At 68.4% G+C, this 57671-nt stretch carries 52 protein-coding genes and 1 pseudogene (2 of these 53 cut by a window edge); 39 read left to right on the top strand and 14 right to left on the bottom strand.

Annotated features, from left to right (window positions below):
* A protein-coding gene (locus OG729_RS14245) for a 4-hydroxy-3-methylbut-2-enyl diphosphate reductase (protein ID WP_360879193.1) crosses the window boundary here: on the top strand, positions 1–222 show its final stretch. Its footprint begins 783 nt before the window's first position; the window shows 222 of its 1005 coding nt (coding positions 784–1005); its start codon lies off the left edge, out of view; the stop codon is at positions 220–222.
* Between the two features lie 65 nt (positions 223–287).
* Positions 288–1028, top strand: coding sequence for a polyphosphate--glucose phosphotransferase (gene ppgK, locus OG729_RS14240; RefSeq protein WP_405806344.1), 741 nt, complete (start codon positions 288–290; stop codon positions 1026–1028).
* 60 nt (positions 1029–1088) lie between these two features.
* On the opposite strand, the gene OG729_RS14235 is transcribed toward ppgK, so the two are convergent.
* A complete protein-coding gene (locus OG729_RS14235) occupies positions 1089–1664 on the bottom strand; it encodes a DUF6542 domain-containing protein (protein WP_360879187.1) in 576 nt (191 codons plus the stop codon).
* A gap of 185 nt (positions 1665–1849) precedes the next feature.
* Here OG729_RS14235 and ychF point away from each other — a divergent pair, with 185 nt between their 5' ends.
* Complete coding sequence (gene ychF / locus OG729_RS14230; RefSeq protein WP_404724307.1) at positions 1850–2938, top strand: redox-regulated ATPase YchF; 1089 nt, start codon at positions 1850–1852, stop codon at positions 2936–2938.
* Positions 2939–3053: 115 nt separating this feature from the next.
* On the opposite strand, the gene OG729_RS14225 is transcribed toward ychF, so the two are convergent.
* The 4 genes and pseudogenes from OG729_RS14225 to OG729_RS14210 all read right to left on the bottom strand — a co-directional run bounded on the left by OG729_RS14225 (position 3054) and on the right by OG729_RS14210 (position 5261).
* Positions 3054–3635 (bottom strand): Uma2 family endonuclease, encoded by a 582-nt coding sequence (locus OG729_RS14225; RefSeq protein WP_405806342.1) that lies wholly within the window; start codon positions 3633–3635, stop codon positions 3054–3056.
* Between the two features lie 158 nt (positions 3636–3793).
* A complete protein-coding gene (locus OG729_RS14220; protein WP_360879178.1) occupies positions 3794–4243 on the bottom strand; it encodes an SRPBCC family protein in 450 nt (149 codons plus the stop codon).
* A 259-nt stretch (positions 4244–4502) separates the two neighbouring features.
* Positions 4503–4818, bottom strand: a pseudogene (locus OG729_RS14215) (DUF4326 domain-containing protein).
* 146 nt (positions 4819–4964) lie between these two features.
* The gene (locus tag OG729_RS14210; protein WP_405806340.1) at positions 4965–5261 is read right to left on the bottom strand and encodes a putative quinol monooxygenase; all 297 of its coding nucleotides are present in this window, start codon (positions 5259–5261) and stop codon (positions 4965–4967) included.
* Positions 5262–5391: 130 nt separating this feature from the next.
* On the opposite strand from OG729_RS14210, the gene OG729_RS14205 reads away from it, so the two are divergent.
* From OG729_RS14205 to OG729_RS14190, 4 genes are all read left to right on the top strand, one after another.
* On the top strand, positions 5392–6351 hold the full coding sequence (locus OG729_RS14205) for a GlxA family transcriptional regulator (protein WP_405806338.1): 960 nt from the start codon (positions 5392–5394) through the stop codon (positions 6349–6351).
* A gap of 116 nt (positions 6352–6467) precedes the next feature.
* A complete protein-coding gene (locus OG729_RS14200; protein ID WP_405811131.1) occupies positions 6468–7631 on the top strand; it encodes a thiolase family protein in 1164 nt (387 codons plus the stop codon).
* A 118-nt stretch (positions 7632–7749) separates the two neighbouring features.
* Entirely contained in the window at positions 7750–8214 is a 465-nt protein-coding gene (locus OG729_RS14195; RefSeq protein WP_405806337.1) for a winged helix-turn-helix transcriptional regulator, read from the top strand.
* Between the two features lie 136 nt (positions 8215–8350).
* Entirely contained in the window at positions 8351–8836 is a 486-nt protein-coding gene (locus OG729_RS14190) for a cupin domain-containing protein (RefSeq protein ID WP_405806335.1), read from the top strand.
* Between the two features lie 18 nt (positions 8837–8854).
* Here the strand turns inward: OG729_RS14190 and OG729_RS14185 are convergent, their stop codons facing one another.
* Positions 8855–9946 carry a pyridoxal-phosphate dependent enzyme gene (locus OG729_RS14185; RefSeq protein ID WP_405806334.1) on the bottom strand — a complete coding sequence of 364 codons (1092 nt, stop codon included), beginning with the start codon at positions 9944–9946 and terminating at the stop codon, positions 8855–8857.
* Between the two features lie 190 nt (positions 9947–10136).
* On the opposite strand from OG729_RS14185, the gene OG729_RS14180 reads away from it, so the two are divergent.
* The gene (locus OG729_RS14180) at positions 10137–11711 is read left to right on the top strand and encodes a S8 family peptidase (RefSeq protein WP_405806333.1); all 1575 of its coding nucleotides are present in this window, start codon (positions 10137–10139) and stop codon (positions 11709–11711) included.
* Positions 11712–11912: 201 nt separating this feature from the next.
* Positions 11913–12674 (top strand): DUF4190 domain-containing protein, encoded by a 762-nt coding sequence (locus OG729_RS14175; RefSeq protein ID WP_405811130.1) that lies wholly within the window; start codon positions 11913–11915, stop codon positions 12672–12674.
* A 60-nt stretch (positions 12675–12734) separates the two neighbouring features.
* Here OG729_RS14175 and OG729_RS14170 read toward each other — a convergent pair whose 3' ends face one another.
* The gene (locus tag OG729_RS14170) at positions 12735–14078 is read right to left on the bottom strand and encodes a glycoside hydrolase family 18 protein (RefSeq protein ID WP_405806331.1); all 1344 of its coding nucleotides are present in this window, start codon (positions 14076–14078) and stop codon (positions 12735–12737) included.
* 298 nt (positions 14079–14376) lie between these two features.
* On the opposite strand from OG729_RS14170, the gene OG729_RS14165 reads away from it, so the two are divergent.
* From OG729_RS14165 to OG729_RS14135, 7 genes are all read left to right on the top strand, one after another.
* Positions 14377–15129 carry a GntR family transcriptional regulator gene (locus OG729_RS14165; protein WP_360882683.1) on the top strand — a complete coding sequence of 251 codons (753 nt, stop codon included), beginning with the start codon at positions 14377–14379 and terminating at the stop codon, positions 15127–15129.
* 229 nt (positions 15130–15358) lie between these two features.
* Positions 15359–17056, top strand: coding sequence for a purine-cytosine permease family protein (locus OG729_RS14160; protein WP_405806330.1), 1698 nt, complete (start codon positions 15359–15361; stop codon positions 17054–17056).
* A gap of 187 nt (positions 17057–17243) precedes the next feature.
* Positions 17244–17423, top strand: coding sequence for an SPOR domain-containing protein (locus OG729_RS14155; protein WP_360882677.1), 180 nt, complete (start codon positions 17244–17246; stop codon positions 17421–17423).
* Between the two features lie 85 nt (positions 17424–17508).
* Positions 17509–17937, top strand: coding sequence for a (deoxy)nucleoside triphosphate pyrophosphohydrolase (locus tag OG729_RS14150; RefSeq protein WP_405806329.1), 429 nt, complete (start codon positions 17509–17511; stop codon positions 17935–17937).
* Between the two features lie 203 nt (positions 17938–18140).
* Positions 18141–18557, top strand: coding sequence for an ATP-binding protein (locus OG729_RS14145; protein WP_405806327.1), 417 nt, complete (start codon positions 18141–18143; stop codon positions 18555–18557).
* A 168-nt stretch (positions 18558–18725) separates the two neighbouring features.
* On the top strand, positions 18726–21260 hold the full coding sequence (locus OG729_RS14140) for a SpoIIE family protein phosphatase (RefSeq protein WP_360882669.1): 2535 nt from the start codon (positions 18726–18728) through the stop codon (positions 21258–21260).
* Positions 21261–21411: 151 nt separating this feature from the next.
* Positions 21412–22428: a hypothetical protein gene (locus OG729_RS14135; RefSeq protein ID WP_405811129.1), complete on the top strand. Its 1017-nt coding sequence runs from the start codon at positions 21412–21414 to the stop codon at positions 22426–22428.
* Between the two features lie 123 nt (positions 22429–22551).
* Here the strand turns inward: OG729_RS14135 and OG729_RS14130 are convergent, their stop codons facing one another.
* The 4 genes from OG729_RS14130 to OG729_RS14115 are packed head-to-tail and all read right to left on the bottom strand — an operon-like array spanning position 22552 to position 26347.
* Positions 22552–23340 (bottom strand): succinate dehydrogenase/fumarate reductase iron-sulfur subunit, encoded by a 789-nt coding sequence (locus OG729_RS14130; RefSeq protein ID WP_360882666.1) that lies wholly within the window; start codon positions 23338–23340, stop codon positions 22552–22554.
* Positions 23337–25265: a fumarate reductase/succinate dehydrogenase flavoprotein subunit gene (locus OG729_RS14125; RefSeq protein ID WP_360882664.1), complete on the bottom strand. Its 1929-nt coding sequence runs from the start codon at positions 25263–25265 to the stop codon at positions 23337–23339. The genes OG729_RS14130 and OG729_RS14125 overlap by 4 nt, the downstream gene beginning before the upstream one ends.
* 17 nt (positions 25266–25282) lie before the next feature.
* Positions 25283–26104, bottom strand: a complete 822-nt coding sequence (locus OG729_RS14120) for a hypothetical protein (RefSeq protein WP_360882662.1) — start codon at positions 26102–26104, stop codon at positions 25283–25285.
* A gap of 9 nt (positions 26105–26113) precedes the next feature.
* Complete coding sequence (locus OG729_RS14115) at positions 26114–26347, bottom strand: hypothetical protein (RefSeq protein WP_360882659.1); 234 nt, start codon at positions 26345–26347, stop codon at positions 26114–26116.
* Positions 26348–26669: 322 nt separating this feature from the next.
* On the opposite strand from OG729_RS14115, the gene OG729_RS14110 reads away from it, so the two are divergent.
* The 7 genes from OG729_RS14110 to OG729_RS14080 all read left to right on the top strand — a co-directional run bounded on the left by OG729_RS14110 (position 26670) and on the right by OG729_RS14080 (position 38191).
* Positions 26670–28967 (top strand): ABC transporter family substrate-binding protein, encoded by a 2298-nt coding sequence (locus OG729_RS14110; protein ID WP_405806324.1) that lies wholly within the window; start codon positions 26670–26672, stop codon positions 28965–28967.
* A gap of 291 nt (positions 28968–29258) precedes the next feature.
* Positions 29259–31133 carry a translational GTPase TypA gene (typA, locus tag OG729_RS14105; RefSeq protein ID WP_360882653.1) on the top strand — a complete coding sequence of 625 codons (1875 nt, stop codon included), beginning with the start codon at positions 29259–29261 and terminating at the stop codon, positions 31131–31133.
* A gap of 829 nt (positions 31134–31962) precedes the next feature.
* On the top strand, positions 31963–33000 hold the full coding sequence (locus OG729_RS14100) for an ABC transporter permease (protein WP_360882650.1): 1038 nt from the start codon (positions 31963–31965) through the stop codon (positions 32998–33000).
* 98 nt (positions 33001–33098) lie between these two features.
* Positions 33099–34895 carry an ABC transporter substrate-binding protein gene (locus OG729_RS14095; RefSeq protein WP_405806322.1) on the top strand — a complete coding sequence of 599 codons (1797 nt, stop codon included), beginning with the start codon at positions 33099–33101 and terminating at the stop codon, positions 34893–34895.
* Between the two features lie 107 nt (positions 34896–35002).
* A complete protein-coding gene (locus tag OG729_RS14090) occupies positions 35003–35980 on the top strand; it encodes an ABC transporter permease (protein WP_360882644.1) in 978 nt (325 codons plus the stop codon).
* Positions 35981–35990: 10 nt separating this feature from the next.
* Complete coding sequence (locus tag OG729_RS14085) at positions 35991–37052, top strand: ABC transporter ATP-binding protein (protein ID WP_405806321.1); 1062 nt, start codon at positions 35991–35993, stop codon at positions 37050–37052.
* Positions 37053–37066: 14 nt separating this feature from the next.
* Positions 37067–38191 (top strand): dipeptide ABC transporter ATP-binding protein, encoded by a 1125-nt coding sequence (locus OG729_RS14080; RefSeq protein WP_360882637.1) that lies wholly within the window; start codon positions 37067–37069, stop codon positions 38189–38191.
* A 100-nt stretch (positions 38192–38291) separates the two neighbouring features.
* On the opposite strand, the gene OG729_RS14075 is transcribed toward OG729_RS14080, so the two are convergent.
* Positions 38292–38828 carry a hypothetical protein gene (locus OG729_RS14075; RefSeq protein ID WP_360882634.1) on the bottom strand — a complete coding sequence of 179 codons (537 nt, stop codon included), beginning with the start codon at positions 38826–38828 and terminating at the stop codon, positions 38292–38294.
* Positions 38829–39032: 204 nt separating this feature from the next.
* Between OG729_RS14075 and OG729_RS14070 the strand changes: the two genes are divergently transcribed.
* From OG729_RS14070 to OG729_RS14045, 6 genes are all read left to right on the top strand, one after another.
* The gene (locus OG729_RS14070) at positions 39033–39989 is read left to right on the top strand and encodes a GNAT family N-acetyltransferase (RefSeq protein ID WP_405806319.1); all 957 of its coding nucleotides are present in this window, start codon (positions 39033–39035) and stop codon (positions 39987–39989) included.
* Between the two features lie 123 nt (positions 39990–40112).
* On the top strand, positions 40113–41738 hold the full coding sequence (locus OG729_RS14065) for an ABC transporter substrate-binding protein (protein WP_405806318.1): 1626 nt from the start codon (positions 40113–40115) through the stop codon (positions 41736–41738).
* A gap of 24 nt (positions 41739–41762) precedes the next feature.
* Positions 41763–42686 (top strand): ABC transporter permease, encoded by a 924-nt coding sequence (locus OG729_RS14060; protein ID WP_405806316.1) that lies wholly within the window; start codon positions 41763–41765, stop codon positions 42684–42686.
* On the top strand, positions 42679–43659 hold the full coding sequence (locus tag OG729_RS14055) for an ABC transporter permease (protein ID WP_360882623.1): 981 nt from the start codon (positions 42679–42681) through the stop codon (positions 43657–43659). Before OG729_RS14060 ends, OG729_RS14055 begins: the two co-directional genes overlap by 8 nt.
* Before the next feature lie 10 nt (positions 43660–43669).
* Complete coding sequence (locus OG729_RS14050; RefSeq protein WP_405806314.1) at positions 43670–44644, top strand: ABC transporter ATP-binding protein; 975 nt, start codon at positions 43670–43672, stop codon at positions 44642–44644.
* The gene (locus OG729_RS14045) at positions 44637–45689 is read left to right on the top strand and encodes an ABC transporter ATP-binding protein (RefSeq protein WP_405806312.1); all 1053 of its coding nucleotides are present in this window, start codon (positions 44637–44639) and stop codon (positions 45687–45689) included. The genes OG729_RS14050 and OG729_RS14045 overlap by 8 nt, the downstream gene beginning before the upstream one ends.
* 235 nt (positions 45690–45924) lie before the next feature.
* Here OG729_RS14045 and OG729_RS14040 read toward each other — a convergent pair whose 3' ends face one another.
* Entirely contained in the window at positions 45925–48060 is a 2136-nt protein-coding gene (locus tag OG729_RS14040; RefSeq protein WP_405806310.1) for a prolyl oligopeptidase family serine peptidase, read from the bottom strand.
* Positions 48061–48216: 156 nt separating this feature from the next.
* Here OG729_RS14040 and OG729_RS14035 point away from each other — a divergent pair, with 156 nt between their 5' ends.
* The 8 genes from OG729_RS14035 to OG729_RS14000 all read left to right on the top strand — a co-directional run bounded on the left by OG729_RS14035 (position 48217) and on the right by OG729_RS14000 (position 55855).
* Positions 48217–48411 carry a hypothetical protein gene (locus OG729_RS14035; protein WP_142213873.1) on the top strand — a complete coding sequence of 65 codons (195 nt, stop codon included), beginning with the start codon at positions 48217–48219 and terminating at the stop codon, positions 48409–48411.
* A 47-nt stretch (positions 48412–48458) separates the two neighbouring features.
* Positions 48459–49346 (top strand): N-acetyl-1-D-myo-inositol-2-amino-2-deoxy-alpha-D-glucopyranoside deacetylase, encoded by an 888-nt coding sequence (mshB, locus tag OG729_RS14030; RefSeq protein WP_360882612.1) that lies wholly within the window; start codon positions 48459–48461, stop codon positions 49344–49346.
* Between the two features lie 31 nt (positions 49347–49377).
* Positions 49378–49764, top strand: a complete 387-nt coding sequence (locus OG729_RS14025) for a DUF6113 family protein (protein ID WP_405806308.1) — start codon at positions 49378–49380, stop codon at positions 49762–49764.
* Between the two features lie 272 nt (positions 49765–50036).
* Positions 50037–52259, top strand: a complete 2223-nt coding sequence (locus tag OG729_RS14020) for a hypothetical protein (RefSeq protein ID WP_405806306.1) — start codon at positions 50037–50039, stop codon at positions 52257–52259.
* Positions 52260–52426: 167 nt separating this feature from the next.
* Positions 52427–53359, top strand: a complete 933-nt coding sequence (locus OG729_RS14015) for an ABC transporter ATP-binding protein (protein ID WP_360882606.1) — start codon at positions 52427–52429, stop codon at positions 53357–53359.
* 62 nt (positions 53360–53421) lie between these two features.
* Complete coding sequence (locus OG729_RS14010) at positions 53422–54108, top strand: ABC transporter permease (RefSeq protein WP_405811127.1); 687 nt, start codon at positions 53422–53424, stop codon at positions 54106–54108.
* Positions 54109–54173: 65 nt separating this feature from the next.
* On the top strand, positions 54174–55253 hold the full coding sequence (locus OG729_RS14005; protein WP_405811125.1) for a sensor histidine kinase: 1080 nt from the start codon (positions 54174–54176) through the stop codon (positions 55251–55253).
* Entirely contained in the window at positions 55250–55855 is a 606-nt protein-coding gene (locus tag OG729_RS14000; protein ID WP_405806305.1) for a response regulator, read from the top strand. Before OG729_RS14005 ends, OG729_RS14000 begins: the two co-directional genes overlap by 4 nt.
* 189 nt (positions 55856–56044) lie before the next feature.
* Here OG729_RS14000 and OG729_RS13995 read toward each other — a convergent pair whose 3' ends face one another.
* A complete protein-coding gene (locus OG729_RS13995; protein WP_405806304.1) occupies positions 56045–56515 on the bottom strand; it encodes a hypothetical protein in 471 nt (156 codons plus the stop codon).
* Between the two features lie 356 nt (positions 56516–56871).
* Here OG729_RS13995 and OG729_RS13990 point away from each other — a divergent pair, with 356 nt between their 5' ends.
* Positions 56872–57249 (top strand): hypothetical protein, encoded by a 378-nt coding sequence (locus OG729_RS13990; protein WP_405806303.1) that lies wholly within the window; start codon positions 56872–56874, stop codon positions 57247–57249.
* A 388-nt stretch (positions 57250–57637) separates the two neighbouring features.
* A protein-coding gene (locus OG729_RS13985; protein ID WP_405806301.1) for an RICIN domain-containing protein crosses the window boundary here: on the top strand, positions 57638–57671 show its 5' portion. Its footprint extends 455 nt past the window's final position; 34 of the gene's 489 nt are visible here — the first part of the coding sequence; its start codon is at positions 57638–57640; its stop codon lies beyond the right edge, outside the window.

Below are 57671 nucleotides of genomic sequence, written 5' to 3'. Positions count from 1 at the left end.
GCGTGGGTGGACGGGGTCTCGACGGTCGGCGTCACGTCGGGCGCGTCGGTGCCGGAGGTGCTGGTCGAGGGCGTACTGGAGTGGCTGTCGCAGCGCGGCTTCGAGGACGTCGAGATCGTCAAGGCGGCGGAGGAGTCGATCACCTTCTCGCTGCCGAAGGAGCTGCGCAGGGACCTGCGCGCGGAGGCGGCCGAGCTCGCCGGGAAGCCGTCCGGAAAGTAGTCCTGAAAGCAGCCGGGGACGTATCGGGGACGTAACTGTCAGGGGCTGCCCGTAACGTTGTGTCCATGAACGTGTTCGGAGTGGACATCGGCGGATCCGGCATCAAGGGCGCACCAGTGGACCTTGAGCGCGGCGACCTGGCGCAGGAGCGCCACAAAGTTCTGACCCCGCAGCCGGCGACGCCGGACGCGGTGGCCGACGGCGTGGCGGAGGTGGTGGGCCATTTCGACTGGTCGGGCCCGGTCGGCATCACCTTCCCCGGCGTCGTCACGGGCGGCGTCACGCGCACGGCGGCGAACGTCGACAAGGGCTGGGTCGACGTGGACGCGGGCAAACTGCTCGCCGACCGCCTCGGCGGCCTGCCGGTGACGATCCTGAACGACGGTGACGCGGCGGGCATCGCGGAGATGGCCTTCGGCGCGGGCCGCGGCCGCAAGGGCACGGTGATACTGCTGACGTTCGGTACGGGCGTCGGCAGCGCGGTCTTCATCGACGGCCGGCTTGTTCCGAACACCGAGCTCGGTCACCTCGAGCTGCACGGCCACGACGCCGAGAAGCGCGCCTCGACGAAGGCCAAGGAGGACGAGGACCTGAGCTGGCACCAGTGGGCACACCGGGTGCAGAAGTATCTGGCACATGTGGAGATGCTGTTCTCGCCGGAGCTGTTCATCATCGGCGGTGGGGTGAGCCGCAAGGCGGACAAGTTCGTGCCGTTGATCGAGGGCATCAGGGCGGAGATCGTGCCGGCGGGGCTGCAGAACAACGCGGGCATCGTGGGAGCGGCGATGGCGGCGACGAGCCGCTAGCCCGGGGTGCGTGCGGGCGCGGGCGTCAGCCCTGGCGCACCGGCGGGCTCGGCGCGAATGTCAGCCCCGTCGTTCCGGCGGCCCCTGGCGGGGGCGGCGCAGTCGGCGGCTCATCACTCGGATCTTCCGTACGCAGGTGATGAGCCCCGCGACCAGCGTGCCGCCGTAGAGCCAGCCCGCGTGCACGGCCAGCGAAGTCACCACGGCCATCGCCTGTCCGCCGAAGCCGCCCGTGCCACCCGAGATCGGCACGATGCCGGCCGCGAAGGCGATGGGCACGCTGATCGGCGCGGTGACCAGGTCCGCCTCCCGCACCCAGAGCGCGGTCAGTGCGCTGACGGGCAGGAACAGCACCCCGTACACCACCGCGGAGCCGTCGAACAGCAGCCAGTCCAGGCAGCCGAGCGTCAGCATGGTCGCGACGCCGAAGAGCCCGGCGCCGAGCCCGGTCAGCCGGGGATTGGGCAGTCTGCGCAGCGCGAGCACCACCGGCGGGACGGTGCGCGCGGGCCGGGCCGCCACCCGGTACACGGCGGGGCCTTCGCCGAGCGTGCCCTCCGCGAGTGCGCTCTGCGGGGAAAGAGGGGCCTGCGGCCGCTGGCGGCGCTGAGGGTGACTTGTCCTGTGCTGCTCCACCTGACCAACGTAGGTCGCAACTGGGGATGAAACAGGCCTGGGACACGCCCTTTGGGTGACCTTGGGGTTGAGTTCGAGCCACGGCTCCCGTCACGGCCCCGCTTGACCCGCCCGTAAACTGGGGAATCGGCCCACCTCCGGGCCGGGCGCCCATCAGCCAGTCCTCACTCCAGGAAGTCGCCAACGTGTCGCTCACGATCGGAATCGTCGGCCTGCCGAATGTCGGCAAGTCGACCCTGTTCAACGCCCTGACCAAGAACGACGTGCTGGCGGCCAACTACCCGTTCGCCACCATCGAGCCGAACGTCGGCGTCGTCGGCGTCCCGGACGCCCGCCTCGCCAAGCTGGCCGAGATCTTCGGTTCGCAGCGCATCCTTCCGGCGACTGTGGACTTCGTCGACATCGCGGGCATCGTGCGCGGCGCGAGCGAGGGCGAGGGCCTGGGCAACAAGTTCCTGGCGAACATCCGCGAGTCGGACGCGATCTGCCAGGTCATCCGGGCCTTCAAGGACGAGAACGTCGTCCATGTGGACGGCAAGGTCTCGCCGAAGGACGACATCGAGACGATCAACACGGAGCTGATCCTCGCCGACCTCCAGTCGATCGAGAAGGCCGTCCCGCGCCTGACGAAGGAGTCCCGCCTCCAGAAGGACAAGGTCGCGGTGCTCGCGGCGGTCGAGGAGGCGCAGAAGATCCTTGAGGCCGGCACGACGCTCTTCGCCGCGGGCATCACCGCCGGCACGGAGAAGGGCCGCCTGCTGCACGAGCTGCACCTGCTCACCACCAAGCCCTTCCTGTACGTCTTCAACGTCGACGAGGACGAGCTGGTCGACGAGGACTTCAAGAACGAGCAGCGCGCGCTGGTCGCCCCGGCGGAGGCGATCTTCCTCAACGCCAAGATCGAGTCCGAGCTGATCGAGCTCGACGACGACGAGGCGCTGGAACTGCTCCAGTCGATGGGCCAGGAAGAGCCGGGCCTGGCGACGCTCGGCCGGGTCGGCTTCGACACCCTGGGCCTTCAGACGTATCTGACGGCGGGCCCGAAGGAGACCCGCGCCTGGACCATCAAGAAGGGCGCGACGGCTCCGGAGGCTGCCGGTGTGATCCACACCGACTTCCAGAAGGGCTTCATCAAGGCCGAGGTCATCTCCTTCGAGGAGCTGGTCGAGACGGGCTCGGTCGCGGAGGCCCGCGCGAAGGGCAAGGCGCGCATGGAGGGCAAGGACTACGTGATGCAGGACGGCGACGTCGTGGAGTTCCGCTTCAACGTGTGATCGTCCGCGTTGCCGTGCGCTATGAGAAGGGGGCGGGCTCAGGAAACCCGGCCCCTTCAGCATTCCCATGCTGCCTTGGTGCCGACTTTGGGGGCCGGAGACTCCGGGGGCGGCGTCAGCCGGTGCGGCTGGGCGTGAGTTTGTCCAGATCGAGGCTGATCTCGAATGGCACGGAGCGCTGGAGCGTGTGGCGGAAGATGCCCGTCGGCGCGTAAGCACTGGTCGGCTCGTCCAGTTCATAGACGTGTACGGCCGGGATCGTGTCCTCGTCCTCGATACACCAGTAGTGCTGGATCCCCGCCTCGGCGTACTTGCGCAGCTTGACGGTTCGGTGGCGGTGGGCTGATTCCGGCGAGACGACCTCGATGACGAGCTGAACGTCTTCCGGCGCGAACCAGGTGCGGTCTGCGTCGTACGGGGCAGTCGTCACGAGGAGGTCGGGTTCGGGACGATTCCGGGCGTCGAGCCGGATAGTCATTTCCCGCTCGACTTCGATGCCGCCGGGGGCCTGAGCCATGAGCGCGACCGTGAGGCCAGTGACGAGGCGGCCGTGCCACGACCGTTGCGGGGACATCATGAAGACGAGCGCTCCGTCGATCAGCTCGGTGTGGCGGGGCGCCTCGGGGAGGCGGTCCAGGTCCTCCGCGAACCAGCCTTCCGCGCGCGGCGGGCGCATCCAGTCGGGCAGTGCGGTCATGGCTCAACCGTAGCGACTCGGGGATGCCCGGGCCACGAGATCGTCAACGGCAGAATCACCATCCTGTCCCCGCCCCGTCCGCACTCCTTCCGTCTGCGCTTCTTCCCGACACCTCGCCGCCTCTCGCCCCGCGCGCATCCCCGTGCGTCAGTTCTGCCCTACACCGCACTGCTTTCCAGTAGGCCCTTGAGCTTCTGCTCGTTCCTCGGCATCTCCTTCTTTGCGTGCGGGCGGACGACCAGCGGAACGAGCAGCTTGCCCATCCCGTGGGCCTCGAAGTCGAGGTTGAGCGTCAGGCGTGAGCGTTCGCCGTCGCCGAGTGGTTCGATCGTGCCGTGGACGTCGCCTCTGATGGGCCCGTCGACGCCTCTCATGTGCCAGCTGCGCGGAGGGTCGAGCTCGGTGACCTCCATGGTCATCGGGAACTCCCTGCGGCCGATGCGCCGGGTCACGACCATGCGGGACCCCACGTGCATCGGAGTGTCGCCCAGTGGCCTCACGGATACGGCGCTCTCCTGCCACTCGGGGAGGTGGGAGGGGTCGGTCACGTAGGAGTAGATGTCCTCGGGGCGGCGGGAGATGTCTACGCTCTCCTTGATGGCGGACATTTCGCCTCCTTTGTCAGGTTCTGTCACCAAGGATCCCACCTGAGGCAGGAGAAGGTGAGCCGACCAGGCAGCTCGGGGCCGGGGTGCCACCGCCCAGCACGACCGCGCCGATCATCCTCGGCGTCCTGCACCGAGCCGAGCATCCGGTAGCAGTGCGCGTACAGCTCGCGGCGGTGGCCCCCACCAGTTCCTCGAAGGCCGCCGATTCACCCCGGCGTGCCGCCTGCCAGCAGCTCGTCCACGTCCGCCATGGCAGCCATCATCCCGGGCCGGCGTCCGCCAGTTCCGCGATGACCTCGGCGTGACACCGCTCCGGCACACACCAGCAGCCGAGTCTGCGGCCGCGCAGCTCAGGGAGGAGTTCGAGGAGGTCCCGGCCGCGACAGTAGATGGACGCGGTACTTCTCGAGGACCTCCTCCCGCGTTCCGTCGGGTCCCGGACGGAAGGGGCTGGCCAGCGGCGATCCGTCGAGATGCCAGCCACCGCGGTGCATGGCACGGCCCACGTACAAAACGTCCGCGTAGTCGGGGTCGTCGCGATGGCCCTTGAGATTGACGACCGTCGTCCTCTTCATGTGCTGGATCCTCCGGCTTCGGGCCGCGTCCCGCCAGGCGAGGACCAGGACGTGGTGGCGAGCATCGGTCGGAACGGGCCGGGGCTGCGGTCCCGGCCGTTCCGACGGCCCGCGGGCCGCAGACTGCGCCCCGCGGGCCGTCACCGTCACGGCAGCTTGGCCGCCAGCAGGTCCACGGGACGAATGTCCGGCGCCGCGCTCAGCATCGTCTCCGCCGCTTCCATCAGCGCCGCGGCGATCCGGCCCTGCAGATGGCCGGCCCTTCCCTCCTCGTTCTCGAAGGTGTCGAAGACTCCGAACACCGTGGCGCTCTCCCGGAACGCGAACCAGGTGACCGTGTGCTCCTCCTCGCGAGCGAGCTGCAGCGCACCCCTCAACAGGCTCTCGACCTTGTCCGCGTACTCCGGCTTGGCTTCGATCCTGGCCAGCAGTCCGATGTTCATGACGTCTCACTCCGTAGGTCGGCGGGGTCAGGTCGGTTCGGCGTCCCGATCAGCGGGACAACAGCAAATCTACGCTCGCGAGAACCGCCGCCCCAGTGGCGCAAACGACTACTCCGATAGCGTTTCCGTCATGGATGTGGCAGTGGCCGTCTACGACGGCGTATTCGATTCAGGGCTCTCCGCGATCCTCGACGTGCTCGACGCGGCCAACGTCATGCGGGGCGAGCTCCCGCAGCCGCCGCCCGCCTGGCAGGTGACCACGGTCGGTTTCCGCCGCCGGGTCCGCACCGGCGCCGGCCATCTCGTCGCCACCGCGCCGGTGGCCGAAGCCGAACGTACGGACCTGCTGATCGTGCCGGCCCTCGCCGAGCGGCGGCCCGATGCGCTCATCGCCCATGTTTCCGGCCCCGACTCGGCAGCCGTACGCAGCCTCGTGGGCGATGCGCGCGGGCGCGGCGCACCCGTGGCCTCGGCCTGTACGGGTACGTTCCTGCTCGCCGAGGCGGGGGTGCTGGACGGCCGTGAGGCGACCACGAGCTGGTGGCTGGCGCCGGTCTTCCGGCAGCGCTATCCGGCGGTCACGATCGACGAGACGCGGATGGTGACCACGTCGGACGGTGTGACGACGGCCGGTGCGGCCTTCGGCCATGTCGACCTCGCGCTGGCCGTTGTCCGGATGAGCAGTCCTGCGCTGGCCGATCTTGTCGCCCGCTATCTGGTCGTCGACGAACGACCGTCGCAGTCCGCGTACACGATCCCGAGCGCCCTCGCCCAGAGCGATCCGGTCGTCGCCGCCTTCGAGCGCTGGGCCAGGCTGCATCTGGAGGAGCCCGTCGACGTCGGCGCGGCGGCGCGCTCGCTGGGGGTGAGCGAACGGACCCTCCAGCGGACCGTACGCCGCGTACTGGGCACGTCCCCCGTGCGTTTCGTCCAGGACCTGCGGGTCGAACAGGCCACGCATCTGCTGCGTACGACGGACATGTCCCTGGACTCCATCGCCCGCAAGGTCGGGTACGAGCACGCGAACACCCTGCGGATCCTGCTGCGCGAACGCACGGGCAGTACGGCGGGTGCCTTGCGCGGCCGCTGACCAGCCGTACCGGCGCAGCGGCCTTAGTTGGAATTGACAACCCTCTCCTTGCGGGGCACTGTTGGGGGAGTAGGTTTGAAGTTCAAACCATCGCAGGGGATGGGGAGGTTGTCGTGGTGCGGGACGCGGTGATCGTCGAGGCGGTTCGTACGCCGGTCGGCAAGGGCAAGCCGGGAGGGGCGCTGCACGACGAGCGCCCCGTAGACCTGCTGGCCCGCACACTCGCGGCGCTCGTCGAGCGGGCCGGGATCGATCCCGCGCTCGTGGACGACGTCATCGGCGGCTGTGTCACCCAGGTCGGGGACCAGTCGCTCAACATCACCCGGAACGCGGTGCTGGCCGCCGGATTCCCCGAGAGCGTGCCGGGCATGACGGTGGACCGGCAGTGCGGCTCGTCCCAGCAGGCCGCGCACATCGCGGCGCAGGGAGTGATCAGCGGAGCGTACGACATCGCAATCGCCTGCGGTGTGGAGTCGATGTCCCGGGTGCCGATGGGATCCAACGTGCTGCCGGGCAGCGATCCGTTCGGGCGGCGGCTCGGCGAGCGGTATCCGGAGGGTCTTGTCGGCCAGGGCATCAGTGCGGAGCTGATCGCCGCCCGCTGGAAGATCTCCCGGGAGGAGATGGACGCGTTCGCGCTGGAGTCGCACCGGAGGGCGGCGGGCGCGTGGGAGCGAGGGGAGTTCGACCGGGAGGTCGCCTGGGCCGGGCAGCGGGACGAGACCGTACGACCCGGAACGTCGGCTCAGGCGCTGGCCGGGCTTAGGCCTGCGTACTACGACCCCTCGGCCGAGCGGCGGTTCCCCGAAATCGGCTGGCAGGTCACGGCGGGCAACAGCTCACCGGTCAACGACGGCGCGGCGGCGCTGCTGGTCATGGGCGCGGATGTGGCGGAACGGCTGGGGCTGCTGCCGCGGGCCCGGTTCCACTCCGTCGCGGTGGTCGGTGACGATCCGCTGCTGATGCTTACGGCGATCATGCCGGCAACCGAGAAGGTGCTGGCCAGGGCCGGGCTCGCCATCGAGGACATCGATCTGTTCGAGGTGAACGAGGCATTCGCGTCGGTGGTCCTCGCCTGGCAGCGGGAGACGGGCGTGGACGCGGACAGGCTGAATGTGCGCGGCGGTGCGATCGCGATCGGGCACCCGCTGGGCGGCAGCGGGGCGCGCATCATGACGACGTTGCTGCACAACCTGGAGGACCGGGGCGGGCGGTACGGGCTGCAGACGATGTGCGAGGCGGGGGGTCTGGCGAACGCCACGATCATCGAACGTCTCTGAACGCTGCGGAACACGTACGAACGCGTCCGGCCGGCCCGGACCGGGAGCCCGGTCCGGGCCGGCCGTCGCGCTTGTCCAGAACGTTTGGATTCGCAACCGACCGTCCTAGAATGACCGCATGTCGAAGAGCGTCCAGTCGAAGAGCGGCCGGCCCCGGGAATGCTCCATCGCCGACGCGCTCGACCTGGTGGGCGAGCGCTGGACGCTGCTGGCGGTGCGCGAACTGAGCCACGGCGTACGGCGCTTCGACCAGATCGTCCGCAACACGGGGGCGTCCCGCGACATCCTGACGGCGAGACTGCGCAAGCTGGAGGCGGCAGGCGCGATCCGGCGGGAGCAGTACAACGAACATCCCCCGCGGTACGAGTACCACCTGACGCCGGCGGGCCAGGAGCTCGGCGACGTACTGCTGACGCTGATGAACTGGGGAGACCGGCACCTCAACTCCGACGACCCGCCGCTGAAGTGGCAGCACGCGTGCGGGCAGACGCTGGAGCCCAGGCTGATCTGCACGCACTGCGGCGAACCGGCGCGCAAGGGTGTGCACTCGCCCACGGGGCGCGGGGCACTGACTGCGGACTGAGCCCGCGAGTGGCTCATCGCCGGACCGTGGGACCGTGGTTCCGTCGCCGGGAGACGCCGGGAGACGCCGGGAGACGCCGGGAGACGCCGGGAGACGCCGGGAGACGCCGGAAGACGGCCGATAAGAGGAGACGTACATGTCGTATCCGGACCCGAAGTACGTGGACGGCAAGGGCGAGATCAGCGCCGAGTTCCGGCCCGCGGACACCCGGGCGAATCTGGAGAGCAGGAACGGAAGCCGCACGCACTACCTGGCCACCACTGCCTCCACGGGCGGGGAGTTCGGGCTCTACCGGATGGACATGGCTCCGAAGGCCGGCGGCCCGAAGACGCACTTCCACAAGTCGATCTCCGAGTCGTTCTTCATCATCGAGGGGACGGTGCGCCTCTACAACGGCGACAGCTGGATCGACGCGACCGCGGGCGACTTCCTGTACGTCCCCCAGGGCGGGCTGCACGCCTTCCGGAACGACTCGGACGCGCTCGCCTCGATGCTGCTGCTCTTCACGCCGGGTGCGCCCCGCGAGGAGTACTTCGAGAAGATCGCCGAGGTCGCCACCGAGTGGTCGCCCGAGCAGCAGGCGGAGTTCTTCATCAAGCACGACACCTACTGGACCGACTGACCCGCGTTCACGGCCCCTCTATGGCGCCAAGCCGGTCTTGAGGCCTGCGCCGCACAGCGGGACGACTGCCGTGCGGTCGGTCCAGGCGCCCGTGGCCGCCCAGCAGGCGACGCCCGTGGACTCGACGAACAGTCCGCGCGCGGCCAGATCCAGCTGGGCCGCCCGGATCTGCTCCTCCGTCACCGTAAGGAAGGTGCCACCCGATTCGCGTACCGCCCGCAGGATCTGCCGGGCCCTGGGCGGACGCGGGATGGCGATGCCCTCGGCGAGAGTGGGCCGCAGCGGCGCGCGTTCGTCCAGGAGCCCGTCGGCGCCGGCGTGGAAGGCGGCGGCCAGTGGGGACACCGCCTCGGCCTGGACCGCGATCAGGGCGGGGCGCCCGGCGATCAGCCCGTGGGCGTGGAGCTCGCTGAGGGCGAGCGCCGCGCCCAGGAGCAGTGTGCCGTTGCCGACGGGGACGACGATCGCCTCGGGGAGCCTGCCGCCGAGGTCCTCCCACAGTTCGTAGAGGTATGTCTTCGTGCCGTGCAGAAAGTACGGGTTATAGACATGACTTGCGTAGAAAATACCGTTTTGATCCGCCGCCGCTCGGGCCGCGTCCGCGGTGGCCTCACGGTCGCCCGGGACGAGTTCGAGATGCGCCCCGTGCGCCCGGATCTGCTCGACCTTCTTGGCCGAGGTGGCCTCGGGGACGTACACCGTGCAGTCCAGACCGGCCCGTGCGCAGTACGCGGCGACGGCCGTTCCCGCGTTTCCGCTGCTGTCCGCGATCACCCTCCGGGCCCCGAGGCGGCGGGCCAGTTCCACCAGCATCACCGCGCCGCGGTCCTTGAACGACAGCGTCGGCATCAGATAGTCGAGCTTGACGGAGACGGTCCCGGTGAGCGGTACGAGAGGGGTGCGGCCCTCACCGAGCGAGAGGGCGGGCGCGGCGAGCGGCAGCGCCTCCTCGTACCGCCACAGTGAGTTGACCCTGCCCGGCAGGGACTTGAGGTCGACCGGCAATGCGGTGAACTCCAGATCCCAGGGGCTGCCGCAGTCCGGGCAACGCCAGGCGGCAGCTTCGACGGGGGACCTGGTACCGCACTCCGGGCAGTGGTAGGAGATCATGGGTCGCCAGCATGGCAGCTGTGTGGCGCATGTGTTACGTCCCTCCCCGAGCCCTTGTGGGATTCCTATGGATCCGACAATCTTTCGCTCGGCAGGCGAGATGAGGACACAGCGAATACAGCTTGGATCCATTGTCATGGGCCTGCCGGACCCCCACAGCAGCGCACCACCAATGAGGAGGACCCCTCACATGTCAGTGATGCGTAATTCGCGTCGAAGACTTGCCGCAGCCAGCGCGATATCCGTCACCGCGCTGGCGATCGGCGCGACTTCCGCCCTCACGGCCAACGCGGCCGAGCCGACCCCCGTGGGCGTGATTCAGAACGCGGGAGCCCCCGGCGCCATCAAGGGCAGCTACATCGTCACACTCCGCGGGACCGCGGCCGACGCCGGATCGCTGGCGGGCAAGGCGCTCGCCGCGAAGTACGGCGCGAAGATCAAGAGGACGTACAACGCGGCGCTGAACGGCTACTCCGTTCAGCTCTCGGAGGCGCAGGCGAAGAAGTTCGCCGCGAACCCGGCCGTCGTCTCCGTCGTGCAGAACCGCGTCTTCAAGGCAACCGGCACCCAGCCGAACCCGCCGTCCTGGGGCCTGGACCGGATCGACCAGAAGAGCCGCCCGCTCAACCAGAGCTACACCTACCCGGACACCGCGGGCGAGGGGGTGACCGCGTACATCATCGACACCGGTGTACGGATCACCCACAGCGACTTCGGCGGCCGGGCGTCGTACGGCTATGACGCCATCGACAACGACAACACCGCGCAGGACGGCAACGGGCACGGCACGCACGTCGCCGCCAACGTCGCCGGCAACACCTACGGCGTCGCCAAGAAGGCCAAGATCGTGGGCGTCCGCGTCCTCGACAACTCGGGCTCGGGCACGACCGAGCAGGTCGTCGCGGGCATCGACTGGGTGACGCAGCACGCCGTCAAGCCGGCCGTCGCCAACATGAGCCTCGGCGGCGGAGTCGACACCGCGCTCGACACGGCGGTGCGCAACTCCATCGCCTCCGGCGTGACCTACGCGGTCGCGGCGGGCAACGACGGAGCCAACGCCTCCAACTACTCGCCCGCGCGGGTGGCGGAGGCCATCACGGTCGGCTCCTCGACCAGCACCGACGCCCGGTCCAGCTTCTCCAACTACGGAACCGCGCTGGACATCTTCGCCCCGGGCTCGTCGATCACCTCGGCCTGGAACACCAGCGACTCGGCGACGAACACGATCTCCGGTACGTCGATGGCCACCCCGCACGTCACGGGTGCGGCCGCGCTCTACCTGGCGGCCAACAAGACCGCGACCCCGGCCCAGGTCTCGGATGCCCTGACCAGCGCCGCGACCACCGGCCTGGTGACCAACCCGGGCACCGGTTCCCCGAACCGTCTGCTGTACGTCGGCACCGGCTCCACCCAGCCTCCGGGCCCGAAGTTCGAGAACACCGCGGACTACACGATCAGCGACAACTCCACGGTGGAGTCGCCGATCACCGTCAGCGGCGTCGCCGGTAACGCGCCGTCCGGCCTGAGCGTGCCGGTCGACATCAAGCACACGTACATCGGCGACCTGCGCATCGACCTGGTCGCGCCGGACGGGACGGTCTACAACCTGAAGGCGTACGGGTCCGGCGGCAGCACGGACAACGTGATCACTACGTACACGGTGAACGCGTCGTCCGAGGTCGCGAACGGCACGTGGAAGCTGCGGGTCAGTGACAACGCTGCGCAGGACGTCGGCAAGATCGACTCCTGGGCTCTGCAGTTCTGAAGTCTGAGCCGGTTCTGACCCGATTCTGAGCTGATTGAGCTCATTGGGCTGAATCGGGACTGGTTCAGGACTGGTTCGGTGGGGGGCGGTCGCCGCGGCGACCGCCCCCCACACTCGGTTCGCGGGCAGTCCCCGAGTAGGATCCGCGCGCCTGTTCGCGTGAGCCGGCCGAGTCCGGATGAGGAGCACTTTCCCGTGGCCATGTACCCGCCCCCGTACAACGCCCCGTACACCCCCGCAAGGCCGCCGTCCGTGAACGGGCTCGCCATCGCGTCCCTGGTGCTCGGGATCGTGTGCTGCATCCCCCCGCTCGGTCTGATCCTGGGCCTGATCGCCCTCTCCCAGATCAGCCGGAGGGGCCAGCGCGGCAAGGGCATGGCGATCGCGGGGAGCATCCTCTCCGGGATCAGTACGGCTCTGCTCGCCGTGGCCTTCGCCACCGGCGGGATCAGCGACGCCTGGAACGGCTTCCGGGACGGGATGGACGAGGCGAGCCGCTCGCGCAGCACGCTCGACCTGCGCAAGGGGGACTGCTTCACCGTCCCCGGCGAGCTGGAGCGGGAGACAGCGAGCGTGCGGGTGGTCGACTGCGCCAAGGAGCACGAAGGCGAGGTCACGGGCTCCTTCAAGCTTGACCGGTTCGACGCCTGGCCCGGCGAGGCCGCGGTCGAGCCGGTGGCCGAGAGCCGCTGCGAGGAGATCAACAACGCGTACGTGTCGGACGCCTCGGCCGTGCCCGACAATGTGGACATGTACTACTACATGCCGAGCAAGCGGAGTTGGCGTCTCGGCGACCGCTCGGTGACCTGCGCACTCGCTGCCACGGAAGGCAAGCTCACGGGCTCCCTGAAGGCCGGGAGCACCCCCGCGGCCGAAGAGTCCGGCGGAACGTCCGGCGATGGGACCGGCAACGAGATCGGCGGAACATCCGGCGAAGAGACCGGCGACGAGACCGGAGCCTGAGCCACTGACGGCCCAGGCACCGAACTCGCCCGGCTCCCGCCCGGCTCGACCGGACAGGCTCTAGCTGCGCGAAAGTCCGCGGTCGACAGCGGTCATCAGCTCACCCTCCGCCGTGTCCCCGTCCAGGGACCAGAACATCGCGCCGCCGAGACCTCGTTCGCGGATGTACGAGGTCTTGGTGCGCAGCACCTGCGGATCGTCGTACGTCCACAGGGTTGTGCCGTCGAAGAGCCACGCATGGCCGCCCCGCCGGTCCCGGTGGAGTGTGTACGTTCCCGAGTCGGCCAGCTTCTTGAGGGCCTTGTAGTCCTCGTAACCGGCCGCCCAGGTCGCGGGAGCCGGGGCCTGCGCCGGCTGGTTCAGGCCGTCGCCACCGCCGCTCACACCCGCCCAGCCCTGGCCGTAGAAGGGGATGCCCATCACCAGCTTGCGGGCGGGCGCGCCGCGGCGCAGCCAGTCACGCACAGTCTGGTCGACGCTGAAGTCGCCGCGCGCGTACAGGGCGGACTGCTGGGCGGTTCTCTTCTCGCCCGACACATGGAAGTCGTAGCCCTGGAGGTTGACGAAGTCGAGGTCGCGCATGATCCTGCGGACCTCGAAGCCCGCGTCGATCTTCGCGGGAGCCGTCGGCACAAAAGCGGTGAGTTCGTAGTGCTTACGCTTTTTGAGGGACTTTCCGTATGTGTTGAGCTGCGTCCTGAACTCCCGTACCAGCGCGGTGAAGTTCTGCTTGTCCTCCGGCCGGAAGACGGTGTCGGTGTCGCCCGCCGAGCCCGGCCACTCCCAGTCCAGATCCACGCCGTCGAAGAGCCCGGCCGCCGCGCCTGCCCCGCCGCGTGCTCCGTCGACAGGCAGATTGCCCTTGATGTAGAGGTCGATGCAGGAGGACACGAAGGCCCTGCGGGACGCGGGGGTGCGGGCGGCGTCCGAGAAGTGCGTCGACCAGCTCCAGCCGCCGAGGGAGATCAGCACCTTGAGGCCGGGGTGCTTGGCCTTGAGCTCGCGCAACTGGTTGAAGTTTCCTGCGAGGGGCTGTTCGGCGGTGTCGGCAACGCCGTCCACCGAGCCGGCGGCGTCCAGCGGGCGGACGTAGTCGGCCCAGGCGTCCGCCTCGCCGGGGATGTTGCCGGTGAAGCATGTGCCGTCGGAACTGACGTTGCCGAAGGCGTAGTTGATGTGGGTGAGCTTGGCGGCCTGGCCACTGGTGTCCAGGTCCTTGACCTGGAAGTTGCGGCCGTAGACGCCCCATTGGGTGAAGTAGCCGACGCGTTTGTACGCGGGCTTGCCGTGACTTGCGCCGTGGTCGGGGGCGGCGGATGCGCCGGGCGCGAGGGCGGCGAGGAGGGCGAGGGAGCAGGCGGCAACGGCCGTCCCGGCAAGGGATCTTCGGCAGGTTCGAAGCATGGGCAGGAACGTATTGGTCTGGACCATTGCGGTCAAGGGTTCGGGCGTGGAATGGCGCCGAAGCGATGCCGGGAAGGGGCGTCGAGGGGCGCCGAGTGGCGCCGGGGGTCATGACTGGCGCGATGCTGGAAGGGGTGCCGCAAGCCACAAGGGGCGCCGCCGGAGAGATGCTCATACCCGCGGTAAACACCTGCGTAACGGCAAGTCATCACTTCGGGTGAAACTTTGGCCCATGCTTGCGGTCAACAACCCAGGGTTGCCACGCTGTTGCTGTCTGTCAACCTGTTGGGAGTGGCCAGTGACATTCGGTGAGCAGCCCGCCTATCTGCGCGTTGCGAGCGATCTCCGCCAGAAGATCGTCAACGGCGCGCTGCCGCCGCACACCCGACTTCCCTCGCAGGCCCGCATTCGCGAGGAGTACGGAGTCTCGGACACCGTCGCCCTGGAGGCGCGCAAAGTCCTGATGGCGGAGGGCCTGGTCGAGGGCCGCTCCGGCTCCGGCACCTATGTCCGCGAGCGGCCGGTCCCGCGCCGGATCGCCCGCTCCGGCTACCGGCCGCCGGCCGGCGCCAACCCCTTTCGTCAGGAGCAGGCCGACGAGGCGAGCCGGGGCACCTGGGAGTCCAGCAGCGAGCAGGAGGTGGCCGGTCCGGAGATCGCCGCCCGGCTCGGTGTCGAGCTCGGCGCCCGAGTGATGCGTACGCGCTATGTGTTCCGGGACGCGGGCGAGGCGATGATGCTCTCCACCTCCTGGGAGCCTCTCGAGGTCACCGGGCGCACACCGGTGATGCTGCCGGAGGAGGGTCCGCTGGGCGGCTGCGGGGTTGTCGAGCGAATGGCCGCCATCGATGTCGTCGTGGACAACGTGGCGGAGGAGGTCGGCGCCCGGCCCGGGCTCGCGGAGGAGCTTCTGGCGCTCGGCGGCGTACCGGGCCATGTGGTGATGGTCGTCGAGCGGACCTACTACGCATCGGGACGCGCGGTCGAGACGGCGGACGTCGTCGTCCCGGCCGACCGCTTCCGGATCGCATACCACCTGCCGGTGAAGTGAAGCCGGATTGCCGGTGATTGCCTGCGAGGCACCCCTGTGGGGTGACCCTGTGAGGTGACCGGTAGCCGGACAGTGCGTCCGGCTACCGTGACCACGAGTTAACGGCACACGGCGTCCCGTAACGCCCGGGCAATGCCCCACTGCGACGGCCTGTCACGTCCCGCTCCTACCTTCCGGTCCGTACGCGCCCCACCGCCCCGCACAGGGGCCGACGAACGGGAAGCCGCCGATGACGGACACCGCCACGCCCACTCAGGCACCCCAGCAGGAACAACCGAAGCGCAGTTACGCGAAGCTCGCCGCCGACGAGAGCCGTGAGGACTACTCGCTGCGCTATGCGCCGCACTCCTTCCGGCGCTGGTCGCCCTCGATGGTCGCGGGCACCGCGCTCGGAGGCATCGCCTATCTCGCGGACTTCGCGATCGGCGCGTCGATCGTCTTCACCTACGGATTCACCAGCGGGCTCGCCGCCATCCTCACCGCCGCGGTGATCATCTTCCTCACCGGGATACCGATCGCCCGAGCCTGCGCGAAGTACGGCCTGGACATGGATCTCGTCACGCGCGGCGCCGGGTTCGGCTACTTCGGCTCCACCCTCACCTCGCTCATCTACGCCTCGTTCACCTTCATCTTCTTCGCGCTCGAAGGCTCGATCATGGCTCAGGCCATGCACCAGGCCGTCGGACTGCCCGTTCAGATCGGCTATCTGATCACTACGCTGATCGTCATCCCGATCGTCTTCAAGGGGATGGGCGCGCTGGCGAAGGTGCAGGCGTGGACGCAGCCGGTCTGGATCATCGGCATGGTGCTGCCCTTCGTGGTGCTGGCCTTCGAAGCGCCGGACGCCTGGGGCGCGTTCGGCTCCTTCGGCGGTACGGAAGGGGCCGGCTCGGGCTTCTCCTGGATCGGTTTCGGCCTCGGCACCGGTGTGGCTCTCTCCCTGATCGCCCAGATCGGAGAACAGGCCGACTACCTGCGGTTCATGCCGGCCAAGACCGAAGAGAACAAGCGCCGTTGGAATCTGGCCGTTCTCGCCGCCGGGCCCGGCTGGGTGATCATCGGCGCGGCCAAGCAGCTCGGCGGTGCCTTCCTCGCCTTCGTCGCGCTGGAGGCGGTGGGCAAGACGCACGCCCTGGAGCCGATCGCCCCGCAGATCGAGGCGCTCAAGCCCTGGCTCGGCTCGGTCGCTCTGCCCGCCGCCGCGCTCTTCGTGATCGTCTCGCAGATCAAGATCAATGTGACCAACGCCTACAGCGGCTCGCTGTCCTGGTCGAACTTCTTCTCCCGCATCACCCACCGGCACCCGGGCCGGGTCTGGTACATCTTCCTCAACCTCGCCATCGCGCTGACGCTGATGGAGATGAACATGTTCGCAGCCCTGGGCAAGCTGCTCGGCTTCTACTCGAACGTGGGCATCGCCTGGATCGCGGCCGTCGCCGCCGACCTCGTCATCAACAAGCGGGCGGGGTGGAGCCCCAAGTACATCGAGTTCAAGCGGGCGTATCTGTATGCCGTGAACCCGGCCGGGTTCGGTGCGATGGCCATCGCGTCGACCGTCTCGATCCTCGCCTTCTTCGGGCTCTTCGGCAGGTATGCCGAGGCCTTCTCCACCTTCATCGCGGCCGGACTCGCGCTGATCCTCTGCCCGTTGATCGCGTGGGCGACGAAGGGGAAGTACTACCTGGCCCGCCCCAACACGGTGAACGGGCCGGACGTGGTGGTGGAGGATGTCACCGCCACCCACACCTGCGCGGTGTGCGAGACGGCGTACGAACTCCCCGACATCGCGGACTGCCCGGTCCAGTCCGGCCCCATCTGCTCGCTGTGCTGCTCGCTGGACGCCGAGTGCGGTGATGTCTGCCGCAAGGATCCGGCGGCCGGTCCGGTCCTGATGCCGATGCCGACGATGCCGTCTGCCGCCTCGTAACGCGGGGCGGTCAGGGCGGCCGGAACCAGCCAGACGGGGCGTATCCAGTCGGGTACGCCCCGCTTTCCTGTCTCTTTGTGAAAACCCGTATCCGCTGAGTAAAGGTCAGGCGTACGGTCGGGCATATGCGTAGTGCGGTTTCCTGGCGATCGTTATGGACAAGCGGACCTGCCGAGGGAGGGGCGCGATGAACGACACCGGCCCTGTCCTGCCCTGGCTGGTCATACGGCAGGACGACAACGGCAATCGCTATCGCGTCGGCAGGTACGCCACCAGGGACGAGGCCCAGCAGATAGTGGACACACTCGACGGCCGCGGACACAAGCAGCTCTACTGGGTCGAGCGTATCGGGCAGACGACGCACTAGGCCCTGTCCGGACCGCGGGCGATCCTGTGGGCGGGCCGCGGCCCGCCCACAGGTGTGTCCCGTCGCGGGCCATATGCTCCGGCACATGAGCGATCGTGTCGTGGTGGTGGCCGGAGCGGTGTACGACCGGGGGCGGCTGCTGGCCGCACGCCGCAGCGCCCCCGAAGAGCTCGCAGGACGCTGGGAACTGCCCGGCGGCAAGTTGGAACCCGGCGAGAGCCCCGAACAGGGCCTGGTGCGCGAGCTCCGCGAGGAACTGGGCGTCGAGACGGAGCCGCTGGAGCGGATTCCCGGCGAGTGGCCGCTCAAGCCCGGTTATGTCCTGCAGGTGTGGACGGCCCGGCTGCTCTCCGGGGAGCCGCGGCCGCTGGAGGACCATGACGAACTGCGCTGGCTCGCACCGCACGAAACGGACGCCGTCGACTGGCTCGACCAGGACCGGCCCGCCGTGGCGGAGGCGGCCCGGCTACTGAGCGAGAGTGCCGCCCGGCTACCGCGCGAAAGCCGTGAGTGAAAGCCGTGAGCAAACGCCCTGAGTGAAAGCCGTGAGTGAAGGCCCTGGGCGAAGGGCGTGCGACTGCGCCCACAACCGGCGCGTACGCCGTTCGTACCACCGTGCGCCCATTGCCGTGCCGACTGGATACCTCGCCCTAAATATCGGGTATGTGCTGATTAACCCCCCGAAATAGGGCGTGGGTCTGCTGCTGGACTCGGGAAGTGAGCGGCGTGATCGACACTGAAGGCGAATGCGCCGAGTGGACTTTCCCTGCCGAGCCCGACGCCGTGCGCACCGCTCGGCATGTCGTGCGCGACACCCTCCGCTCCTGGGGACTGGACTCGGTTGTCGGCGATGTGACCGTGCTGCTGGTCAGTGAGCTGGTGACCAATTCCCTGCGGTACGCATCGGGCCCGATCGGGGTCCGGCTGTGCCGGCCCGACCCCGGCCAGAGTGCCCCCAGCCTGCTCGTCGAAGTCTCCGATCCGCTTCCGGATCCCCCCACCGAACGCCCCGCGGCACCCGATGACGAGGGAGGCCGCGGGCTGCAGCTCGTGGCTTGCTCCGCCCGTCGCTGGGGCACGCGCAAAGGCAGAACCGGCAAGACCGTGTGGTTCGAGCTGCCTCTGACTGGTTAGAAGGTGAAGGGACACCGATCAGGCCGGACTCGGTTCCGGCCTGAACCGGACTCGGCCGAAAATGAACGAGACCGTGCTGTGATCGTGAACGCCGTGTCGATCGGGGCCGTAGTGCTGAATACTGCGGTCATGGCCGGTCCGGTGCGGTGAGCTGGAGGGGACGGTCGCGTGAGCGAAATACCTGAGACGGCGAGCAATGTCGTGTGGCAGAGCAGCCCGCCTGGCTCGATCTATGACTACATCAAGGTTGCTTCCTTCTCGATCGGCGCCGACGGGCTGGTCGACCAGTGGAGTCGCCGTGCGGTGGATCTCTTCGGCATCACGGCGGAGGAGGTCAGGGGCAAGGATCCGGTCGAAGTCTTCATGCCCGCGGAGCTGCGCCCGCGCGGCCATCGGCAGGTGGCCGAGATCCTCGACGGCAAGGAGTGGACGGGCCTGGTCCCCTTCCGTATGCCGGGCGGGGGTGGAGCACACGGCGTCGCCGAGGTCTATGTGATGCCGAGTGAGACGGAGAGCGGCGACAGGGCTGCGCTCTGTATCGTCGTCGACGTCCGCGCACTGCGGCGGATCGAGACGGACCTTGCCGCTTCGCAGGCGATTTTCGGCCAATCTCCTTTCGGCTTCCTTCTGTTCGGCACGGACCTCACGGTGCAGCGCACCAACGCGCGCTTCGCCGCCGTCTTCGGAGGCAAGGCCGACGACCATCGGGGACGCACGGTCCACGACTATCTCTCCCGGCCCGAGGCGGAGCGGATGAACGCCTCGCTGCGCCGGGTCCTGGAGACCGGCGAATCCGCCATCGACCTCCAGATCGTCGGCGCCGTACCCGGCAGCACGGAGCGCAGGCACTGGTCGATCAACCTCTACCGCGTGCACAGCGGATCGGGCCGGCCCATCGGAGTGGCCGGAGTCGGCACCGATGTGACCCGTCGTCATATCGCCGCCCGCGAGGCCGCCAGCGCCCGGCGCAATCTCGCCCTCCTCAATGAGGCCAGCGCCCGCATCGGCAACTCCCTCGACCTGGAGACCACCGCCCGCGAGCTCCTCGACGTCGCCGTCCCCGGCTTCTGCGACCTGGCCTCCGTCGACCTCTACCAAGGTCTGCTCACCGGCGACGAGGCCCCGCCCGGGAGAGCGGACGGCAGCGCCGAGCTGCGCCGGGTCGCCTTCGCCAGTGCCGTCTCCGACGCCCCGTTGGTCACCACGCCGGGCTGGGGCCCGAAGGGCAGCGCCCCCACCGCGGTCGGTGCGGTCCACCGCTATCCCTTCAACTCGCCCTGCGCCGGCGCCCTGCGCACCGCCCGGGTCAAGTCGATCCCGGGCGAGGACGGCACCCTCGTCCAGTCCACGCTCGCGGTGCCGATGGTCGCGCACGACACCGTCGTCGGCCTGGTGCAGTTCTCCCGTACGAAGGGGAGCGAGCCCTTCGGGGAACGGGACCAGGCGCTCGCCGTCGAGCTCGCCGCCCGCGCCGCCGTCTGTATCGACAACGCCCGGCTGTATCGCAGGGAGCACGAGCGGGCGCTGATCCTCCAGCGCAGCCTCCTCCCGCCCGGTGACCCCGAGGCCGCGGGGCTGGACATCGCCTGCCGCTATCTCCCCGGCAACACGGCCACCGAGGTCGGCGGAGACTGGTTCGACGTCATCGAGCTCCCCGGCCACCGCACCGCCCTGGTCGTGGGCGATGTGATGGGCCGTGGCCTGCGGGCCGCGGTGGCCATGGGTGAACTCCGCACCGCCGTACGGACCTTGGCGCTGCTCGACCTGGAGCCGGCCGAAGTGCTCTCCGCGCTCGACGAGATCGCCCGCGGCCTCGGCAGCCCCAGCGGCGCCCAGCAGGCCTCCCGCGTCGCCCACAAGTCCCGCGACGCCGACCTCTCGGAGGTCTATCTCGCGACCTGTGTCTACGCCGTCTACGACCCCGTCACCCGGCGCTGCACCTTCGCCAACGCCGGCCATCTGCCCCCCGTCCTGGTCGAACCGGGCGAGGAGGCACTGCTGCTCGACGTGCCGCCCGGGATGCCGCTCGGCGTGGGCGGCGAGCCCTTCGAGGAGGTCGAGGTCGAGCTCCCCGAGGACGCGCTGCTCGCCCTCTACACCGACGGGCTCGTCGAGTCCCGCGACCACCCCCTCGACGAGGGACTGCGGGCCTTCCGCACCGCGCTCACCAATCCGGTACGTCCCCTGGAAGACGTCTGCGACCACGTGCTGAACACTCTCGACACCCGGCACGGCGAGGACGACATCGCACTGCTCATGGCCCGCATCCAGGGACTGCCCCTGGAGGCCGTCGGCGACTGGCTGCTGCCGCGCGAACCCCGCTCGGTGGGCCGTGCCCGGGAGCTGGCCCGCGCCCAACTCGTCGCCTGGGACCTCGAAGCGCTGGTGGACACGGTCGAGCTGCTGGTCAGCGAGCTGGTCACCAACGCGCTGCGGTACGGCGAGGGTGAGATCCGGCTCCGGCTGCTGCGGGACCGCACCCTGGTCTGTGAGGTGTGGGACGCGGGCCTGGTCCAGCCCCGGCGGCGACGCGCGCGCGACACCGACGAGGGCGGCCGCGGGCTGCAGCTGGTCGGGCTGCTGAGCGCGGCCTGGGGCTCGCGCAGGACCCCCCGCGGCAAGACGGTCTGGTTCGAACTGGCCCTGCCCGACGGGGACTCGACGGCCGAGCCCACGGTCGAGCAGCTGCTCAGCATGTTCTGACAAGCGGGCACTGCGGGAGCGTTGTCAGAGACGTGATCTAACCTTGCGAGGCATGGGGGAAGACAACGGGGTGGGAATGCGCGAGCGCGCAAGGGCGCTGCTCGCGGCTTCGGGCGCGCGTGCGCTGGTACGAAAGTGGCGCAGCCGCCGCATGAGTTGGCCGAGGCGGATCGCCCTGGCGCTGGCAGTCCTGCTGGTCGTCCCGGTCGTCGCCGGCGCGGTCGCGCTGCGCGTCAATTACGCCGGCGACATTGCGGAAGGCACGACGACGCGCGGCAAGGACGCGGTGTGGCTCGGCCACGCCTGGGTGGACGGCCGGAAGAAGGACGCCGATGTCGACGCCTTCGCCGCGCGGATACGGGGGAGCGGGATCCGGGACCTCTATGTCCACGCCGGGCCGCTGGAGCACGACGGGTCACTGCCCGCCGACCGCTATCCACGGGCGCGGTGGCTGATCGACGCCGTCCACCGGAAGATCCCCGGCATACGCGTCCAGGCCTGGCTCGGCGACGAGCTCGCGAGCGAAGGCCCGGACGGACTGAAGCTGCCCGACTCCGGCACCCGCGCCGCCGTCGTGCGCTCCACCGCCCAGATCCTGGACGCGGGCTTCGACGGCGTGCACTTCGACCTGGAGCCGCTGCACTCGGGGGACGGTGACTATCTGTCCCTGCTGGACGATCTGCGCGAGCTGACGCGCGCCCGCAAGGTCCCGCTGTCCGTCGCCGCCCACCAGATAGATCCGCTCCCGGCGCTGCATGCCGTGAGGGGCGGGCTCACCGGGCACCCCAAGTGGTGGTCGCAGAAATTCTTCGGCCAGGTTGCCCGCCGGGTCGACCAGATAGCCGTGATGTCGTACGACACCGGCATCCCGCTGGAGAGTCTGTACGGCGGCTATGTCGCGCAGCAGACCGCGCTCGCCCTCGAAGTCACGCCCGAGGACACCGATCTGCTCATGGGCCTGCCCTTCTTCCACGAGGACGACATCGGCCACTGGGAGAACGCCGAAACGGTAGCGGCCGCGATCCGCGGCACCCGGCTGGGACTTGGGCGCACGGACCGCGACCGCGAGCGCTTCGGGGTCGCGCTCTATGTCGACTTCGCGGCGGAGGAGGCCGACTGGCAGGCGTACCGGAAGGACTGGGGAGAGCACGGCTACTCCGCGCCGTAGGGCGCACGGCAGCCGCCCGGCCGCCGCGCAGGGTGCCCGCCCTCGCGCAGCGGCCCGGCGGACCGGGGCCCGACGGATCGGGGCCCGGCGGACCGGGGCCCCGAGGTGATGCCCGGACAGGACCTATTCGGCGCCGCGGCGCTTGATCTTGTTGCCGAGCCACACCAGCGGGTCGTACTTCCGGTCCACCGCCCGCTCCTTCAGCGGGATCAGCGCATTGTCAGTGATCTTGATGCCCTCGGGGCACACCTCGGTACAGCACTTCGTGATGTTGCAGTAGCCGAGGCCGTGTTCGTCCTGGGCGGTCTTCCTGCGGTCCAGGCCCGTCTCCGCCGCCGCGTCCAGCGGGTGCATGTCCAGCTCCGCCACCCGCATCAGAAAGCGCGGACCGGCGAACGCTTCCTTGTTCTCCTCGTGGTCGCGCACCACATGGCAGGTGTCCTGGCACAGGAAGCACTCGATGCACTTGCGGAACTCCTGCGAGCGGTCCACATCCATCTGCTGCATCCGGTACTCCCCGGCCGCGACACCCGGCGGCGGCACGAAGGACGGCACCTCCCGTGCCTTCGTGTAGTTGAAGCTCACGTCGGTCACCAGGTCGCGCACCACGGGGAACGCCCGCAGTGGCGTCACCGTGATCGTCTCCTCGCGCGAGAAGACCGACATCCGGGTCATGCACATCAGCCGCGGCCGCCCGTTGATCTCCGCGCTGCACGAACCGCACTTGCCCGCCTTGCAGTTCCAGCGGACCGCGAGATCGGAGGCCTGGGTTGCCTGGAGGCGATGGATGATGTCGAGGACGACCTCGCCTTCATTGACCTCGACGGCGAAGTCCTCCAGCGCCCCGCCGTCCTGATCGCCCCGCCACACCTTGAAGCTGGCTACGTACTGAGTAGCTGCGGTCGAACTCACTCGTAGAGCTCCTCTTCGGCGAGGTACTTGACCAGCTCCTCCTTCTCGAAGAGAGCGAGCAGGTCCGGACGGATCGGTTCAGTGGTCTTCCGTTCGAGCGCGATCTGGCCGCGCACCGGATCGGTGGCCGCCAACCCGCCCGAGGAATCGATCAGATGGCACAGCAGATTGACCCGCCGCCACTCGCGCTCCATGGTCGGGCAGTCCTCGCGGGTGTGCCCGCCGCGGCTCTCCGTGCGCTCCAGCGCCGCCCGTGCGATGCACTCGCTGACCAGCAGCATGTTCCGGAGGTCGAGAGCGAGATGCCAGCCGGGGTTGAACTGCCGGTGCCCCTCGACGCCGGCGCGCCGTGCCCGTACCCGCAGATTCGCCAGCTTCTTGAGCGCCTGCGCCATCTCCGCCTCACGCCGGATGATGCCGACCAGGTCGTTCATCGTCTGCTGGAGCTCCTGGTGGAGGGTGTACGGATTCTCGGGCTGCGCGCCCTCCTCGGGGCCCTCCGCGCTGAACGGACGCAGCGCCTCCGCCGCGGCCGTGTCGATCTGGGTCTCCTCCAGCGGCGGGCGTTCGGCGAGTCCTTCGGCGTACTCGGCCGCGTGCTGACCCGCCCGTCGGCCGAATACCAGCAGGTCGGAGAGGGAATTTCCGCCGAGCCTGTTGGAGCCGTGCATCCCGCCCGCGACCTCGCCCGCCGCGAACAGACCGGGGACGCCGACCGCCGCGGCGGTGTCGGATTCGACGGCGATGCCGCCCATCACGTAGTGACAGGTCGGTCCGACCTCCATCGCCTCCGCCGTGATGTCGACGTCCGCCAGCTCCTTGAACTGGTGGTACATCGACGGCAGTCGGCGCCGGATGACCTCGGCCGGCATCCGGGTCGACACATCGAGGAAGACGCCGCCGTGCGGGGAGCCGCGGCCCGCCTTCACTTCGGAGTTGATGGCGCGGGCCACCTCGTCGCGCGGCAGCAGCTCGGGAGGACGCCGGTTGTGGTCCGGGTCCTCGTACCAGCGGTCGCCCTCCTCCTCCGACTGCGCGTACTTCTCCTTGAACACATCCGGGACGTAGTCGAACATGAACCGTTTGCCCTCGGAGTTGCGCAGCACCCCGCCGTCGCCACGCACCGACTCGGTGACCAGGATGCCCTTCACCGAGGGCGGCCAGACCATCCCGGTCGGATGGAACTGCACGAACTCCATGTTCAGCAGCGGCGCGCCCGCGAGCAGCGCCAGCGCCTGCCCGTCACCGGTGTACTCCCACGAGTTGGAGGTCACCTTGAAGGACTTGCCGATGCCGCCGGTGGACAGCACCACGGACGGCGCCTCCAGTACGAAGAAGCGCCCGGACTCGCGCTCGTAACAGAACGCGCCGGCGACCCTTTCCCCGTCCTTGAGCACGCGGGTGACCGTGCACTCCTGGAAGACCTTCAACCGGGCTTCGTAGTCGCCGAATTCGGCCTTGTCCTCCTGCTGCAGCGAGACGATCTTCTGTTGCAGCGTACGGATCAGCTCCAGGCCCGTCCGGTCGCCGACGTGCGCGAGGCGCGGGTACTCGTGTCCGCCGAAGTTGCGCTGGGAGATCTTCCCGTCGGCCGTGCGGTCGAAGAGCGCGCCCCAGGTCTCCAGCTCCCAGACCCGGTCCGGTGCCTCGCGCGCGTGCAGCTCGGCCATCCGCCACTGGTTGAGGAACTTCCCGCCGCGCATGGTGTCGCGGAAGTGCACCTGCCAGTTGTCCCCGGCGTTCACATTGCCCATGGAGGCGGCGATGCCGCCCTCGGCCATCACCGTGTGGGCCTTGCCGAAGAGGGACTTGCAGATCACGGCCGTCCGGGCACCCCGCTCGCGCGCCTCGATGGCGGCCCGCAGTCCCGCGCCGCCCGCGCCCACCACCACGACGTCCCACTGCTGCCGTTCGAGTTGCGTCATGTACAAGGCCCCTTCAACTAAAAGAGTCGCGGATCGTCGAAGGCGCCGGACGCGACGAGATAGACGTAGAAGTCGGCGAGCGCCACGCTGATCAGCGAGGCCCAGGCGAGCAGCATGTGGCGCTCGTTGAGCCTGCCGACCCAGCCCCACAGGCGGTAGCGCACCGGATGCTTGGAGAAGTGCCTGAGACGGCCGCCGATGATGTGTCTGCAGGAGTGGCAGGAGAGGGTGTACGCCCAGATCAGCACGATGTTGATCACGAAGACGATCGTGCCGAGGCCCATATGACCCCAGGCGTAGTGCTCGTCGCGGAAGGACAGCACGGTGTCGTACGTGAGGATCGAGGCGACCGGCAGCGCCGCGTAGAAGAAGTACCGGTGGATGTTCTGCAGGATCAGCGGGAAGCGGGTCTCGCCGGTGTACTTCTTGTGCGGCTCGGCGACCGCGCAGGCCGGTGGTGAGGCCCAGAAGCCCCGGTAGTAGGCCTTGCGGTAGTAGTAGCAGGTCAGCCGGAAGCCCAGCGGGAAGATCAGGATCAGCAGCGCCGGGGACAGGCCCCACCAGCTGCCGAAGATCTCCCAGTTGGGGCCGCCGCGCATCGTCTCGCAGTTCTCCGCGAGGCAGGGGGAGTAGAACGGCGAGACATACGGCGCCGCGTAGTAGTCGGCGTTGGCGAATGCACGCCAGGTCGAGTAGACGATGAAGGCGAGCAGCCCGGCGGCGGTCAGCGCGGGCGACAGCCACCAGCGGTCGGTCCGCAGATGGCGGGGGCCGATGGCGGCGCGCGTCGCCGCATGTACGCCTGTATTGATTTGTGGTGGTTCAGTGCCTGTGGCCAACGAGGTCTCCTAGGGGGCGTGTCGGTCGCGCGCGCCCAGGCCCTCGTCGTCCGAGTCCGTCCACAGCGCGTGGTTGTACGGGGCGTCGGGAATGGTGACCAGCTCGGGACGGCCCGCTTGCTTCGGCTCGGCAGCGGTGACGGGGCCACGCAGCTGATCGACGGTGCGCTCCAGCTCTCCGACACGCTGGACGAGCTCGTCGAGGCGCTGCTTGATCGCCGTCAGATCTTCCTGCTGGGACATGACTTGCCCTCACTTCCGCAGGGTGCGGTGGCATCGCTCATGCGCCAGCGAGTGTTGCGCGTCACATCCCCGCTTGTGAAGGGATGTGCAGGGATTGATCGGCGCATGGGCTTGCAGCGCGCCCCTTGTGGCTGGTTTCTCACTCCCCCCATTTTCTCCCTTTTGGTGACACTATGCCCGTCTCTTCGTTGGGCTGCACGGGTGGCGTTGGGGGCGCGCACCGCCGTGTCGCCGCCGCCCGCCGGTTCCCGTCCACTTCAGTGGACGGGAACCGATGTGATCATCGCTAAATGTCAGAAAACAGGACGAAGAGGTACAAGTCATGTCCCAGGTCGATGCGCCACGCGGGAGGACTTGCTCCCGGACGCTCCGCTCCGTCGCACTGCTCACCAGCGGGGTGCTCTCCCTCCCGGTCCTGACGGGCTGCGCTTCGGACGAGGCCGAGAACACCGGAAAGGCCGCGGCCCAGGACATCGCGGCCACCAGGCGGGACCGGATCGCCGACGGGGGCTCCCTGCGCTGGGCGATCGACGCGTTGCCCACCACGCTCAATGTCTTCCAGGCCGACGCCGACGCCGCCACCACGCGCGTCGCGGGGGCCGTGCTCCCCTCCCTCTTCGTCCTCGACAAGAGCGGCAGCCCGCGGCGCAACCCCGACTACGTCGAGTCCGCCAAGGTCGTCAAGCGCGAGCCCAAGCAGGTCGTTCTGTACAAGCTCAACCAGCAGGCGGTGTGGAGCGACGGCCGGGAGATCGGCGCGGCGGACTTCGTCGCCCAGTGGCGTGCGCTGAACGGGAAGGACTCGGCCTACTGGACCGCGCGCAATGCCGGGTACGAGCGGATCGAGAAGATCGAGAAGGGTGCCGACGACCTCGAGGTCAAGATCACCTTCAAGAAGCCCTACGCGGACTGGAAGTCCCTCTTCACCCCGCTGTATCCGAAGGAAGTGACCGGGACCCCGGCCTCCTTCAACGACGGGGCCCGCAGCACGCTCAAGTCGACGGCCGGTCCCTTCCAGCTGAAGTCCGTCGACCGCAAGGCCGGCACCACCACCCTCGTACGCAATCCCCGCTGGTGGGGGCAGCAGGCCAAGCTGGACCGGCTGGTGCTCACCGAGGTGCCGCGCGAGAAGCGGGCCGCGGCGCTTGTCGAAGGCACGCTCGATCTCGCGGACGTCGACCGGAGCACGGCGGACCGTATCGTCCTCGCGGCACGGGACAAGGGCTCGAAGAAGGCCCACGGACCGGGCGCCGCCGTCGCCGAGTCCGAGGCGATCGAGGCGTACACCGCCGAGGAGAGCGCCCTGCGCCGCTATGTGGTCCGCAAGTCGCTGGAGCCCGCGTACACCCAGCTCGCGCTCAACGGTGAGACGGGGCCGCTGGCCGACGACCGGGTGCGCCGCGCCGTGGCCCGCGCGCTGAACCGCAAGGAATTGGCCGAGACCGTACTGACCCCGCTCGGCCTGCCCGCCACGCCGCCCGGCAGCCATCTGGCACTGGTCGGCCAGCGGGCGTACAAGGACAACAGCGCCGCGCTCGGTGAGCAGAACACGGAGGAGGCGCAGGCGCTGCTGGCCGACGCGGGCTGGACGACTGACGGGGCTCGGATGAAGCCCGCCCCGGCGAAGGCGGGCAACGAGGCGAAGGCCTCGCCCAGCGTTTCGTCGAAGGCCTCGCCCAGCGTTTCGTCCAAGGCGTCGCCCGGTGCTTCGCCCAGCGGGTCGGCCGGCACGTCGCCCAAGGCATCCGCGAGCACATCCGCCAGCACGTCCGCCAAGGCGTCGACCAAGGCGTCGCCCGCGGCGGCACCCGAAGCCGCCGAGAAGGAAGCCGCCCACAAGAAGAAGGAAGAGGACGTCGCGTCCAACGACGGGATGTACATCGTCGGCGACGACAAGCCCGCAGGCCACGGCCACGAGGCCGGTACGCACATCCTCGCCCCCGCCCCCGCCGCGGCCCTCCAGGGGATGGCCGTGAAGCGCCAGGCCCGGTCGCTGGACGGCGGGGTCCCCGGAGCGTACGCGCCGCGCGGCACCGCTGCCCCCGCCCGCGCGAGCGGCCGCATCGGCAAGAACGGCAAGCCGCTCACCCTGCGCTTCGTACTCCCCTCGGGGCCCGGCTCCGAGGCGCTGCGCGCAGTCGGCGACAAGATCGTTCGGATGCTGGACCGCATCGGTGTGCACACCGAGATCACCAAGGTCGCCGACGACAGCTACTTCAAGGACCACGTCGCCTCGGGCAACTACGACCTTGCGCTGTACTCCTGGCCCGCCACCGCCTACCCGGCGACCGACGCCCGCCCGATCTTCGCCAAGCCCGTGCCCGCCACCGACGGATCGCTGCTGGTGGAGCAGAACTACACCCGTGTCGGCTCCGACTACGTCGACCAGCTCTTCGACCGGGCGGCCGCCGAGCTGGACGAGGACGCAGCCCGTGATCTGGTGCGCCGGGCCGACGCCCGGATCTGGGCCGCCGCCGGATCCATCCCGATCTACCAGCGCCCCGAGCTGGTCGCGGCCAGACCGGATGTGGCCAACGCCGGGGCCTTCGGCTTCGGCACCCCCCGCTACCAGGACATCGGCTTCAAGAAGCCGAAGGCAGCGAACGGCCCCAAGAAGTAGCGGCTGCCGGAAGCGGCAGGTCAGAACCTCAGAACTGGCTCAAGTCCCTTGCCCGTCGGCAGCGCCGGCGGGCAAGGTGGTGCCACCCTTGACCCGGGGCTCCACACCCAGGCACCACACCGGCATCACCACACTCCCCGTGCTGCAGAAACCCTCCCCCGATCGGACCGGGAAGCCCCTTGCGCGGCGTGCCCGTACCATAGGACTAGCCGTGGCGTGTCCGCCCGGCGGGCGGACGAGGCTACGACCGTCAGACGCCTGATCCCACGATCGAGAGAAGCGCCAGCCAGCATGCCCACGCGCCACGACATCCGTAACGTTGCCATCGTCGCCCACGTCGACCACGGCAAGACCACCCTGGTCGACGCCATGCTGAAGCAGGCCGGCGCCTTCGCCGCGCACGCCGCCGAGCACCTCGACGACCGCATGATGGACTCGAACGACCTGGAGCGTGAGAAGGGCATCACGATCCTGGCGAAGAACACCGCCGTGAAGTACCACCCCAAGAGCGGCGGGGACCCGATCACCATCAACATCATCGACACCCCCGGCCACGCCGACTTCGGCGGCGAGGTGGAGCGCGGTCTGTCGATGGTGGACGCGGTCGTCCTGCTCGTCGACGCCTCCGAGGGCCCGCTGCCGCAGACCCGCTTCGTGCTCCGCAAGGCCCTCCAGGCCCGGATGCCCGTCATCCTGTGCATCAACAAGACGGACCGCCCGGACTCCCGGATCGACGAGGTCGTCAACGAGACCTACGACCTCTTCCTGGACCTGGACGCGGACGAGGAGCAGATCGAGTTCCCCATCGTCTACGCCTGCGCCCGTGACGGTGTCGCCTCGCTGACCAAGCCGGAGGACGGCACCGTCCCGGCCGACAGCGAGAACCTCGAGCCGTTCTTCAACACGATCCTCGAGCACGTCCCCGCCCCGGAGTACGACGAGGCCGCGCCGCTCCAGGCCCACGTCACCAACCTGGACGCCGACAACTTCCTCGGCCGTATCGCGCTGTGCCGCGTCGAGCAGGGAGAGCTGAAGAAGGGCCAGACCGTCACGTGGATCAAGCGTGACGGCACCATGTCCAATGTCCGGATCACCGAGCTGATGATGACGGAGGCGCTCACCCGCAAGCCGGCCGAGAAGGCGGGCCCGGGCGACATCTGTGCCATCGCCGGTATCCCGGACATCATGATCGGTGAGACCCTCGCCGACCCCGAGAACCCGATCGCGCTCCCGCTGATCACGGTCGACGAGCCCGCCATCTCCATGACCATCGGTACGAACACCTCGCCGCTGGTCGGCAAGGGCGGCAAGGGCCACAAGGTCACTGCCCGCCAGGTGAAGGACCGGCTGGACCGTGAGCTGATCGGTAACGTCTCGCTCCGCGTCCTGGACACCGAGCGTCCCGACGCCTGGGAGGTCCAGGGCCGAGGCGAGCTCGCGCTGGCCATCCTGGTCGAGACCATGCGCCGGGAAGGCTTCGAGCTGACCGTCGGCAAGCCCGAGGTCGTCACCAAGGAGATCAACGGCAAGGTCCACGAGCCGATCGAGCGCATGACGATCGACTCGCCCGAGGAGCACCTCGGCGCCATCACCCAGCTGATGGCTACCCGCAAGGGCCGCATGGAGACGATGACCAACCACGGCTCGGGCTGGGTCCGCATGGAGTGGATCGTCCCGTCCCGCGGCCTTATCGGCTTCCGTACGGAGTTCCTCACCCAGACCCGCGGTACGGGCATCGCGCACTCCATCTTCGAGGGCCACGAGCCCTGGTTCGGCGAGCTGCGCACCCGTCACAACGGTTCCCTGGTCGCCGACCGCTCGGGTTCGGTCACGCCGTTCGCGATGGTCAACCTCCAGGAGCGCGGTGTCATCTTCACCGAGGCCGGCACCGAGGTCTACGAGGGCATGATCGTCGGCGAGAACTCCCGCGCCGACGACATGGACGTGAACATCACCAAGGAGAAGAAGCTCACCAACATGCGTGCCGCCTCCGCGGACACCACCGAGAACGTGGTGCCCGCCCGGAAGCTGTCGCTGGAGCAGTCCCTGGAGTTCTGCCGCGAGGACGAGTGCATCGAGGTGACCCCGGAGACCGTGCGTATCCGCAAGGTCGTCCTGGACCAGAAGGAGCGCGGCCGCACCGCCTCGCGCGCCAAGCGCAACTGACGGGCCGCGGGCGCCCCCGCCCGCACCCCTGTCCGGCAACGGCCCGGACGACCCCGCCAGGGGGTCGTCCGGGCCGTTTGTGTGTGTCGCATCGCATGGAAAACTGCCCGGACAGAACACGGGTCGGGGCTTGTCCGTCAACAGGTTTTCCCACCCCACTTGTTCGGCTATCGGACGTTGCTCACCGGAAACCTGTATTAACAGTCCGTTTCGCGGGTGTCTGTCTGCGATCCCTTTGTCCGAATTTTGGGCCTCTGGGGTGAGGTGATGTTGCCAAAACGAGATGCTTTAAGTGTGGTTTGCAGCCTGAACTTACCCAATAGTTGGCTTCATTGAGCTCGGGTCAACGGGTCACGCGCTTTGGGGAGCGCCGACTCACGAGCACACGAGGTACTGCTCTTCGCCGTCAGGGGTGTCGGCGGGTGTCATGTACCCAACCTTGAGTGAATACGTGGACTCCTGAGGAGGAACCCATGCGCGGTGCCACGAGCGCCAGTGGGGACGGGTCGTCGCAGACGACTCGTACGGCCGGTTTTTTGCAGCGCACTTCATCCGGTCAGGTCGCTGGCAGCGGCCGGCGAATCTGACACTCGGTCAACCGCTCGGCTCGCGCTCCTGGGGATGGAATCCATCCCGATCAACGCTCTTTCCAGCCTTCTTGCACGTGGGTACTCCCCTGGGCAGAAGGTGACGCGACCGCACCCTTCCAGGGCGGCGGACGCCGGCAGGGGCAATGTCACGCGACAGCCATGACGGTCCGAGTGCAAACCGCTCGGCCGTCACAGCGCGCAGGATCGCGGGTCACCCGACACCCGTGAATGGACACATCATGACCAGTCCAATTGAGACCGAGGGCGCCGACGCCTCTGTCGCCTTGGACAAAGACACCGCGACCGAGACGGACACCGCGGACAGCAAGAACCTCACCGGCCGCTCACCCGGGCAGCTGATGTGGGCGCGCTTCAAGCGCGACCGCACGGGCGTGATCTCCGCCTGCGTGGTGCTCTTCTTCTTTGCCATTGCCGCCCTGGCCCCAGTGATCTCCGCCCTGTACGGCAAAGACCCGTACACGCTGTACCCGACCAAGCCGGAGTACGCGACCCTGCTCGACGACTTCTCGATGCCGTCCGGCGGCTTCGGTGGCATCTCCGGAGACTTCTGGTTCGGTGTCGAGCCCTACCTGGGACGCGATGTGCTCACCATGCTGCTCTACGGCATGCGCACCTCGCTGTACATGGCGCTCGTCCTGACGCTCTTCAGCGTGCTCACGGGCGTGATCATCGGCATGGTGGGCGGCTACTTCGGCGGCAAGGTCGACTACTGGCTCGGCCGGGTGACCGACTTCTTCCTGGCCTTCCCGAGCCAGCTGTTCTTCATCGCCTTCATGCCCGTCGTGACCGCGCTGTTCGTCTCTCCGGCGGACGAGACCCCCACCTACCTGCGCGCCGTCGCGATCCTGCTGGTGATGTGGTTCCTCGGCTGGATGGGCATGGCCCGTCTGGTACGCAGCTCCGTACTCTCCCTGCGCGAGCGGGAGTTTGTGGAGGCGGCCAAGGTCTCGGGCGCCTCACGGTGGCGGATCGTCCGCAAGGAGATCCTGCCCAACATCGTGACGCCGATCCTGGTGCAGGGCACCTACACGCTGCCCAGCTCCATCCTCAGCATCGCCTTCCTCTCGTACGTCGGTGTCGGCTTCGTGGAGCCGACACCCGACTGGGGCCGGATGTTCGCCATCGGTTCCAAGATCTACGAGCAGGACCCGGCGTTCATGATCTTCCCGGGCGTGGCCATGGTGGTTTTCGTCCTCGCCTTCAACCTTCTTGGCGACTCGGTCCGGGACGCGTTCGACCCCAAGACCGGACGGTGACGTCCATGGGCGGGGGTAACTGCCGCTCCCGCGCCGGGCAACCGGACGGTCAGGCAGCTCTTTTGGATAACAACCGACAGGTAGGTGCAACGAGCATCATGAAGCCCATTCACTCGCGCTCCGCACGCGCCATAGTCGTCGCTGTCGCGGTCGGCTCGCTGGCGCTCACCGGCTGCTCCAAGGACAGCGGCGGTAACGGCAAGGACCAGTCGAAGTCCAAGCAGGACGCTGCGGCCCAGTCCAAGCCGGTCGTCTACGCCGACGCGGCTGCCTCCAACGGTCCGGCGGCAGAGGTCCCGGGCGCCAAGCCCGGCGGCAGCATCAATGTCTTCACGCAGTCGGACCTGTCCCACATGGACCCGGGTCAGATCTACGTGAGTGACGCCGGCCAGTTCGCCAACCTGGTGCACCGCAAGCTGACCAACTACCAGGAGGACGACAAGGGCAACCTGACGGTCGTCGGTGACGTTGCCACCGACTCCGGCAAGTCCTCCGACGGCGGCAAGACCTGGACGTACACGCTCAAGGACGGCATCAAGGACGAGGACGGCAACGCCATCACCTCGGCCGACGTCCGTCACACCATCGAGCGTCAGTACGCGAAGGTGATCTTCGACGGTCCGACCTTCGTGCAGAGCTGGCTCTCCGGCTCCGACTACCGCAAGGCGCTCCCGGACGGTCCGTACAAGGGCAAGCACCTTCCGGACAGCGTCCTCGCGACCCCGGACGCGAAGACTGTCGTCTTCCACTTCGACAAGCCGCGTCCGGACCTCCCGCAGGCGCTGGCCATGGCCGGCTACGGCATCGTCCCGCAGAAGGACGACACGAAGGAGAAGTACGACAAGGCCCCGAAGTCGCTGGGCCCGTACAAGGTCGCCGAGTACAAGGCCGGCAAGTCCCTGAAGCTGGTGAAGAACACCAACTGGGACCCGAAGACGGACGCCGTGCGCCACCAGTACGTCGACGGCTACACCTTCACCACCACGATCGACCAGGCCAGCCAGACCAAGCGTCTGGTCGCCGACCAGGGCGAGTCGAAGAACGCCATCCAGTTCACCGACTCGGTGGACCCGGCGCAGATGCAGTCCGTGATCAGCAACGCGGCGGTCAACAAGCGCACGATCAAGGGCTACCAGCCCTACGTGTGGCAGATGAGCTTCAACCTGGACCGTCTGAAGGACAAGAAGGTCCGCGACGCGATCACCTACGCGATCCCGAACCAGCGCATGATCCAGGCCGACGGTGGCAAGTACGGCGGCGAGCTGGCCGGTGGTCTGTTCGCTCCGACCCTGCCGGGCTTCGACGCGAAGTACGACCCGTTCGGCAAGCTCAAGATGCCCAACGGTGACCCGGAGAAGGCCAAGAAGCTCCTCGCGGAGGCCGGTGTCAAGAAGGGCACCAAGCTCACCTACGCCTACTCCAACACCCCGCGTGGCCAGAAGCAGATGGTCATCATCAAGGACGCGCTGAACGCCATCGGCTTCGACGTTCAGGCCAAGGAGATCGAGCGCGCCACGTTCTACGAGCAGATCGGCAAGCTCAAGAACCCGTACGACCTCTACATGACCGGCTGGGGCCAGGACTGGTCCTCCCCGTCGACGGTCGTCACCCCGGTCTACGACGGCAAGCTGATCGCCGACGGTGCCCCGAACTACTCCCACATCAACGATGAGAAGGTCAACACCCTCATCCAGGAGGCCCTGGTCCTGCAGCCCGAGGCCGCGGCCAAGAAGTGGGAAGAGGCGCACCACCGCATCATCGAGGAGATCAACCCGTCTGCTCCGGTCTACTACTCGAAGCAGATCCAGCTCTTCGGCTCCAACATCGGCGGTGCCCGGTACAGCACGAACTCGAGCTACATCGACATCAACCGGCTGTACCTGATCAAGCCGTAACACCGAATCACGGCTGATCCGTGGGGGTGTGCGCCAGGCGGAGCGCACCCCCACGGACTCCAACCCCTCACAACCCCCGCCGCTTCCGAAGAGAGCAGCCTCCCGCGATGCTTCAGTTCCTCATCCGCAGGTTGATCGGCGCCGTCGTGATCATGTTCCTGATCGGCGCGTTCACGTTCTTCCTGTTCTACACAATCCCCCAGGACTTCGCCGAGCTCTCCTGCGGCAAGAACTGCACGCCGGAGAACATCGCGGTCATCCGCGAGAACCTCGGCCTCGACAAGCCCATCACCGCACAGTTCTGGGACTTCATGGTCGGTATCGTGACCGGCCGGGACTTCCCTGTCGGGCACTGCCCCGCACCGTGCCTCGGTGTCTCCTTCAGTACGGGCGACTTCGTCTGGGCCTCCATCATGGACCGCTTCCCGCTGACGCTTTCGCTGACCATCGGCGGTCTCATCATCTTCCTGGTGCTGGGACTCGCCTCGGGACTCATCGCCGCATGGAAGCGCGGTACCGCGGTCGACAAGGCCGTCAGCGGCGCATCGATGGTGCTCAGCTCGTTCCAGATCTACTTCCTTGGGCCGATCGTTCTTGGGATCTTCGTGTACAGCACGGGCTGGATGGAGAACCCCAAGTACGTTTCGTTCACGGACGATCCGGTCGGCTGGGGCGTCGGGCTGCTGATCCCCTGGGCCGTCATGGCAACGATCTTCACCGCGCAGTACACGCGTATGGCTCGTTCCACCATGATCGAGCAGCTTCAGGAAGAACATGTCCGCACCGCGCGGGCCAAGGGCATGCGACAGCGGTACGTCTTCTTCCGCTACGCCTGGCGCGGCTCGCTGGCTCCCATCGTCACCATCCTCGGCATGGACCTCTCCGGCCTCCTCGCGGGCGCCGTGGTCACCGAGTTCACCTTCGACCTGGCGGGCGTGGGCCGTCTCGCGGTGGAGTCCTCGCTGACCAAGGACCTGCCGCTGACCATGGGCGTGATGCTGTTCGGGGCCTTCTTCATCCTGATCCTGAACATCATCGTGGACCTCGCCTACGCCTACATCGACCCGCGCGTGCGCCTCGCCTAGGAGAACGACCGTGACCACACTGACCAAGACCGAAGACACACCGGCCCCGACCGGGCCGGAGTCCTTCCTCTCGGTCCGCGACCTGCGGGTGCGGTTCTCCACCGAGGACGGCATCGTCAACGCGGTCGACGGCCTCTCCTTCGATGTCGAGCGCGGCAAGACCCTGGGCATCGTGGGCGAATCGGGCTCCGGCAAGTCCGTCACCAACCTGACCGTCCTCGGTCTGCACAACCCGAAGACCACCGCCGTCGAGGGCTCGATCCGACTCGACGGGCAGGAGCTGACCGACGCCTCCGAGAAGCAGCTCGAGAAGCTTCGCGGCAACAAGGTCGCGATGATCTTCCAGGACCCGCTGACGGCGCTCTCGCCGTACTACACGGTGGGCCGGCAGATCGCCGAGCCGTTCATGAAGCACACCGGCGCCTCCAGGAAGGAGGCGAAGGCGCGGGCCATCGAGATGCTGGACAAGGTCGGCATTCCGCAGCCCGCGCTGCGCTTCAACGACTACCCGCACCAGTTCTCCGGCGGTATGCGCCAGCGCGCGATGATCGCCATGGCGCTGATCTGCGACCCCGACCTGCTGATCGCCGACGAGCCGACCACCGCGCTCGACGTCACCGTGCAGGCGCAGATCCTCGACCTGCTCAAGGATCTCCAGCAGGAGTTCGGGTCGGCGATCATCTTCATCACCCACGACCTGGGCGTCATCGCCAACATGGCTGACGACCTGCTGGTGATGTACGCGGGTCGGGCGGTGGAGCGCGGCAGCGTCCGCGAGGTGCTCCAGGCACCGCAGCACCCGTACACCTGGGGTCTGTTGAGCTCCATGCCGCGCCTCGGTGGTGACATCGACGAGGCGCTCATGCCGATCCCCGGCTCCCCGCCGAGCCTGCTCACACCGCCGTCCGGCTGCCCCTTCCACCCGCGCTGCACCTTCACCGAAAAGGTGAGCGACTCGCGGTGCTCCGGTGAGCGGCCGCTGCTGGCCGAGGGGCGGGCCGCTGCCTGCCACCTCACGGCGGATCAGAAGCAGACCATCTTCATCGATCAGATCAAGCCCCGGCTGGGCTAGGGAGACGCAGAGACATGAGTGAAAACGTCACTCTGCCTAAGCAGCAGGGAACATCAGATGCGGCCGACGACCCGGGCGAGGCACTGCTCACGGTCGAGGGCCTGACCAAGCATTTCCCGATCTACGGCGGCTTCCCCTTCAAGCGCCAGGTCGGCGCCGTCAAGGCGGTCGACGGGATCGATCTGACCGTGCACGCCGGTGAGAGCCTCGGCCTCGTCGGTGAGTCGGGCTGTGGCAAGTCCACGACCGGACGGCTGATCACCCGCCTGCTCGAACCGACCGGCGGCAGGATCACCTACTCCGGGCAGGACATCACCCACGCCAGCCGCAAGCAGCTGGCGCCGATCAGGTCCGAGATCCAGATGATCTTCCAGGACCCGTACTCGTCGCTGAACCCGCGGCAGACCGTCGGCACCATCATCAAGAGCCCGATGGAGGTCAACGGCATCAACCCGCCCGGCGGGCGGGAGAAGCGGGTGCGGGAGCTGCTGGAGACCGTTGGTCTCAACCCGGAGCACTACAACCGCTTCCCGCACGAGTTCTCCGGCGGCCAGCGGCAGCGCATCGGTGTGGCGCGGGCCCTCGCGCTCGAACCGAAGCTGATCGTCGCCGACGAGCCGGTCTCGGCGCTGGACGTGTCGATCCAGGCGCAGGTCGTCAACCTGCTGAAGAAGGTCCAGGACGAGCTGGGTATCGCCTTCCTGTTCATCGCCCACGACCTCGCGGTCGTGCGGCACTTCTCGCAGCGCGTGGCCGTCATGTACCTGGGCAAGGTGATGGAGGTCGCCGACCGCGACTCCCTCTACAACAGGCCCCGCCACCCGTACACGCACGCACTGCTCTCGGCCGTGCCCGAGGCAGACGTCGACGCCGCGAAGAAGGAGCGGATCCGTCTCTCCGGCGACGTTCCCTCCCCGGTGCTGCCGCCGTCCGGCTGCCGCTTCCGCACCCGCTGCTGGAAGGCGCAGGACAAGTGCGCGACGGAGGAGCCGCCGCTGGTGCAGATCTCCGGGAACCGGGCGGGCCACCTGACGGCCTGCCACTTCCCTGAGGAGCCGACGACCGAGGGGCGTACCGAGGACGTCGTTCTCGACCCGGCGCTCGCGGCGCTCGAGGACCAGAGCGGTTCCGACGACTGACGCGTATGCAGGGAAATGCCCCGGCCGCCTTGTGGTGGCCGGGGCATTTCCATTCACGGCCCGGGGGAATTCACTCCCGGGGGTCGGTCCTTGGTATTCGTCAGGAGTACTGAATACCCCACAGATTGTTGTTCGCCTTGACCGGGATGATGCCGGGCTTCTTGTAAACCGTCTGCGTCTTGCAGACGCCGCCGGCTCCCGTGAAGACCCGGTACTTGTGCGCCGTGAAGCTCTTGGCGTCGTGATACATCATCAGCCGGCCCTTGGTCTTGCCGGCCTTGCGCTGCACGGTGGCCGAATAGGTCCAGGTGTCGGACTTGGTCCAGGTCTTGGCAAGAGAGACGCTGAAGGACGTGCTGGCCTTGGCGAAGATGACGCCGGCTTCGGCGCCGACGGTTGCCGTGCCGGTGGCGGTCCAGCTGCCGGTCTTGTTCTTCGCGTAGCTGATGGTGACACCAGGGCGGGCCCAGTCGCTGTGGATGTTGGTGGGCTTCCACACCGTCTTCTTGTTGATGATGGTGATGTAGGTCCCGGTCGAGTCGCATCCCTGAACTCCCGCATTTGCGGGTGCGGCTGCGACGATGGTGCCACCGCTGATAATGACAGCGGCGAGCGCCGTGCTGAGAGCACGCCTCATGCCAGATTTCCCCTCGTTTTGGTCTCACCGTGCTGGCTTGACCGGTCGCCGACAACTGTGGCCCAACCGGCGGGGAGTTGGAATCCATTTGAGGAAAAGCTGAGCTTAACTTCCGTGCGGTTAAAGGAAGTTGACGGTTACACAGAAATCCGCGGGTCGGGAAAATCGTTTGCGCATCCGCGCTCCGGACCGAATAGTGGCGGCATGTCCTTTACTGTCCGGCCGGCCACCCCCGAGGATGCGCCCGCCGTCTGTGCACTGCTGAATGCGGTCGATGTCGCCGAGACCGGGCGAGCGCAGACCGAGCTCAGCTCCGTCGAGACCGATCTGACCCGCTCCGAGGCCGATCTGGAGCACAACTCCTGGCTGGCGTTCGAGGACGGCAGGCTGGTGGCGTACGGACTGCTGTGGGACGACTCCGGGGCCGAGCGCATCGACATCGACCACTATGTGCTGCCCGAGCACCAGGCCGCGGGCGAGCATCTGCTCGATCTGATGCAGGTACGGGCCGCGCAGAAGGCCGCCGCCAACGGAGCCGAGCGTGCCGTCGTCCACCTCCACCTCAATGTCCGCCCCACGCTGGACACCGCGCTGCTCACCAGTCGCAGCTGGGAGACCGTGCGCCGCTACAACGTACTGACCCGGCCGCTGTCCGCCGCGGTCGATCACGTCCCCGCACCGCCGCCCGGGCTCACCCTGCGCGACTGCCGCGACGAAGCGGACCGCAGGCGCGCCCATCAGCTCTTCGAGGAGACCTTCGCCGACCACTACGACCATCAGCCGCGCAGCTACGAGCAGTGGCTCGAGGACCGTGGCAAGGGCATCGACTGGTCCCTGGTGTGGATCGCCTCTCTTGCCGGCTCCGGCGATGTCGCCGTGGTGATTACCCGGGACGACCGGGAGGCCATGGGCTGGATCCCGAACCTCGGCGTACGCAAGCAGGCCAGGGGCCAGGGGATAGCGAGCCATCTGCTGCGCCATGCCTTCGGCGTCTATGCCGGGCGTGGTCGCGACACCATCGGCCTGGGCGTGGACACCGGCAATGCGACGGGTGCGCTGCGGCTGTACGAGGCCCATGGGATGAGCCTCTCCTTCGCAGTGGACACCTGGGAGGTGACACTGAAGGCCGATCCGCCGGTTCGTCCGGACGGCCGAGGATAGGCAGGCTCGTCCGGACGGCCGAGGATAAGCAGGCTCGTCCGGACGGCCGAGGATAACGTGCGGTCTGCATAGACATGGGGTGTATTCGGTCCTAAGGAGACTCGGGACCACAGGAGGCACTCCATGCGTGGAGCGACGCACGCCAGATGGGCCGCAGGCGCGGTGGCCGTCGCTCTCGCGGCGACGGCCTGTGGCGGCGGCAGCGACAGCGGTGGTGGCGCCGCAGGGATCGTGAGCTCCTCCTGGGGCGATCCGCAGAACCCGCTGGAGCCCGCGAACACCAACGAGGTGCAGGGCGGCAAGGTCCTCGACATGGTCTTCCGTGGCCTCAAGCGGTACAACGCCAAGACCGGTGCGGCCGAAGACATGCTCGCCGAGAAGATCGACACCTCGGACTCGGTCAACTTCACGATCACCATCAAGGACGGCTGGACCTTCAGCAACGGCGAGAAGGTCACCGCCAAGTCCTTCGTGGACGCCTGGAACTACGGCGCCAACCTCAAGAACAACCAGAAGAACGCGTACTTCTTCGGCTATATCGAGGGCTACGCGCAGGTCCACCCGGACACGGGCCAGCCCACCGCCGCGACCCTGTCGGGCCTCAAGGTCGTCAATGACACGAGCTTCACGGTCAAGCTCAACCAGAAGTTCTCCACCTTCCCCGACACCCTCGGCTACTCCGCCTTCTCGCCGCTTCCGCAGGCGTTCTTCACCAGCCACGACTCCTGGCTCGCGAAGCCCATCGGCAACGGCCCGTACACCGTCGACTCGTACGCCAAGGGCTCGAAGATGTCCCTGCGCAAGTGGGACGGCTACCCGGGCCCCGACAAGGCGCAGAACGGCGGCGTCGACCTGAATGTGTACACGGACAACAACACCGCCTACACCGATCTGACCGCGGGCAACCTCGACCTCGTGGATGACGTGCCGGCCGCGCAGCTCAAGAACGTCAAGGCCGACCTCGGCGGCCGGTACATCAACACCCCCGCCGGCATCATCCAGACCCTCGCCTTCCCGTACTACAACAAGGCCTGGAACACCCCGAACGGCGCGAAGGTCCGCAAGGGCATCTCCATGGCGATCAACCGCCAGCAGATCACCGACACGATCTTCCAGAAGACGCGTACGCCCGCGAAGGACTGGACCTCGCCCGTACTCGGCGTGGACGGCGGCTACAACGACACGCTCTGCGGCGAGGCCTGCACCTACAACCCCACCGAGGCCAAAAAGCTGATCACGGAGGGCGGCGGTTTCCCCGGCGGCCAGCTGAAGATCTCGTACAACGCCGACACCGGCTCGCACAAGGAGTGGGTCGACGCCGTCTGCAACAGCATCAACAACGCGCTGGGCAATGACAAGGCGTGCGTCGGCAACCCCGTCGGCACCTTCGCCGACTTCCGCAACCAGATCGGTGAGCACAAGATGCCCGGTCCTTTCCGGGCCGGCTGGCAGATGGACTACCCGCTCATCCAGAACTTCCTGCAGCCGCTCTACTACACCAACGCCTCGTCCAACGACGGCCTGTGGAGCAACCCGGACTTCGACAAGCTCGTCAACGAGGCCAACGCCGAGTCCGACACGCAGAAGGCGGTGCAGACCTTCCAGCAGGCCGAGGAGGTCGTACGCGACCAGATGGCCGCCATCCCGCTCTGGTACCAGAACGGCAGTGCCGGCTACTCGGACCGGGTCTCCAATGTCGCGCTGAACCCGTTCAGTCTCCCTGTCTACAACGAGATCAAGGTGCAGTGACCGACTGACGCCGGGAGGCCCGCGATGGGACGGTATGTGATCCGGCGTCTGCTGCAGATGATCCCGGTCTTCTTCGGCGCGACGCTGCTGATCTTCCTCATGGTGAACGTGATGGGCGACCCCATCGCGGGCCTCTGCGGCGAGCGGCAGTGCGACCCCGCGACGGCCGCGCAGCTGCGCAAGGAGTTCGGCCTCGACATGCCGGTGTGGCAGCAATACCTGACCTACATGGGCAATGTCTTCACCGGCGACTTCGGCACCGCCTTCAACGGCCAGGAGGTCACCGAGCTGATGGCTGAGGCCTTCCCGGTCACCATCCGGCTCACGCTCGTAGCGATCTTCTTCGAGATCATCATCGGCATCACGCTGGGTGTGATCACGGGCCTGAAACGCGGCCGTCCCGTCGACACCAGCGTGCTGGGGCTCACCCTGGTGGTCATCGCGATCCCGACCTTTGTCATGGGTCTCGTCCTCCAGCTGCTGCTGGGCGTCGAGTGGGGCGTCATCAAGCCCGCGGTCTCGCCGGAGGCGCCGCTGAACGAGCTGCTCATCCCCGGTCTCGTGCTCGCCTCCGTGTCCCTCGCGTACGTCACCCGGCTGACCAGGACCTCGATCGCCGAGAACACCCGCTCCGACTATGTGCGCACCGCGAAGGCGAAGGGGCTGCCCAGAAAACGCGTGATCACCCGTCATCTGCTGCGCAATTCACTGATCCCCGTGGTCACCTTCATCGGCACGGACATCGGCGCGCTGATGGGCGGCGCGATCGTCACCGAGCGCATCTTCAACATCCACGGCGTCGGCTACCAGCTCTACCAGGGCATCGTCCGCCAGAACACCCAGACCGTCGTCGGCTTTGTGACCGTCCTCGTGCTGGTGTTCCTGCTGGCGAATCTGCTCGTCGACCTGCTGTACGCCGTACTCGATCCGAGGATCCGCTATGCCTGAGCAGCAGTACAACAACGGGGGAGCCATCGCTTCGACCGGCGCGGGCGGCGGGATGGACCTCGCGACCAGCGAGGGCGCGACCCTGGAGAAGACCCCCGGCGGCCCGCTGGGCACAGGCCCCTCCGAAAAGCCCCGCAGCCTCTGGTCGGACGCCTGGCGCGATTTGCGGCGCAATCCCGTCTTCATCATCTCGGGCCTGATCATCGTCTTCCTGGTGATCATCTCGATCTGGCCGCAGCTCATCGCCTCGGGCAATCCTCTCCAGTGCGACCTCGCCAAGGCACAGCAGGGCTCCCAGCCCGGCCACCCCTTCGGCTTCAACGGACAGGGCTGCGACGTCTACACACGTACGGTCTACGGCGCGCGCACCTCGGTGACCGTCGGCGTCTGTGCCACCCTGGGCGTCGCGCTGCTCGGGTCCCTGCTCGGCAGTCTTGCCGGGTTCTTCGGCGGCGGCGGGGACGCGGTCCTCTCCAGGACCACCGACATCTTCTTCGGCATCCCCGTCATCCTCGGCGGTCTCGTGTTTCTGTCCGTGGTCAACAGCACCACGGTCTGGCCGGTGGTCGGCTTCATGGTGCTGCTCGGCTGGCCGCAGATCTCCCGTATCGCGCGCGGCTCCGTCATCACCGCCAAGCAGAACGACTACGTGCAGGCGGCGCGGGCGCTCGGCGCCTCCAACTCCCGGATTCTGCTGAGGCACATCGCGCCCAACGCCGTCGCCCCGGTGATCGTCGTGGCCACCATCGCGCTGGGTACGTTCATCGCCCTGGAGGCGACCCTGTCCTACCTCGGCGCCGGTCTGAAACCGCCGTCCGTGTCCTGGGGCATCGACATCTCCTCGGCGTCGCCGTACATCCGCAACGCCCCGCACATGCTGCTCTGGCCGGCCGGCGCGCTGGCGATCACGGTGCTCGCGTTCATCATGCTCGGCGACGCGGTGCGCGACGCCCTCGACCCCAAGCTGCGCTGAGGAGCCCGCCATGTTGCTCGAAGTGCGCGACCTGCACGTGGAGTTCCGCATGCGGGACGGCGTGGCCAAGGCCGTCAACGGCGTCAACTACAGGGTCGATGAGGGCCGGACGCTGGCTGTGCTCGGCGAGTCGGGCTCCGGAAAGTCCGTCACCGCGCAGGCCGTCATGGGGATTCTGGACATGCCGCCGGGGCGGATCACCGGCGGCGAGGTGCTCTTCAAGGGGCAGGATCTGCTGAAGCTCAAGGAGGAGGAGCGGCGGAAGATCCGCGGGGCCCAGATGGCCATGATCTTCCAGGACGCGCTGTCGTCGCTGAACCCGGTGCTGAGCGTCGGTGACCAGCTCGGGGAGATGTTCACCGTCCACCGGGGGATGTCGAGGAAGGACGCGCGGGCGAAGTCCGTCGAACTGATGGAACGCGTGGGGATCCCGGGGGCGAAGGAGCGGGTGGGGCAGTATCCGCACCAGTTCAGCGGGGGTATGCGGCAGCGGATCATGATCGCGATGGCACTGGCACTGGAGCCGTCGCTGATCATCGCCGACGAGCCGACGACCGCGCTCGACGTCACCGTCCAGGCACAGGTGATGGAGCTGCTGGCGGGACTCCAGAACGAGCTGAACATGGGGCTGATCCTGATCACCCACGACCTGGGCGTGGTCGCGGACGTCGCGGACACGATCGCGGTGATGTACGCGGGGCGGATCGTCGAGACGGCCCCCGTGCACGACATCTACAAGGCTCCCGCCCATCCGTACACGAAGGGCCTGCTGGACTCGATCCCGCGGCTCGACCAGAAGGGCCAGGAGCTGTACGCGATCAAGGGACTGCCGCCGAACCTGATGAACATCCCGCCCGGCTGCGCCTTCCACCCGCGCTGTCCGCTGGCGCAGGACGTGTGCCGCACGGATGAGCCGCCGCTGTACGAGGTGTCGGACGAGCGCGGCAGCGCCTGTCACTTCTGGCAGGAGGTACTCCGTGACTGAGGCGATCCTCGAGGTCCGCGACCTGGTGAAGCACTATCCGCTGACCCGGGGCATCCTCTTCAAGAAGCAGGTCGGCGCGGTCAAGGCGGTGGACGGGGTCGACCTCGACCTGGTGGCGGGCGAGACGCTGGGCATCGTGGGGGAGTCGGGCTGCGGCAAGTCCACGCTGGCGAAGATGCTGGTGCATCTGGAGGAGCCGACGGCGGGGGCGATCCGCTACAAGGGCGATGACGTCACCAAGCTGTCGGGACGTGCGCTGAAGGCGGTGCGTCGGAACATCCAGATGGTGTTCCAGGACCCGTATACGTCCCTCAACCCCCGGATGACGGTCGGGGACATCATCGGGGAGCCGTACGAGATCCATCCTGAGGTGGCGCCGAAAGGCTCGCGCCGGCAGAAGGTGCAGGACCTGCTCGACGTCGTCGGGCTCAACCCCGAGTACATCAACCGCTATCCGCACCAGTTCTCCGGCGGTCAGCGGCAGCGGATCGGCATCGCGCGGGGGCTCGCGCTCCAGCCGGAGATCATCGTGGCGGACGAGCCGGTGTCGGCGCTCGATGTCTCGATCCAGGCGCAGGTCATCAATCTGCTGGACAGACTGCAGACCGAGTTCAGCCTCAGCTATGTGTTCATCGCACATGACCTGTCGATCGTGCGGCACATCTCGGACCGGGTGGGCGTGATGTATCTGGGCCGGATCGTGGAGATCGGCAAGGACGAGGAGATCTACGAGCATCCGACACACCCGTACACCCAGGCACTGCTGTCGGCGGTCCCGGTACCGGACCCGGCGGCGCGGGAGCGCCGGGAACGGATCATTCTGCACGGGGATGTGCCGTCACCGGCGAACATCCCGTCGGGGTGCCGCTTCCGGACGCGTTGCTGGAAGGCGCAGGAGCGGTGCGAGCTGGAGGTGCCGCTGCTGGAGGTGCCGGAGGTGTTCCGGCGGGGGGAGGGGCCGGCGAAGCATCCGTCGGCGTGCCACTTCGCGGAGGAGAAGCGGGTGGTGGCGCCGGAGCGGGACGCGGCCCCTGACGAGGGGTGACCACGGGCGACATAGGGCAATAAATGCCCATCAATTTCTTTAACACACAGGCAACTTGACCGTCGCAGCTCCGATATACGAACGCGTCACGCTGAACAGCGTACGGCCGTGCGGGTGCCGTAGACCGGCCGGGGCTCGCCATGTGGCCCCGGCCGGTCGCCTTTGCGGTGCATGGGCCCTTGTTGGGGCGGTGTACTCGCGGCCGCAGGGGCTGGTGACGGCGGGGCGGGGGAAACTACCCCAGCCCCAACGACCGCCTCAGGAACTCCACCTGAAGCAGCAGCAGATTCTCCGCAATCTGCTCCTGCGGCGTCATATGCGTAACCCCGGTCAGCGGCAGCACCTCATGCCCCCGCCCCGCCGCCAACAGCGCCGCCGACAACCGCAACGTATGTGCCATCACCACATTGTCGTCCGCCAAGCCGTGGATGATCATCAGCGGCCTCGCCGGATTCTCCGGAGTCGTCAACCCGTCCTCCGTCACCAGGGAGTTCGCCGCGTACACCTCCGGCCGCTCCGCCGGATCGCCCAGATACCGCTCCGTGTAGTGCGTGTCGTACAGCCGCAGATCGCTCACCGGCGCGCCCGCCACCGCCGCGTGGAAGACGTCGGGGCGGCGCAGCACCGCCAGCGCCGCCAGATAGCCCCCGTACGACCAGCCGCGGATCCCCACCCGCTCCAGGTCCAGCGGGAACGTCCCGGCCAGTGAGTGCAGCGCCTCGATCTGGTCGTCGAGCGTCAGCGGGAAGTTGTCCTTGATCGCCTTCTCCCAGCCGGGGGAGCGCCCAGGAGCCCCCCGCCCGTCCGCGACGATCACCGCGAAACCCTGGTCCGCGAACCACTGCGAGGTCAGATACGGATTGTGCGCGGCCAGCACACGCTGGCTGTGCGGTCCGCCGTACGGATCCATCAGCACCGGCAGCGGGCCGTCCGACTCCTGGTACCCGGTGGGGAGCAGGACCGCGCACGGAATCCTCCGCCCGCCCCCCTCGCACAGCCGCACCCGCGGACTCAGCACCGGCTGCTCCGCGTACGAGGCCACGGTCGCGACCGCCTTCCCCTCCCGCAGCACCTGTACGGCCGTTCCGCTCACCTCCGTACGTGAGGACGCAAGCACGGTCACCCCGCCGGAGCGCACCGCCGAGTGCACCCCGGGACCCTGCGAAATCCGCTCGATCCCCAGCTCATTGACCCGGTAGACATGGATCTCGCCGATCTCCGGTTCCGCGGCCTCCTCGCCCGCCGCCGCGGCGACCAGCACATCGCTCTCGCCGATGTCCAGCACCGCCCGCAGCTGCAGCTGCGCCCCGGTCAGCGCCCGGTCCCCGACCGCCAGCACCCGTGCGCCGCCCTCGTCCGCGATCCGTACCAGTCGGCCGTCCGGCGCCCAGGCCGGCACCCCGGGGAAAAGGTCCAGCCACACCGGGTCCTCGTCGACATGCACCGTGCGGGTCGCGCCCGACTGCGGATCCACCGCCAGATACACCTGGGTGCGCTGGTCACGCGCCTGGACGAGCAGCAGCGGTGCGCCCGCCGAAGACCAGTGCACCCGGGCGAGATACGGATACCGGACCCGGTCCCAGGTCACCTCCGTACGCTCCCCGTCCAGCGTGACCAGGAACAGCCGCACCTCGGCATTGGGCGTCCCGGCCGCCGGGTACGCGACCTGCTCCGGCTTCCGGTCCGGATGCGCGGGATCGGAGATCCACCAGCGCCGCACCTGCCGCTCGTCCACACGGGCCACCAGCAGCCGGTCCGACTCGGGCGCCCACCAGAAGCCGCGTGAGCGCCCCATCTCCTCGGCCGCGATGAACTCCGCAAGGCCGTACGAGCTGTCCTTGTCCTCCGGCTCCGCCAGCGCCCGGTCCCCCTCGCCCTCCGCGCCGGTCACCCGCAGCGCGCCCTTGGCCACATAAGCGATATGGCGGCCGTCGGGCGACGGGCGGGGGTCGATCACCGGCCCGGGCACGGGCAGTTCGCGCGCGGTTCCGGCCCGCAGCTCGGCCACGTACAAGCGCCCGGAGAGTGCGAAGGCCGCCAACTCGACCTCCTGGTCCACCGCATAGGCGACGATCCCCGACGACCCCTCACGGCTGCGCTCCCGCCGCGCCCGCTCCTGCGCGGAGAGCCTCTCCTGCGCCCCGCCCAGCAGCGCGTCGGGATCGGCGGCCAACCGTTCCTGCAGCCGGCGGGCATCGCCGTCGAGATCCAGCACCCAGAGCCGGCCCACCCGGTCGGTTCCGGAGGCCGACCGCAGGAACACCACCCGGGAGCCGTCCGGCGACACGGTGAAGGCGCGCGGAGCGCCGAGCGTGAAGCGCTGGGTCCTGGCGTACTGACGCGGGAAGGAGAGCTGCTGCCTCGTGGTCATGCGACCGAACCTAGCGTTCGTGCGCCCCCGTGTGCTGCTGTGCACCGATCGATGCGTTGGCACGGATAGTTATGATCCGTAGCGCAAGGTGGGTATGAACCTGCCGGCACATGCAACCTGCCCGTCCCGACCGAATATCTGTGGAGGTGAACCGCCGTGGCACTCTCGATTTCGGCGGTGGTGCTGCTGGCGATCGTCGTCTTCCTGCTGGTCCGGAAGTCCGGGCTGAAGGGTGGGCATGCGGCGGTCTGCGTGTTGCTCGGGTTCTATCTTGCAAGCTCGTCCATCGCCCCCACCATCAACGAGCTGACCACGAATGTGGCGGGAATGATCGGTGGCATCAAGTTCTAGCGCGACGGGTCCGGCCTGATCCAAAAGACACCCCTAGGCTGTCCCGTATGAAGGATCTTCCCGCCCGTCGTCTGCTCCTGGTGCATGCGCACCCGGACGACGAGTCGATCAACAACGGCGCCACGATGGCCCTGTACGCGGCCACCGGCGCCCAGGTCACGCTGGTGACCTGCACCCTCGGGGAGGAGGGCGAGGTCATTCCGCCTGACCTCGCCCACCTCGCGCCCGACCGGGACGACCGGCTCGGACCCCATCGCATCGGCGAACTGGCCGCCGCGATGAAGGAGCTGGGCGTCACCGACCACCGCTTCCTCGGCGGCGCCGGCCGCTTCAGGGACTCCGGGATGATGGGCGTCGAGCAGAACCACCGCCCAGGCGCGTTCTGGAACACCGATGTGGACGAGGCAGCCCTGCACCTCGTCGAGATCATCCGCTCCGTGCGGCCCCAGGTGCTCGTGACGTACGACCCCGAGGGCGGCTACGGACACCCCGACCACATCCAGGCGCACCGCGTCGCGATGCGCGCCGCCGAGCTGGCCGCGGAGCCAGACTTCCGGCGCGACCTCGGCGACGCCCACGCCATCGCCAAGATCTACTGGAACCGGGTGCCACGGTCGGTGGCCGAGGAGGGCTTCGCCCGGCTGCGGGCGGCGGGAGTGGACTTCCCGGGCATCGCGGCGATCGACGACATTCCGGGTGTCGTGGATGATTCCCTGATCACCGCGGAGATCGACGGCACTTCGTACACAGAACGGAAGGCGGCGGCGATGCGCGCCCATGCCAGCCAAATCGCCGTGGACGGGCCCTTCTTCGCACTCTCCAACGATCTGGGGCAGCCGATCTTCGCCACGGAGTACTACCAGTTGGTGCGGGGCGAGCCGGGTGCTCCGCCCGAAGAGCGCGAACACGACCTCTTCGCGGGAGTGGCGGCATGAATGGCATGAATGGCATGACAGGAGTGGCGGCATGAGCGGCATGAGCGGACATGACGGGCAGGCCGGCTCCTGGCTGGCGCAGTCGCCCAGACCCGGCCGGATCGCCGCGTACCTCGGTCTCGCCGTGCTCGGCCTGCTGGTCGGGATCGCGGGCGCGCTGGTCCAAGGGGCCTGGTTCCCGGGCGGGTTGCTGCTCTCGCTGCTCGCCACCGCGGGTCTCTTCTACGGCTCGCTGCGCGCCACCGGCACCCAGCTCGGCGTGCTTGCGCCGGCGGTGGGATGGCTGATGGGGATCGTGGTGCTGAGCATCGGACGGCCCGAGGGCGACGGGGTGTTCTCCGCCGGGATCGGGCCGCTCGTCTACATGCTCGGCGGAATGGCGGTGGCTGTGATGTGCGCCACCATGTCGAGGTCTTAGCAACCGGGCGGCAGACCCAGCCGACTTGGCACATAAGGGGTCTGCGGGAACCCCCGGCAGGCAGTCGGTACGCCAGACGCCTATGGTGGGTCGCCCCGAGGGGTGGGAAGCCCCTGAACTGACCATGCCCGTACGGTCGGCGGTATGTCGCTTCCCACAGTCCCGGGGTGTCTGTCGGCGGCGCCCAGTATGGTGGTGCGCGCCGCCGAGCCGCCCACAGCAGTAGCTATCCAGTAAAAAACGGGCGGCGAAGCCAACCGGGAGAACCTGCTTTGAGTCGTGAAACTGACAGTTCGTCCTCCGGCCCCCAGGGGCGCGGTGGAGCCGCGTACCCCTCGGGAACACCGCCGTACGGAACCCGCCAGTATCCGTCGCTGCATCCCACGCAGGACGCACCGGACGAGGCCGACGCGGTTCCCGAGCAGCAGTCGGACGAGCCCAGGACCGAGACCACGCTGACCACGCGCATCCGGATCAACATCCCGGGTTCGCGGCCGATCCCGCCGGTGGTCATGCGCACGCCCATGAGTGACGTGGACGCGGCCACCGCCTCGGCGGCTTCCGCTGCTTCCTCGGGCTCCACCGGCTCCTCCGGCAGACAGAGCAGCGAGCGCACGGGCAGCACACCGCGGCCCGATGTGACGCAGGAGACTGCCGCACCCGCGGTGGAGCCGCCGGCCGAGGAGAAGGCTCCGGCGAGCGACTGGTTCGCTCCGCGGAAGTCCTCTTCCGCCACGAACGGGGCGGGTCTGTCGGCCTCGGCCGCGCAGCCGTCCGCTCCGGCTCCGGGCGCGCCCGCGGGCCCGGCGTCCGCGAGTGGCGGCACGAGTGGCGGCGGGAGCGGCGCGTCTTCGCCGTACCTCTCCGACGGTCCCGGCTCGGGCGGTCCTGCCTCCGGCGGTCCCGGCGGTCCCGGCGTGCCTCGCGCCGGCGGCTCGCTCAGCGACCTGGCGGCAAACGCCGACGGCCGGGCATCCGGCCCGAACGCTTTCGCTCCCGGGCCCGGGAACAACACGCCCCCGCTGGGAGTGCGCCCGCCGGCCGGGCCGACTTCGGGGCCCGTCAAGGGCAGCATGCCGATCCGCCCGCGCCCCGGCGGCCAGGGCGGTCCCGGCACGAGCGGCGGTTCCGGCGTTCCCGGCGTCCCCGGTCCGATGGTCCCCGGCGTCCCAGGTCCCGGCGGCCCTGGCGTCCCCGGCGGCCCCGGCACGCCCCGGATGTCCGACGACACCGCTGTGCTGACCCCGCAGAAGCCCGCGGGATCCGCCCCCGAGCCGCCCGCCGGCCATGTCTCCGGCGATACGCTCACCAGCGGCATCCCCGTCGTCCCGAGCGACCACCGCTCGCCCTTCCCGCCGCTCGGCGGCCCGCCGCCGGGCCCCGGCACCGGACCGAACCCGGTCATCGGGGGATACCCCGGCCCCGCGGACGAGGGCGACTTCTCCGCACCGGAGTTCCCGGCCGGCCCCGGCGGCGGCCCCGCCGGTCCCGTCGTGCCGACCCCGGCACCCGCCACCCCGAGGCCCGCACCCCGGCCCACGCCTGCCAAGAAGGGCCGCTCCAAGCTGGTGCTCGCCGGCGCCGGAGTGGTCGGCCTGCTCGGCATCGCGTACGGCGCCGGACTGCTGCTGAACCACTCCGACGTACCGAAGAGCACCACGGTCCTCGGCGTCGACATCGGCGGCGGCACCAAGGAGGAGGCGGTCAGCAAGCTCGACACCGCCCTCGGCAAGCAGGCCGCCAAGCCGCTGCAGCTCTCGGTCGGCGGCAAGAAGGAGCAGCTCGCCCCTGACAAGGCCGGGCTCTCCCTGGACAGCCAGGCCACCGTCCGTAACGCCGCGGGCAGCGACTACAACCCCGTCTCGGTGATCGGCTCCCTCTTCGGCACCGAGCGGGTCGCCGAACCGGTGATCCTCGTCGACGAGGAGAAGCTGAGCGTGGCGCTCACCGACCTCGCGGGCGTCTCCGGCTCGGCGAGCGAGGGCACGATCAGGTTCGAGCCGAACAAGGCCGTCGCCGTACCGGGCAAGGCGGGTCTGACGCTGGACGTCGGCCGTTCCATGCTCTCGGTCAAGGACGCCTACCGCGCCCAGGTCGAGACCGGCAGGCCGAACGTCGTCGAACTGCCCGTCGCCACCCGCCAGCCGAGAATCACCCAGACCGAGCTCGACCGGGCGATGGAGCAGTTCGCCGAGCCCGCGATGTCCGGCCTGATCACCATCAAGGCGGGCGGCAAGCAGATCCAGTTCGGCCCGGCCAAGTCGCTGCCGAAGATCCTTTCCATGAAGGCGATCGACGGGAAGCTGGTCGAGGTCTACGACAAGAAGGCGATCACCGAGCTCCTCGACGGCGTCTTCGACGGGATCATGATCACCAAGGGTGACGGAAAGAAGCACCAGCTCACCGCGGACGATGTCGCCCAGGCGATGGGGACGGCGCTGCGGGGCAAGACGGCTGCCGAGCGCACCGCCACGATCGAGCTCGACCCGAGCTAGCGCGAACCCTGCCGTAGCTGATCAGAGCCCCTGCCCGGTCCCGGGCGGGGGCTCTGGCACGACCTCTGTCAGGACCTCTGTCACGACCGTGGCCATGACATCTGTCATCCCTCAGTCACGACCACCGACACTGACGCCGTACCCCTGCCCACGGCCAGTCTTGGCACATGACGACGACAGCCGCTCCCACCGTGACGAGCCCGGTGGTGAGCTTCGAGAATGTGAGCAAGAGCTACGGCTCGGTCCGTGCCGTGGCCGATCTCTCGCTGACGCTCCACCCGGGTGAGACCGTCGCCCTCCTCGGCCCCAACGGCGCGGGCAAGTCCTCCACCCTCGACCTGCTCCTCGGCCTGCGCCCCGCCGACACCGGTTCCATCCAGCTCTTCGGTACGACCCCGAGGCAGGCCGTCACGGACGGCCGCGTCGGCGCGATGCTCCAGAGCGGTGGCCTGATGGAGGAGGTGAAGGTCCGCGAACTGGTGCGGCTCGCCTGCGCGCTGCACCCCAAGCCGTACCCCGTAGACCAGGTGCTGTCGCAGGCCGGGATCACCCAGATCGCCGACCGTATGGTCGACAAGCTCTCCGGCGGCCAGGAGCAGCGCGTGCGGTTCGCGCTCGCGACAGCCGGAGCCAACGACCTCATCGTGCTCGACGAGCCGACCACCGGCATGGACGTCACAGCGCGGCAGTCCTTCTGGGCCACCATGCGCGAGCAGACCGAGCAGGGCCGTACGGTCCTGTTCGCCACGCACTATCTGGAAGAGGCCGACGCGATCGCCGACCGGGTGATCGTGCTGCACCGCGGGCGTCTCCTCGCCGACGGCACGGCCGCCGAGATCAAGGCGAAGGCGGGCGCCCGGCGGATCTCCTTCGACCTCGAGGGCGCTGTCGACGAGAGCGCGCTGCGCGGGCTGCCGTTCCTGTCCACGTTCTCCCTGTCCGGCCGTACGGTCCGCATGCAGTCGCACGACGCGGATGCGACCGTCCACGCGCTGTACGGACTCGGGGTCTACCCCCGCAATCTCGAAGTCGCAGGACTGGGCCTGGAGCAGGCCTTCGTCGCCATCACGGAGGCCGAGGAGGCCAAGGCGCTGTGCTGAATCAATTTTCCGGGGCACTGATCAAGCTCGAGATCACCCGCGCACTGCGGAACAAGAAGTTCATGTTCTTCTCGGTGATCTATCCCTCCGCGCTCTTCCTGATGATCGCCGGCACCCAGGACTCCACCGCCAAGGTCCCGCACACCAATCTGACGATGCCCGCGTTCTACATGGTCGCGATGGCGTCCTTCGGCGCGCTGACCGCCGTACTGATGGGCAACAGCGAACGGATCGCGAAGGAGCGCGAGAAGGGCTGGGTCCGCCAGCTGCGCCTCACCTCGCTGCCCGGCCGCGGCTATGTCCTGGCGAAGATCGCCGGCGCCGCCGTGGTCACCCTGCCGTCGATCGTGATCGTCTTCGTGGTGGCGGCCGCGGCCAAGGACGTACGCCTGGAGAACTGGCAGTGGCTCGCGCTCACCGGCGCGATCTGGGCAGGCAGCCTCTGCTTCGCGGCCCTCGGAGTGGCCCTCGGCTATCTCGTCTCGGGCGACGCGGTACGGCCCGTCACGATGATCCTGTACTTCGGCCTCTCGATCCTCGGCGGCCTGTGGATGCCCACCACCGTCTACCCGCAGTGGCTGCAGAACATCGCGGAATGGCTGCCCACGCACGCGTACGCCGCCCTCGGTCAGGCCATCGAGCTCGGAACGTCCCCGCACCTGAAGGACGTTGCCATACTGGCCGCGTACTTCCTGATCTTTGCCGCAGGTGCGGCCTGGCTGTACCGGAAGGACACACTGAAGGCGTGAACGAGGAAACCTTCGCCGGGATCGGGCGCCCTGCGAGCACGCGCCGTCAGGCCTTCATCAAGCTGATGTGGATCGGCATCTGGCTGGCCTTCATGGGAGCCCCGGTCAGTGACCTCGTCAACGGCGGACACGCCGCCTGGCCGACCGCCCTCGGGTGGCTCGGCCTGGTGGCCTTCGTAGCCGTCTATCTGGCCCTGGTCTTCCGCCACACCTCAAGGCCCCTGGCCAGCACCACGGTCTACGCCACGCTCGCCGGCCTCTTCTCGCTCTCCGTCGTCCTGTCCCTGACGCTCGGCTCCGAGTGGCTGGTGCTCTTCGTGTACGTGTCGGTGTCGGCCGGAGCGGTGCTGCCGCTGCGGCTGGCCCGCTGGGCGATCCCGGGGATCACCGGGGCGATGGTTCTGATCGGCCTGAAGACCGACGACCCGGGGAGCATCCTCCCGGCGGTCGTCATCCCCGCCCTGCTCGGCGGATTCTCGATGACGGGCGTGCGGCATTTGGTGCGTACGACCGTTGAACTGCGCGAGGCCCGGGCAACGGTCGCCCAGCTCGCCGCGAACGAAGAGCGCCTGCGGCTGGCCCGGGACCTGCACGACCTCCTCGGCCACTCCCTCTCCCTGATCACCCTGAAGAGCGAACTGGCCGGTCGGATGCTGCCCGACCAGCCGGAGCGGGCGGCCCAGCAGGTCGCCGACATCGAGAAGGTCAGCCGGCAGGCGCTGGTGGACGTGCGGGAGGCGGTCACCGGCTATCGACGGCCGACGCTGCCGGGCGAGTTGGCGGGGGCACGCACGGCCCTGGCGGCAGCCGGGATCACGGCCGAGGTCCCCACGGAGTCCCCCGACGTCCCCGAGAAGCAGGAGGCGGCGCTCGCCTGGTCGCTGCGGGAGGCGGTGACCAATGTCGTACGGCACAGCGGCGCGCACCGCTGCGTCATCGCGCTGACGCCGCGCCAGACGCTGGACGGCCCGATGCTGGAGCTGACCGTGGAGGACAACGGCCATGGCGGCAGCGCGACGTTCGGCAACGGGCTCACCGGTCTTCGCGAACGCGTCACGGAGGTCGGCGGCACGGTGATCACGGGCTCCGGAAAAGCCGGCGGCTTCATCCTCACCGTCCGGGTCCCTCTAGGATCCGCCTCATGATCCGACTCCTCCTGGCCGAAGACCAGTCGATGGTCCGCGAGGCCCTTGCGGCGCTGCTCGGCCTGGACCCGGACTTCGAGGTGGTCGCCCAAGTCGCCCGCGGCGACGAGGTGTTGACGGCGGCCCGGGCCCACGAGGTGGACGTGGCCCTGCTCGACATCGAGTTGCCGGGCAAGACGGGCATCGAGGCGGCCCGCGAACTCCACACGGAGTTCCCCGCGGTGAAGATCGTCATCCTCACGACCTTCGGCCGCCCCGGCTACCTCCGCACGGCGATGGAATCGGGTGCGGACGCCTTCCTGGTGAAGGACGCCCCCGCGGCCCAACTGGCCGAGGCGGTACGCAAGGTGCTCGCCGGCGAACGCGTCATCGACCCGGGCCTGGCGGCGGCGGCCCTGGCGGAGGGCGCCAACCCGTTGACCGACCGCGAACGCGAGGTCCTGCGGTCCGCGGCGGACGGCGCGACGAACGCGGAACTGGCGGCGCGGCTGCATCTGTCGCAGGGGACGGTGCGCAACTACCTGTCGACGGCGATCCAGAAGCTGGCGGTCAGGAACCGGGCGGAGGCGGTGCGGACGGCGCGCGAGAAGGGCTGGCTGTAGGCGGTTTCTGAGAGCCGTCAAGGCCGACGGCCTCCGCTGGACTCTCTCCGGGCGGAGGGCTGTAACGCGTTGCGTTTTGCGCACTGCGTTACAGCCTTGTCCCGGCGTAGAGCCCTTTCGGCCGCGGGCTTTACGCGCGGCCTCCCGGCATCCTGGTGAATTCACCGTTGACGATGGAATGTACTGCACTTACAGCGAGTACTTGATGATCCAGGTCATGGTCTTCCGGTTGGCAGGCCGTTTGCCGCACTTGAGAGCGGTCGCGCTCACGGCCTGAAGATATCCGCAATTGGCGGCGTTCGCGATCGGAGTCTTTGCCCCGTTGTTCAAGGAAGCGATTCCCCATCCCGCGGTCCCGGCTCCACCGTCGCAGCGCTTGAGGGACACGGGCTTATTCCTGCCGTTGCCGGCCAGGCATGCCATGCCGAACGGGGCGGTTCCGGTGCTGTAGTTGGTGTACTTCGCGGAGCCGTAGTTGTTCCAGTGAAAAGCGTCCCGTTTCCGGCACGTGCCGAGCGTGAGGTTCTTGTTGTAGCCGTTCCCCTGAATACACTTGCCGTTGGCCTGGTTGACGATGTACCAACGGCCGCCGGGCTCGGCATGCGCGGTCGAGGCAGGCCCGGTCACGGCCAGTCCGACAGCCAGGGCGGATGTGACCATCCCGGCGACAGCATTCCTCTTCCTGTTCACAATTGCTCCCCCTTGCTCGCTTTTCGGCGAGTGATCTTCCTGCGTGGTCGGGAACTTTTATAGTGCCGTGGCGAAGTGGGGTCACGTGACTTGAGGAGAATCTGAGGCGGGAAATTACTGACGCCCTTTATGTCCTCGACGGGCCCTTTCGCGACGGACGAGGGGACGCCGGTCGTCGGGGCACTGCCCTTTGGTACACCTCCCCGACGCCGGACGCGCCGGTGTGATGGTCGTGGGTACCGTCACCAGCGGTGCCTGGTGATCTTCCGGGTACGTACGGGGGCGGGTGTGTCCTCGTGCTGGACGCGTCATGTATGGGGGCGACGATGATCAAGCAGCGGTTCGCGAAGGCGGCCGGTGTCGGCGCGATGGCGCTCGCGCTGGGGCTGGGCAGCGCGGGTGATGCGCTGGCCTGGCAGACCTCGTTCACGAGCAACGGGAAGGCCTCCCAGTCCTCGCCGGTGCGCAGCGTCACGAAGGGCAAGCACTTTCTGAACGTCTGCATCAAGGGCAACGGGAAGACGAAGTTCACCGCCGAGCTCTACAAGAAGGTCGAGGGCAAGGACCCGTTGATCCAGAAGCTGAGCGGCAAGGACAGCAACGTGTGCTGGATGGCGCCGTTCAAGCAGATGAGCGCAGGCAAGTACTACTTCACCGTGCACTACCCGAAGAAGGGCAAGCAGGTGTCCGGCGGCGTCCAGTAGCCCCGTCCGGGCGCGAGAGGGGCTCGCTGAGTGGCGGGCCCCCTCCGGCTGTCACAGGCATTGAGCCTGCTGCCGGATGGGCTGACGATCCGGCTCAGTTCTACGAGAGCCCCGTCGATGGTGGTGGCCTGGCCGGAGATCGAGACCTCCACGGCAGGGTCGTGACCGTTCAGGGTGTCCGGGAACCTCTTCTCGATCCGCGCGTACTCCGGCGCGTCACCCCCGGGGCGGCCTGCACGCCCAACGTGGGCAGGGTCTTCTCACGCGCCACGAGAACGCCGACGGCAGCCGCGGTGACGGCGACCACGCCGACTGCGGTAGGTGATCTGCGAGAGCGTCAGACCATCTGAAAAACCTGCACCTCCACCCGAAAAGGGGAAATGGTTCCATGCATAAAGCAGCCCGGGCTCTTGTGCTCACCG

Origin of the sequence: Streptomyces sp. NBC_00210 (assembly GCF_045160975.1) — a bacterium.
Classification (GTDB): domain Bacteria; phylum Actinomycetota; class Actinomycetes; order Streptomycetales; family Streptomycetaceae; genus Streptomyces.
This window is presented reverse-complemented; position numbering and strand designations above follow the sequence as displayed.

What these genes read in the sequence shown, in the direction of transcription:
- ppgK (WP_405806344.1), top strand. Translation starts at nt 288, where the DNA reads ATGAACGTGTTCGGAGTGGACATCGGCGGATCCGGCATCAAGGGCGCA.
- OG729_RS14225 (WP_405806342.1), bottom strand. Translation starts at nt 3,635, where the DNA reads ATGACCGCACTGCCCGACTGGATGCGCCCGCCGCGCGCGGAAGGCTGG.
- OG729_RS14220 (WP_360879178.1), bottom strand. Translation starts at nt 4,243, where the DNA reads ATGTCCGCCATCAAGGAGAGCGTAGACATCTCCCGCCGCCCCGAGGAC.
- OG729_RS14210 (WP_405806340.1), bottom strand. Translation starts at nt 5,261, where the DNA reads ATGAACATCGGACTGCTGGCCAGGATCGAAGCCAAGCCGGAGTACGCG.
- OG729_RS14205 (WP_405806338.1), top strand. Translation starts at nt 5,392, where the DNA reads ATGGATGTGGCAGTGGCCGTCTACGACGGCGTATTCGATTCAGGGCTC.
- OG729_RS14195 (WP_405806337.1), top strand. Translation starts at nt 7,750, where the DNA reads ATGTCGAAGAGCGTCCAGTCGAAGAGCGGCCGGCCCCGGGAATGCTCC.
- OG729_RS14190 (WP_405806335.1), top strand. Translation starts at nt 8,351, where the DNA reads ATGTCGTATCCGGACCCGAAGTACGTGGACGGCAAGGGCGAGATCAGC.
- OG729_RS14185 (WP_405806334.1), bottom strand. Translation starts at nt 9,946, where the DNA reads ATGATCTCCTACCACTGCCCGGAGTGCGGTACCAGGTCCCCCGTCGAA.
- OG729_RS14180 (WP_405806333.1), top strand. Translation starts at nt 10,137, where the DNA reads ATGTCAGTGATGCGTAATTCGCGTCGAAGACTTGCCGCAGCCAGCGCG.
- OG729_RS14175 (WP_405811130.1), top strand. Translation starts at nt 11,913, where the DNA reads ATGTACCCGCCCCCGTACAACGCCCCGTACACCCCCGCAAGGCCGCCG.
- OG729_RS14170 (WP_405806331.1), bottom strand. Translation starts at nt 14,078, where the DNA reads ATGCTTCGAACCTGCCGAAGATCCCTTGCCGGGACGGCCGTTGCCGCC.
- OG729_RS14160 (WP_405806330.1), top strand. Translation starts at nt 15,359, where the DNA reads ATGACGGACACCGCCACGCCCACTCAGGCACCCCAGCAGGAACAACCG.
- OG729_RS14155 (WP_360882677.1), top strand. Translation starts at nt 17,244, where the DNA reads ATGAACGACACCGGCCCTGTCCTGCCCTGGCTGGTCATACGGCAGGAC.
- OG729_RS14150 (WP_405806329.1), top strand. Translation starts at nt 17,509, where the DNA reads ATGAGCGATCGTGTCGTGGTGGTGGCCGGAGCGGTGTACGACCGGGGG.
- OG729_RS14135 (WP_405811129.1), top strand. Translation starts at nt 21,412, where the DNA reads ATGAGTTGGCCGAGGCGGATCGCCCTGGCGCTGGCAGTCCTGCTGGTC.
- OG729_RS14125 (WP_360882664.1), bottom strand. Translation starts at nt 25,265, where the DNA reads ATGACGCAACTCGAACGGCAGCAGTGGGACGTCGTGGTGGTGGGCGCG.
- OG729_RS14115 (WP_360882659.1), bottom strand. Translation starts at nt 26,347, where the DNA reads ATGTCCCAGCAGGAAGATCTGACGGCGATCAAGCAGCGCCTCGACGAG.
- OG729_RS14110 (WP_405806324.1), top strand. Translation starts at nt 26,670, where the DNA reads ATGTCCCAGGTCGATGCGCCACGCGGGAGGACTTGCTCCCGGACGCTC.
- typA (WP_360882653.1), top strand. Translation starts at nt 29,259, where the DNA reads ATGCCCACGCGCCACGACATCCGTAACGTTGCCATCGTCGCCCACGTC.
- OG729_RS14100 (WP_360882650.1), top strand. Translation starts at nt 31,963, where the DNA reads ATGACCAGTCCAATTGAGACCGAGGGCGCCGACGCCTCTGTCGCCTTG.
- OG729_RS14095 (WP_405806322.1), top strand. Translation starts at nt 33,099, where the DNA reads ATGAAGCCCATTCACTCGCGCTCCGCACGCGCCATAGTCGTCGCTGTC.
- OG729_RS14090 (WP_360882644.1), top strand. Translation starts at nt 35,003, where the DNA reads ATGCTTCAGTTCCTCATCCGCAGGTTGATCGGCGCCGTCGTGATCATG.
- OG729_RS14080 (WP_360882637.1), top strand. Translation starts at nt 37,067, where the DNA reads ATGAGTGAAAACGTCACTCTGCCTAAGCAGCAGGGAACATCAGATGCG.
- OG729_RS14075 (WP_360882634.1), bottom strand. Translation starts at nt 38,828, where the DNA reads ATGAGGCGTGCTCTCAGCACGGCGCTCGCCGCTGTCATTATCAGCGGT.
- OG729_RS14070 (WP_405806319.1), top strand. Translation starts at nt 39,033, where the DNA reads ATGTCCTTTACTGTCCGGCCGGCCACCCCCGAGGATGCGCCCGCCGTC.
- OG729_RS14065 (WP_405806318.1), top strand. Translation starts at nt 40,113, where the DNA reads ATGCGTGGAGCGACGCACGCCAGATGGGCCGCAGGCGCGGTGGCCGTC.
- OG729_RS14060 (WP_405806316.1), top strand. Translation starts at nt 41,763, where the DNA reads ATGGGACGGTATGTGATCCGGCGTCTGCTGCAGATGATCCCGGTCTTC.
- OG729_RS14055 (WP_360882623.1), top strand. Translation starts at nt 42,679, where the DNA reads ATGCCTGAGCAGCAGTACAACAACGGGGGAGCCATCGCTTCGACCGGC.
- OG729_RS14050 (WP_405806314.1), top strand. Translation starts at nt 43,670, where the DNA reads ATGTTGCTCGAAGTGCGCGACCTGCACGTGGAGTTCCGCATGCGGGAC.
- OG729_RS14040 (WP_405806310.1), bottom strand. Translation starts at nt 48,060, where the DNA reads ATGACCACGAGGCAGCAGCTCTCCTTCCCGCGTCAGTACGCCAGGACC.
- mshB (WP_360882612.1), top strand. Translation starts at nt 48,459, where the DNA reads ATGAAGGATCTTCCCGCCCGTCGTCTGCTCCTGGTGCATGCGCACCCG.
- OG729_RS14025 (WP_405806308.1), top strand. Translation starts at nt 49,378, where the DNA reads ATGAGCGGCATGAGCGGACATGACGGGCAGGCCGGCTCCTGGCTGGCG.
- OG729_RS14015 (WP_360882606.1), top strand. Translation starts at nt 52,427, where the DNA reads ATGACGACGACAGCCGCTCCCACCGTGACGAGCCCGGTGGTGAGCTTC.
- OG729_RS14010 (WP_405811127.1), top strand. Translation starts at nt 53,422, where the DNA reads ATGTTCTTCTCGGTGATCTATCCCTCCGCGCTCTTCCTGATGATCGCC.
- OG729_RS14005 (WP_405811125.1), top strand. Translation starts at nt 54,174, where the DNA reads ATGTGGATCGGCATCTGGCTGGCCTTCATGGGAGCCCCGGTCAGTGAC.
- OG729_RS14000 (WP_405806305.1), top strand. Translation starts at nt 55,250, where the DNA reads ATGATCCGACTCCTCCTGGCCGAAGACCAGTCGATGGTCCGCGAGGCC.
- OG729_RS13995 (WP_405806304.1), bottom strand. Translation starts at nt 56,515, where the DNA reads ATGGTCACATCCGCCCTGGCTGTCGGACTGGCCGTGACCGGGCCTGCC.
- OG729_RS13990 (WP_405806303.1), top strand. Translation starts at nt 56,872, where the DNA reads ATGATCAAGCAGCGGTTCGCGAAGGCGGCCGGTGTCGGCGCGATGGCG.